The organism is Streptomyces sp. NPDC093510 (assembly GCF_040683555.1).
Taxonomy (GTDB): Bacteria; Actinomycetota; Actinomycetes; order Streptomycetales; family Streptomycetaceae; genus Streptomyces.
On sequence record NZ_JBFBEE010000015.1, the window covers coordinates 187795 to 243834 of the forward strand.

Sequence of the window (56040 nt, forward strand, 5' to 3'; positions counted from 1 at the left end):
GTGCGAAGTTCCCGGGCTCCTGAGAACGCGGCTTCGCCGCGGTCCTCGGGTGCGAAGTTCCCGGGCTCCTGAGAACGCGGCTTCGCCGCGGTCCTCGGGTGCGAAGTTCCCGGGCTCCTGAGAACGCGGCTTCGCCGCGGTCCTCGGGCGCGGAGTTACCGGGCTCCTGAGAACGCGGCTTCGCCGCCGTCCTCGGGCGCGGAGTTACCGGGCGTGGCGCTCGGGCCCTTCAGGGCGCGGCTGCGCCGCGGTTCAGGCGGTGTCCTCGCGTTCCTTCTCCGCCAAGCGGATCACGCAGACCGCTACGGCCAGCAGGAGCGCGGGGTCGGCGTCCTCGCGGACGATCTGCAGGCCGTAGGTCTCGCGCACACGGAACCAGCGGCGCGAGATGTCGGCGAGCAGTTCACCGTCGTACTCGACGGCGAACTCGCGGTCGAGGATCTTCCCGCTGACGTCCAGCTCGGTGCCGTCGACCAGCGTGACGCGGTAGTGGTTGCGCAGCAGCGAGAGCCGCTTGCGCTTCACGGTGGCGAGCGGCTCGCCCGCCCGCTCGATGACCATCGTGTCGCGCAGCGCGAGCATCTTGGCGTGGATGTCGATGAGCACCCTGCCCTGCGTGTCCTTCAGCTCGAAGGTGTCGCGCAGGCGCATCGCCTTGCCGTCGACGAGGAAGACCTTGCGGCCCTGGTCGTCCTCGATCCAGTAGTCGTCGCCGATGCCGAGCACGCGGTCGCGTACGAGAAGTCTCATGCCGCATGACTACCCCGGACCGCCGCACTTCGGACACCGTCAGTAGGTGCGTCGCTGCTGTTCCGGGTCGACGACGGTCGTCTGGGCGACCGGCGGGACCACCGCCCTCCTGCGCCGGGCGATGCTGGTGAAGACGGCGACACCGATGAGGCCCACGGCCATCATGATGAGACCGGTGACGGTGACGTTGAGCCCTTCCATCTCCCAGTCGGTCGCGAACGTGAGAATGGCACCCACGGCGATCAGAAGAATGCATCCGCCGAGGCCCATGTGGACCGCCTCCCTGCGTAGTGGCTACGAGGCATCCGGGTACCCGGCTACTTCGCAGCCACACAGGGCGAGTTGAGGATCGGCGTCCGGTTCAGCTCTCCAGGAACGCCACCAGCGCGTTGGCCAGCAGGTACGGGTCGTCCGCGCCGCACAGCTCGCGCACGCTGTGCATGGACAGGATCGCGACGCCGATGTCGACCGTCTTGATGCCGTGCCGTGCCGCGGTGATCGGGCCGATGGTGGTGCCGCACGGCATCGCGTTGTTGGAGACGAACGACTGGAAGGGGACGCCCGCCCGCTCGCAGGCGGCGGCGAACACCGCGCGGCCCGAACCGTCCGTGGCGTAACGGTTGTTCACGTTCACCTTGAGGATCGGCCCGCCGTTGGCGCGCGGGTGGTGCGTCGGGTCGTGCCGCTCCGCGTAGTTGGGGTGCACGGCGTGGCCGGTGTCGGAGGAGAGGCAGACGGTGCCCGCGAAGGCCCGCGCCCGGTCCTCGTACGAACCGCCGCGCGCGAACACGGACCGCTCAAGGACGCTGCCGAGCAGCGGCCCGTCGGCGCCGGTGTCGGACTGCGAGCCGTTCTCCTCGTGGTCGAAGGCGGCGAGCACGGGGATGTACGGCAGCTCCTCCTGGGCGGCGACGGCCGCGAGGGCCGCCGTCGCGGAGTGCACGGACAGGAGGTTGTCCATGCGGGGGCCCGCGACCAGTTCGCGGTCGCGGCCGAGGAACGCGGGCGGCTCGATGGCGTACGTCATGAGGTCCCAGCCGGTGACGTCGTCCTCGCCGAGGCCGGTCTCGTCCTCCAGGAACCGGATCAGGTCACCCTCGTCGATGTCGTCGCCGAGGCCCCAGATGGGCTGCATGTGCTTCTGCTTGTCGAGCTTGAGCCCCTCGGAGTGCACGGACCGGTCCATGTGGATGGCCAGTTGGGGCACGCGCAGCAGCGGCCGGTCGATGTTCACGAGCCGCGAGGTGCCGTCGCGCAGCGAGAGACGTCCGGCGAGGCCGAGGTCGCGGTCCAGCCAGGAGTTGAGGAGCGGGCCGCCGTAGATCTCGACGGCGACCTGCCGCCAGCCGTGGGCGCCGGCGTCGGGCTGCGGCTTCACGCGGAGGTTGGGGGAGTCGGTGTGGGCGCCGACGATGCGGAAGGGGGTGTGCGCGGAGGCGTTCTCCGGCACGTACCAGGCGATGATGGCGCCGCCCCGCAGCACGTACTTGCCGCCGGTCGTACCGTCCCAGGCTTCGGTCTCCTCGACCTGCCGGAAACCGGCCTTCTCCAGCCGCTCGGCGGCGCTCGCCACGGCGTGGTACGGCGTGGGGCTGGCCGCCAGGAAGGTCATGAGGTCTTCGGTGTGGCCGCGGTCGAAGGGCCCGGAGGATGTGCGCATGCCAGCCAGCCTAATGGCGTCACCGTCCGGGTGGCGGGGCGATCAGAGGCGGTCGATCTCGGTGAGGTCGATGTCGATGGTGAACGGCACCGCGAGCTTCAGACGGTCGTGGTGGATGCCGGTGGGCGTGTAGGCGCCGGTGTGCGGGTCGAGTTCGTAGGTGTGGACGGCGGGCCGCTTGTTCTCATCCATCCGGACCAGCCAGTAATGCCGGATGCCCGCTGCGGCGTACTTGCGGGGCTTGGTGTCCTGGTCGCGCTCTTCGGAGTCGGGCGAGACGACCTCGACGGCGAGCAGGACGTCACGCACCGCGTAGCACAGGTCGAGGGTGAAGAAGTCGTCCACTGTGCAGTCGTCCACTGTGCAGTCGTCCATGGGCGGGATTCTCGGCCGTCGTCCCGGCCTGCCCAGCCCATACGACGATGCCGCCACCCGAAAAGATCAGGTGGCGGCATCGCGCTGACGTGCGAGAGGAATCTGGTCGAACCAGGTCGAACCAGGTCGAACTAGAACGCCGCCTCGTCCAGCTCCATCAGGCCCAGCTCCACGCCCTCGGCGAGCTTCCGCTCGGTCGCGACGGTCGGCAGGACGTTCGCGGCGAAGAACTTGGCGGCAGCGATCTTGCCCTCGTAGAACGCCTTGTCCTTGGCGGAGGCCGTCTCCAGCTTCTCGGCCGCGACCGCGGCACCGCGCAGCAGCAGGTAGCCGACGACAACGTCGCCGGAGACCATCAGCAGGCGCGTGGTGTTGAGGCCCACCTTGTAGATGGACTTGACGTCCTTCTCCGTGGCCGCGAGGTCGGTCAGCATGACGCCGACGATGGCCTCCAGCTCGACCGCGGCCTTGGCCAGCTCCTCGCGGGCGCCGGCCAGGGCCTCGCCGCCCGTGCCGACCGCGAGGAACTTCTTGATCTCCTCGGCGAGGCCGTTCAGCGCGGCGCCCTGGTTGCGGACGATCTTCCGGAAGAAGTAGTCCTGGCCCTGGATGGCCGTCGTGCCCTCGTAGAGGGTGTCGATCTTGGCGTCACGGATGTACTGCTCGATCGGGTACTCCTGGAGGTACCCCGAGCCGCCGAACGTCTGGAGCGACTGCGCAAGGAGCTCGTACGACTTCTCCGAGCCGTAGCCCTTCACGATGGGCAGGAGCAGGTCGTTGAGCGCGATCAGCGCCGACGCGTCCTCGCCCGCCGCCTCCTTGACCTGGATCTCGTCCTGGACGGCCGCGGTGTGCAGGACCAGGGCGCGCATGCCCTCCGCGTACGCCTTCTGCGTCATCAGCGAGCGGCGCACGTCCGGGTGGTGCGTGATGGTGACCTTGGGGGCCGTCTTGTCCATGAACTGGGCCAGGTCGGGGCCCTGCACGCGCTCCTTGGCGTACTCCAGGGCGTTCAGGTAGCCCGTCGAGAGCGTCGCGATGGCCTTCGTGCCGACCATCATGCGGGCGAACTCGATGATCATGAACATCTGGCGGATGCCGTCGTGCTTGTCGCCGATCAGCCAGCCCTTGGCGGGGTGCTGGTCGCCGAACGTCATCTCGCACGTGTTGGACGCCTTGAGGCCCATCTTGTGCTCGACGTTCGTGGCGTAGACGCCGTTGCGCTCGCCCAGCTCGCCGGTCTCCCAGTCGAACTCGTACTTCGGCACGAGGAAGAGCGAGAGGCCCTTGGTGCCGGGGCCGTGGCCCTCGGGGCGGGCGAGGACGTAGTGGAGGATGTTCTCCGACATGTCGTGCTCGCCGGACGTGATGAAGCGCTTCACGCCCTCGATGTGCCAGGAGCCGTCGTCCTGCTGCACGGCCTTGGTGCGGCCCGCGCCCACGTCCGAACCGGCGTCCGGCTCGGTCAGGACCATCGTCGAGCCCCACTGCTTCTCGACGGCGATCTGGGCGATCTTCTTCTGCGCCTCGTTGCCCTCCGCGTGCAGGATGCCCGCGAACGCCGGACCGGACGAATACATCCAGACGGCCGGGTTGGCGCCGAGGAGCAGCTCCGCGTACGCCCAGATCAGGGAGCGCGGGGAGGTCGTGCCGCCGATCTCCTCGGGCAGGCCGAGGCGCCAGTACTCGGAGTCCATGAAGGCCTGGTAGCTCTTCTTGAAGGACGCCGGGACGGGCGCGGTGTTGGTCGCCGGGTCGAAGACCGGCGGGTTGCGGTCGGCGTCCTCGAAGGACTCGGCCAGCTCGTTCTCCGCGAGGCGGCGCAGCTCGTCGAGGATGCTCTTGGCGGTGTCGACGTCCATCTCCGCGAACGGGCCGGTGCCGTACAGCTTGTCGCGGCCGAGCACCTCGAAGAGGTTGAACTCGATGTCGCGGAGATTCGACTTGTAGTGGCCCATGGCGAAGGCTCCGTAAGCAGGAAAGGGATGAATACCAGCAAGTAGCTACGATGATGCTACCCGTCGGTAATAAGACGCAACCCCTAACCGTCCATCTGTGACGTCCGTGACTCAGTACGCTTACGCGCATGTACGGCTACGACCAGAATCCCGGCGCCCAGCAGCAGTACGCCCCGCCGGGCGCGCAGCCGCCGCCGCAGCAGGCGCAGGGCATGCCCGGCGGTGGCTACGCCCAGCAGCCTCCGCTCTATCCCGAGCCCTCGCCGCCGTCCCTCGCGGACGCGGTGCGCGCCTTCACCACGGGTTCGATGTCCGCGGAGGACTTCCAGCAGGCCTTCGCGACCTCGAAGGTCTACTGCCCGCGCGGTGACAACCCCGGCTTCCTCGCGCTGCACAACACCCAGCAGCCCGTGATCCCGATGTTCACCTCCCTCAAGGAGCTGCGCCGGTACGCGGGCAAGGACTCCAAGTACTTCGTCATCACCGGCGCGGAGGTCATCGACCTCCTCCCGACGGGGTACGGCTTCGTCCTCGACATGGAGGGCGAGCACCGCATGGTCTTCGACGCGAAGGCCGTGGAGCAGATGGTCGACTTCGCGATGCGCCGTATGTACGGGTGACGCGGTGAACGGGTGACAGGCCGCGTCCGGGTCGTGGACGGACGGGGGACGGCCACCGATGCTCGGACCTATGCCCTCGCCGCCCCCGTCACGCCCGTCACCCCCTTCGCCCTCGCCCGTGATCCCGCGCCGTCACCGGCACCGTCGCCGTATCGCCGTGTCCGTGACCGTCGCCGTGACCGTCGCCGTGTGCGCGACGACGGCCGCGGCCGCACCGGCCGGCCGGACGGGACCCGCAGCACCCACGCACAACGCAGCACCCGCGCACAACGCGCCACCCGCGCAAAACACCGCACCCGCCGCACCCGCGCAAAACGCCGCACCCGCTGAAACCGCCGCCGACCGCGCGCTCCGCGCCTTCCTCGACCACGGCCCCAAGGCCGGCGTCCTGACCGCCGCCCACCGGGGCCAGTGGCGCAAGGCCCCCGAGAACAGCCTCGACGCGATCCGGGCGGGCTTCGCGGACGGCGCCGAGATCGTCGAGGTGGACGTCCGGCTGACCAAGGACAAGGTCCCCGTCCTGATGCACGACGCGACCGTGGACCGCACCACGAACGGCACCGGCCGCGTCGCCGACCTCACCCACGCCCAGGTGCGCGGCCTGCGCCTGCGCGCAGGTCTGGGCGGCCGCCAGGCGGCGCTCACGGGCCAACGGGTCCCGACGCTCGCCGAGGCCATACGGGCCGCCCGCACGCTCGGCCTCGTCAACCTCGACCAGGCATGGAAGGACCGCGAGGCGGTGTGGCGGGTGCTGCGGGAGACGGGCACCGTGCGCAACGGCCTGTTCAAGTCGAGTGCTCCGGTGCCGGAGGTGCGAGGGTTCCTCGGCCGCCATCGGGACGCCCTGTACATGCACCTGGTGGATGACTCCAACGCCGCTTCCGTAGAGGAGTTCGGGAAGAACCGGCCGCCCGCGTTCGAGGTGGTCTTCGACGACGTCCGCGACAAGGTGGCCGCTCCCGCCTTCGTCAAGGGGCTGCGGGCGACCGGCCGGCTGTGGTTCAACACCATGCGGGACGGCTTCGCCGCCCGGTACACCGACGAGGCCTCGTTGATCGCCCCCGCGCGCGGCTGGGCGGTGCTCATCGCCGACTACAAGGCGACCGTGCTGCAGACCGACAACGTGGAGGCGCTCGAGACCTATCTGGCCAAGGGCTCCGTCGGCGGGGTGCCGCCCGGCGCGGTGCGCGTCCAGGCCGAGGACTACCTCCCCGGCGGCGAGGGCGCGGCCTACCACGACACCGACGCCGGGAACCGGGGTGACGGCCCGGGGCGGCGCGGGGCGGGCGTCGACGTGTGCGACCACGACGGGGCGGTGGTGGTGTGCTGGATGCGCGGCTCGGAGTGGCTCACCTACGCGGTGAACGTGCCGAAGGACGGGCGGTACACGCTCAAGGTCCGGGCGTCGTCGCCGTACGCCCCGGCAGGGACCTATCGGATCGCCTACGACGGCGGCAGGCCCGGCAAGGCGGTACGGGTCGCCAACACGACGGCCCACCACGCCTTCGCGCTCCAGGACAGCCGTGACCCGCGGCAGCTGACCCGCGGCCGCCACACCGTGCGCCTGTCCCTGGACGCGGGCGCGTTCCAGAACTGGAATCTGGACCATCTCCAACTGGAGCCGCTCCGTCCGTGACACCGCCGTCACGTGCGGGGATCTCACCGAGCGGCAGAACGGATCAAGCCACCCGCGGAGCCCGGAGGGAATGCCCTCCGGGCTCCGTTCGTTCAGGTGGCAGAAAGTTCTACGTTCAACTAAAGTGAGAGCACAAGGAGGTACCGACCATGCCTGCAGTGACTGTCGAGAACCCGCTGACCCTGCCCCGAGTGGTGGCGCCGGCCGACGCGACGGCGCGCCCCGTGCTCGCCGTGACCACCGCGCCGAGCGGCTTCGAGGGCGAGGGGTTCCCGGTGCGCCGGGCCTTCGCGGGGATCAACTACAAGTACCTCGACCCGTTCATCATGATGGACCAGATGGGCGAAGTGGAGTACGAGGCGGGCGAGCCGAAGGGCACCCCCTGGCACCCGCACCGCGGCTTCGAGACGGTCACGTACCTGATCGACGGCACGTTCGTGCACCAGGACTCCAACGGCGGCGGCGGCACCATCCGCAACGGCGACACCCAGTGGATGACGGCCGGCAGCGGCCTCCTGCACATCGAGGCGCCGCCCGAGTCCCTCGTCATGTCCGGCGGCCTCTTCCACGGCCTCCAGCTGTGGGTGAACCTGCCCGCCAGGGACAAGATGATGGACCCCCGCTACCAGGACATCCGCGGCGGCCAGGTCCAGCTGCTCACCACCCCCGACGGCGGCGCGCTGCTCCGCGTCATCGCCGGTGAGCTCGACGGGCACGAGGGCCCCGGCATCACGCACACGCCGATCACGATGATCCACGCGACCGTGCGGCCCGGCGCCGAGGTCACGCTGCCCTGGCGCGAGGACTTCAACGGACTCGCGTACGTCCTCGCAGGACGCGGCAGCGTGGGTGCCGAGCGGCGCCCCGTGCACATGGGGCAGACCGCGGTCTTCGGCGCCGGGTCCTCGCTGACCGTCCGCGCCGACGAGCGGCAGGACGGGCACGCCCCCGACCTGGAGATCGTGCTGCTCGGCGGCCGGCCGATCCGGGAGCCCATGGCCCACTACGGCCCGTTTGTGATGAACAGTCAGGCCGAGCTGCAGCAGGCCTTCGAGGACTTCCAGAAGGGGCTGCTCGGCACCGTCCCCGCCGTCCACGGCATGTAGGGCCCGTCCACGGCATGCAGGGCCCGTCCCCGGCCGTACATAACGTGCGGGGCCGGTGAGCCCGTGTTCGGGTAGGAGGGGTGAGCACTCTCCTGCCCGAGCCCGCCCGCCGCGTCGCCGCCTGGTGCGTCGTCCTCCTCCTCGTCACCGGCGTGGCGGCCGTGGGGGTCTGGCTCTGCGTCGTCTTCAAGACGGCCGTCACCCCGGTGCTGCTCGCCCTGCTCGGCACGGCCCTCCTCGGCCCGCTCTACCGGCGCCTGCTCAGGATGAAGGTGCAGCGCTCCCTCGCCGCGGGGCTGACCTGCGCGGCCGTCGTCGCCGTCGTCGGCGGTGTCGCCTACATCGTGGTGAAGGCGCTGATCGACACCGGCGACCAGATCATCGCCTCCCTGAAGCAGGCCGCGACCGACGTCGCGAAGTACTTCGGGGCGGCGGGCACCTCGCTGGACGACATGGCGTCCAACGCCAAGGAGCTCCTCGGCAAGTTCGGCGGAACCGCCGCGTCCGGAGTGCTCAGCGGACTCAGCGTAGTCGGCGAGGTCATCGCCATGGCCGTGCTCGCGCTCCTGCTCGTCTTCTTCTTCCTGCGCGACTCCGGGCGGGCGATGGCAGCCCTGCGCTCGCTCTCGCCCGGCCGCTCCGCCGACGTCGTGGAGGCCATGGCGCACCGGGCCTTCGGCGCCATCGAGGGCTTCATGCGGGGCACGACGATCATCGCGTTCATCGACGCGCTCTGCATCACGGTCGGGCTGCTGATCCTGCGGGTGCCGGGAGCCGTGGGGCTCGGCGCGCTCGTCTTCGTCGGCGCGTACATCCCCTACCTCGGCGCTTTCCTCTCCGGTGCGGTCGCCGTCCTCGTCGCCCTCGCGGACCGCGGCTTCGCCATCGCGCTCTGGGCGCTCGGCGTGGTCCTCGCCGTGCAGGTCCTGGAAGGACACATCCTCCAGCCGGTGATCCAGAGCCGGACGGTGCAGATGCATCCGGCCGTGGTGATGCTGGCCATCACCGCGGGCGCGTCCGTGGCCGGCATCATCGGCATGCTCCTCGCCGTGCCGCTGACAGCCGCGGCCTTCGGCATCCTCTCGGAGCTGCGCGGCCGCTACTCCGGCGCGCCCGCCCCGCCCTCCTCCTCCGCCGCACCGCCGGAGGCGCTCTCGTAGAGCTCGAACCAGATGCTCTTGCCGTCGCCGCGCGGGTCCACGCCCCACGCGTCGGCGAGCAGCTCCATCAGGACGAGGCCGCGGCCGGACGAGGCGAGTTCGCCGGGCTGCCGCTTGTGCGGCAGGTCGTCGCTGCCGTCCGCGACCTCGGCCCGCAGGCGGCGCGCGCCCGGCTCACCGGTGACCTCGGCGACCATCAGGGCGTCGCCGTCCGTGTGCACGAGGACGTTCGTGAGCATCTCCGAGACCATCAGGACCGCCGAGTCGACCTGGTCGTCGTCCGCCCAGTCGTGCAGCAGGTCCCGCAGGTGGCGGCGGGCCCCCGCGACGCGCTCGGGCTCGGCCTGGGCGACGGTCAGGACGGTGCGGCGGGCGTCCGTGCGCTGCTCGGGGCGGCCCGTCCGGCTGAGCAGCAGTATGGCTATGTCGTCCTCGCGGCGGTCCGCGAGCGGGCCCGTGGTGTGGTGCGAGGACGGCCCGTGCACGGCCTGTACGAGCGAGTCGGCGAGCTGCTCCAGACCGTCGGACTCGTCCTCGCCCGCGTACTCCTCCAGGATCGTCCTGATCCGCGACCAGCCGCTGTCCAGGTCGTGGCCGCCGGTCTCGATGAGGCCGTCGGTGCAGATCAGCATGGTCTCGCCTGGCTCCAGGACGAGGCGGGTCGTCGGGTAGTCGGCGTCCGGGTCGATGCCGAGCGGCAGGCCGCCCGCGGTGGGGCGCAGCAGAACCGTTCCGTCACTCATGCGTATCGCGGGCTCGGGGTGGCCGGCGCGGGCCATCTCCAGGACGCCGGTCGCCGGGTCGGCCTCCACGTACAGGCAGGTCGCGAAGCGCGGGTCGTACTCCGTGGCCCCCTCGGTGCCCGTGCCGCTCGACCCGAAGGTGATGGACTCGGTGATCCCCGACAGGAAGCGGGTGGCGCGGGAGAGGACGGCGTCCGGCCGATGGCCCTCCGACGCGTACGCGCGCAGGGCGATCCGCAGCTGGCCCATCAGGCCCGCCGCGCGCACGTCGTGCCCCTGCACGTCGCCGATGACGAAGGCGATGCGGCCGCTGGGCAGCGGAATCATGTCGTACCAGTCGCCGCCCACCTGAAGGCCGCCGCCGGTCGGCACATAGCGGGCGGCCACGCCCATCCCCGGGATCTGCGGCCCGAGCATCGGCAGCATCGACCGCTGGAGCCCCTCCGTCAGTTCCCGCTCCGACTCCGCGACCCCGGCCCGCGACAGGGCCTGCGCCAGCATCCGGGCCACCGTCGTCAGCACGGAACGCTCGTCCGGCGTGAACGAGACCGGATACGTGAACGCCGCCATCCACGCGCCCATCGTGCGGCCCGCGACGGTCAGCGGCAGGAACGCCCACGACTGCCGCTCGAAACGGCTGGCCAGCGGCCAGGAGGCGGGATAGCGCCTGCGGTAGTCCTCCGGGGTGGAGAGGTAGACGGCGCGGCCGGTGCGCACCACCTCGGCGGCCGGATAGTCGGTGTCCAGTGGCATCGCGGAGAAGGGCCCGTCGTCGCCGGGCTGATGCCCGTGGTGCCCGATGATCGTCAGCCGCTCGCCCTCCACCCCGAAGACCGCGAGCCCGTCCGGCGAGAACCCCGGCATGGACAGCCCGGCGGCGACCCTGAGCACCTCTTCCGTGGAGCGCGCCTCGGCGAGCGCCCGCCCCGCGTCCAGCAGGAACGCCTCGCGGGAGCGGCGCCAGTCGCCGGTGACCGGGGTGCGGGCGGCGGTGCCTGGCGCGGGCTCCGTCACTTCCTGCAAGGTGCCGACCAGCTCGTACGCCTCGGTCGTCCCGTGCATGACGGGCTTGGAGCGGCTGCGCACGATGCGCAGGACCCGCCGGCCCGTCTCGTCCATGATCCGCAGCCGGGCCTCGGCGAGGGTGCCCTCGGCGACGGCGAGCTGGACGGTTCCGTAGATCTCGTTCCAGTCGACCGGGTGGAAACGGGACCGCACGCCCGCCTCCGACAGAGTCTGGGCGCGTGCGGGCAGGCCGAGGAGCCGGGCCGCCTCCGCGTCGAGCGTGACGGTCCCGGACGCGTTGTCCCAGCGCCACAGCCCGGTCGCGATGGCGGCCAGGACGTCCCGTACGGGAGGCAGGGAATCGTCCCCCACCTGTAGGAGGGGATCGTCGGTGCGCATTGACCCACTTTAGGAAGATGTACACGTAAGGCGCCACCGAACCCGGCGGCATCCGGCCCCAGGCGGGTGGCCACCGGCGATATCCGGAAACCGATCCTCGGCCGGACGGTAGCCTTGTGAGGGTCTGCTCTCTCCCCTATTCGCGAAGACTGGATGAACGACGATGCATCGGTACAGGTCCCACACCTGCGGCGAGCTCCGCGCCTCTGACGTCGGCACCGACGTCCGGCTGAGCGGCTGGCTGCACAATCGCCGAGACCTGGGCGGCATTCTCTTCATCGATCTCCGCGATCACTACGGCATCACGCAACTGGTGGCCCGTCCGGGCACGCCCGCCGCCGAGACGCTCGACAAGCTCTCCAAGGAGACGGTCGTCCGCGTCGACGGCAAGGTCGTCTCGCGCGGCGCCGACAACGTGAACCCGGAGCTGCCCACCGGCGAGATCGAGATCGAGGCCTCCGAGGTCGAGGTGCTCGGCGAGGCGGGCCCGCTGCCCTTCACGATCAACGCCGAGGACGGCGTGAACGAGGAGCGGCGCCTGGAGTACCGCTTCCTGGACCTGCGCCGCGAGCGCATGCACCGCAACATCATGCTGCGCAGCGCCGTGATCGCCTCGATCCGCTCGAAGATGGTGGCCCTCGGCTTCAACGAGATGGCGACGCCGATCCTGACCGCGACGTCCCCCGAGGGCGCGCGCGACTTCGTCGTCCCGTCCCGTCTGAACCCGGGCAAGTTCTACGCGCTCCCCCAGGCCCCGCAGCAGTTCAAGCAGCTGCTGATGATCTCGGGCTTCGACCGCTACTTCCAGATCGCGCCCTGCTTCCGCGACGAGGACGCCCGCGCGGACCGCTCGCCCGGCGAGTTCTACCAGCTCGACGTCGAGATGAGCTTCGTGGAGCAGGAAGACGTCTTCCAGCCCATCGAGAAGCTGATGACGGAGCTCTTCACGGAGTTCGGCGGCGGCCGCGAGGTCACGTCCCCCTTCCCGCGCATCCCGTTCCGAGAGTCGATGCTGAAGTACGGCAACGACAAGCCGGACCTGCGCGCCAAGCTCGAACTGGTCGACATCACCGACATCTTCGAGGGCTCGGAGTTCAAGGCGTTCGCGGGCAAGCACGTGCGCGCCCTCCCGGTGCCGGACACGGCGTCGCAGTCCCGCAAGTTCTTCGACGGCCTCGGTGACTACGCGGTCGAGCAGGGCGCGAAGGGCCTCGCCTGGGTGCGCGTCGCCGAGGACGGTTCGCTGACGGGCCCGATCGCGAAGTTCCTCACCGAGGAGAACGTGGCGGAGCTGACGAAGCGCCTCGGCCTGGAGGCCGGTCACGCCGTCTTCTTCGGCGCGGGCGAGTTCGACGAGGTCTCGAAGATCATGTCGGCGGTGCGCGTCGAGGCCGCCAAGCGCGCGGGTCACTTCGAGGAGGGCGTCTTCCGCTTCTGCTGGATCGTCGACTTCCCGATGTACGAGAAGGACGAGGAGACCGGCAAGATCGACTTCTCCCACAACCCCTTCTCGATGCCGCAGGGCGGCATGAAGGACCTGGAGGAGAAGGACCCGCTCGACATCCTCGCCTGGCAGTACGACATCGTCTGCAACGGCATCGAGCTCTCCTCCGGCGCCATCCGGAACCACGAGCCCGAGGTCATGCTCAAGGCCTTCGAGATCGCGGGCTACGACGCGGAGACCGTCGAGCACGAGTTCGCGGGCATGCTCCGCGCGTTCCGCCTCGGCGCCCCGCCGCACGGTGGCATCGCCCCGGGCGTCGACCGCATCGTGATGCTCCTCGCCGACGAGCCGAACATCCGCGAGACGATCGCCTTCCCGCTCAACGGCAACGCGCAGGACCTGATGATGGGGGCGCCGACGGTGCTTGAGGAGTCCCGTCTGCGGGAGCTGAACATCTCGCTGCGGAAGCCTGCGGCGCCGAAGCCTGCGGCGCAGTAGCGGTTACGTAATTGGCCCCGGAACCTTTGGTTCCGGGGCCTTTTGCTTGTCCGTTCTTCTGCGGGTGCGTTGCGTTGCGTTGTGGCTGGGCGCGCAGTTCCCCGCGCCCCTGGGGCTGCGCCCCTTAGGGGGCTGCCCCAGGGCGGGGTGGCTGTCTCAGGCTGCGTGAGTGGGGGTGGAGTTGGCTTCCGCTTCTGCCCACTCCGTCACCAGGCGCTCGTACAGGGCGCGTTCGTCGGGACGGAGGCGTCCGCCCGCGCGCAGCCACAGCGCACGGATGTCCTCATTGACCTCGTCGGCGGTGCGTCGCCGGTCGGGGGAGGGAGTCGTGGCCATGTCGTGAAGCTTACGTAGGCGGGTGTGAAGGCGGCGTCAATTTAAGCCTCCTCTCCGCATGACTTAGCTCACCGTTAGACATACCCCTCGTTTCAGTGGGCAGTCGAACCGGGCTGGTTCTGCGGCTTCTTGGCCATCAGCTCCACGGCCCGCGAGAAGCTGTCCGCGCCGTGCCCCGCCTCCACCACGCGGCGGAAGATGCCGTGCACGGCCTCCGGGAACGCCGTGTCCACGCCCGCGTCGGCGGCGGTGCGGACCACATGGTCCATGCTGGCCAGGCCCATTGACGCCCGGTCCACGTCACCGGCGTGGTTGCCCGCGTCGATGCGGGGCGCGTAGAAGTCGATGAAGTGCCCCATGCCGGCGAAGTTCTCGGTGGCGTAGGGGGCGATCTCGGCGGCGGTGAGGCCGTGGGCGCTCGCCAGAGCCACAGCCTGCCAATAGGCGATCATCGATGGCCAGAAAATGACCATGTTCAGCTGGTACATGAGCGCGGCGAGCCCCGGGTCCTCGCCCCGGTGGTCGGTCTTGCCGGTGATGACTTCGAGTGCGGCACGGTGTTTGTCGTACGCCTCACGGGGTCCGCTGTAGAACGTCGACGCGTCCGGGGTGCCGATGAGGGGCGGCGGAACGAGGACGCCGCCCGTCAGATGCGTGCCGCCGAGGCCGGTCACCCAACGGGCGCCTTCCCGGGCCTTCTCCGGGGTGTCCGAGCTGAGGTTCACGAGGGTGCGGCCCGCGAGCGCCGCCTTGGCGGGCTCCAGAATCGCGTACATCGCGTCGAAGTCGGTGAGGCTGAGGATCACCAACTCGTTCGCGAGCAGGGCCTTTTCGACGCTCTCGGCGAGGCGCGCGCCGCGCTCCACGAGGGCGTCGGCGCGGGAGGGGGTGCGGTTCCAGAGGGTGACGTCGTAGCCGCGGTCGAGGTAGGCGGCGGCCATGGCCTGCCCCATGGGGCCGAGGCCGATGACGGTGACGGGCTGCGGTGCGGACTGCGATGCGGGCTGCGATGCGGACTGCGATGTGGAGGGCATGCGTGACTCCAGTCAGAAACTAGAACGATCGCTCTATCTAGCGGCGTGGGGAGAAGGTAGCACGCCTCTAGAACGAACGCTCTAACTAATCAGGGATAGGGTGGGGGCATGCCCGAGAAGAGCGCTCCCACCACCCGCGACCGGATCGTCGTCGTCGCCGCCCGCCTGATTCAGCGGCAGGGCTATGTGGGCACCGGAATCAAGCAGATCGCCAAGGAGGCGGAGGCCACGCTCGGCTCCGTCTACCACTTCTTCCCCGGCGGGAAGGAGGCCGTCGCGGTGGCCGCGATCACGTACAGCGCCGAGGAGTTCGCGGAGCTGCTGCGGGAGGCACTGGCCGGTGAGGACGCGCCGGGTGCCGCGATCGAACGCTGCGCGAACGAACTCGCCGTCGGCCTGCGGGAGTCCGGCTGGGTCGACGGCTGCCCCGTCACGGCGGCGGCCCTGGAGACGCTGGGCACGGACTCGGAGATCCAGCGGGTGAGCGCGGAGGCGCTGCGCGGCTGGGAGGGGATCGTCGAGGAGCGGTTGCTCCGCGCGGGCTTCGGGGCGCAGGACGCGCGGGAGGTGGCGACGACGGTGATCGGCGCGCTGGAGGGCGCGGAGGTGACGGCCCAGGTCACCCGCAGCGAGGAGCCGTTGCGGGTGGTGGGGCGGCAGTTGGCACGGCTGGTGGGGTCGTACGGCGGTTGATCGTGGTGAGTTCCCTGCGTACACGCCACACACGCCCCGTACCCGTACCTGTACCTGTAGCCCTCGCCGCTCTGGCCGCACTGATGCTGGTGTCGGGCTGTGGGGGCGGGGGGAGCGGGAAGGGGACCGATGCTTCGTCGGAGCGGGAGCCTGAGGCGACGCGGACGTCGAAATCCGCCGCGTCTTCGGGGAGCGCGCGGCCCTGGGAGCCGGATGACGCGCTGCAGCGTGCCGAACGGGCGCTGGACGCGGCCGCCGACGACGGTACGGAGGCGGAGCTCTTCGACTCCGGTACGGCGTACGTCGGATCGGGCCTCGACAATGCCTTCCCGGCGAGCGGCGTGGACCCCTACCGCTTCGAGATCACGTGTGACACGGACGACGAGGTCGAGGAGCTCACCCTGACCCTGTCCCGGGGCGGGGAGGAGCAGGCCTACGGAGTGGAGTGCGGGGACAGTGAGGCGGACCAGTTCAACGTTCCGTCGGGCAAGCCGTTCAAGGCCTGGGTGGGCCCCGAGAAGGCCGGCACGGGTCTCATCGCCTGGCGCCTCAACACGGTCGCCGAGGGCGACGTGAGCGGATGCGACGACGACATCGACGGCTGCGAGGGCTGAGAGCGCCCGCCCGGGCGGGGTCTAGGGGGTCGCCTCGCCGATCGTCCCCCTCGCCTTGACCGCTCGGAGGAGCTGGGCGAGGGGGATGGGGGTGGTGTGCAGTTCGGTGGCGGGGGCGGTGCTTTCGCGGAGGTGGATGCGGGTGCCGGTGCCTGCGAGTTCCACACAGTCGTTACCCACACCACCGCCGGAGAAGGACGACTTCTGCCAGCGGGTGGCGTTCATTGTTGGTTCGCCTTGATGGTCCGCAGGAGTTGGTCCAGGGTGGCTGGGGGAGTCGTCAGTTCGACGCCGGGGTCGTCGCTTTCGCGGAGGTGGATGTAGGCGTCGGTGCGTGTCAGGTCGACGCAAGCGTTGCCGTCGCCGCCTCCCGAGAAGGTGGACTTCTGCCAAGCGGTAAGGCTCATCAGCCGCCCTTCTTCAGGGTGCGCAGGAACTGTGCCAGAGCGGTTCGGGTGGTGTGGAGTTCCTTGGCGGGCTCGTCACTCTCGCGAAGGCGGATGAGAGCGCTGGTGACGGCCAGCTCTACGCAGGTGTTGCCATCGCCGCCGTCGGAGAAGGTGGACTTCTGCCAGTGCGGAGCCGGGGTCATGGATACGCCTCACAGTTCCTTCGACAAACGGTGGATGAAGTCCCTGGATGCCGTGGGGTCCAGGGACGCCCTCTCCACCTTACGGAACAATGTTCGAAGGCGTTTCAGTTGCGGTTCGGCGTCGAGGAACGCGGTGCCGGTAGGCGAGTCCCGCAGTCCGGTGTCCAGTTGGGGCACCTGGCCGCCGGTGTACATCATCGACGCCCCGGCGCCGGCGAAACCGTCCTGATCGGTGGGCACGATGCGTACAGTCGTGTGCTCGTGTTCGATCTGGCCCAGGATCGCGCTGAGTTGGGCATGAGCGACCCTGCGGTCGGAGACGCGAATGCGCAGGGCGAACTCGTGGATGATCGTCTCGTACGGGGTGGGGTCATCTCCGTCAATGGCGGCTCTTCGCCTGATGCGGTGCTCCACTCGGGGTTCCAGCTCGCTGGGCGGTAGGTCCGGCACCATGTACGAGAAGACGGCCCGGGCGTAGTCCGCAGTCTGCAGGAGGCCTGGCACGTGCGTGATCACCACCTCGCGCAAGTGCGTCGCGTGGTGCTCCAGCTCGGCGACGTCCAGAAATACCGGTGGCAGTACGCCACGGAACTCCTCCCACCAGCCGCGAGTGCGATCGGTCGTCATATCGGTGAGGGCGCCGATCAAGGCCTCGTCCGTGCATGCGTAGTGGGCCGCCAGACGGCGCAGGCGCACTTCACTCACGCCTGAGCGGCCGGACTCGATGTGGGTCATCTGCGCGGCGTTCACCCCGAGGAGCGCGGCGGTATCCCGTGCCGTCATGCCTGCTGCCTCGCGCAACTTACGCAGTTCGGTGCCCAGGCGCAGTTGCCGAGCGGTGGGTCGGGCCCGCAATGCCATGCATGTCTCCTCTGAGCAACTCACCTTGTGGAGTGCCTCGTTCGGGTGCCAGGTTACGTCAGCGGCTTGCGGCACCTAAATATTGAGGTCTACCGTCGGTGACGCGCCGCACACGCTGCGAGATCGCCGGGATACCGGAAGCGCACCACCCCGTCATGCCATGGCGGACGTGACATGCCACCGCCCTGCCACCGCCGCGTCCCGTCAACTCCCCCTCACCCGTTGGAGTTCTCGCATGCCCTCAAGCGAACCGTGGGAGTACACCCTGTACATCCCCCACGACGTCCGGGCCGTCACCGTCTGCCGTCGCGCCCTCCGCCTCATCCTCAGCCTGCACTGCCTGCCGCAACTCAGCGAGGTCGCAGAGCTGTTGGCCACCGAACTGGTCAGCAACGCGGTACGTCACACCAAAGGCCCCGCCGCCCTTCGCGTCCGCTACCGCGACGGAGTCCTCCGCGTGGGGGCCTGGGACGCCGACCCCACGCCGCCCGCCCCGCCCCCGCGCACCGCCGACGCGGGTGATGAGCAGGGGCGCGGCCTCGATCTCGTGCGGGCCTGTGCGGACGGCTGGGGCTGGTGCCCGGGGGGCCGGGGGACAACGGAACCCGGCAAGCACGTCTGGTGCGAACTAAATGCGGCGTAGCTCGTTGATCATGCCGAACAGAAAGGAGAACCGATGGTCAGCTCGTCACACGAGGCGATGCACCGGATCTTCCAGAAGGACACGGCTCTGCTGGTCCGCTCCCTCCAACGCCTGCTCCACGTTCCGTTTCCGGAACCACGAGACATCATGACCCTCGATGTGGACCTCACGGAGATCGAACCGGTCGAGCGCCGCTGCGACACCCTGCTGAGGGTGGACACCGATGACGGCAACTACCTGTTCGTCATCGAGTCGCAGGGCAAGAAGGACGAGTCCAAGCGCGGCAGCTGGCCGTACTACCTCTCGTACCTCTACGAGAAGTACCACTGCGAGCCGGTGCTGATCGTCGTGACGCAGAGCTCGGCGACGGCTCGATGGGCCGCCAAGCCCATCCAGTTCGGGCTGCCGGGCTGGTCCTCGCTCACCGTTCGTCCGCTGGTCCTGGGGCCGGACAACGTGCCGGTGATCACGGACCGGCATGAGGCCGAGAGGGATGTCCCCCTTGCGGTGTTCTCGGCGATTACACATGGAAAGGGACCGGGTTCCGCCGCCATACTGAGGGCACTGGCCGCGGCTCTGGAGTCCATCGACCGCGAAGCGGCGGGAATGTTCGCACAGCTCACCCGGTCCGGTCTGGTGGACCCCCGGGCGAAGGAGATCTGGGAGGAACTGATGACGGCGACCAAGTACTTCTTCGACCACCCGTTCGCGGTGAAGGAGCGGGAGGAAGGCCGGGAGGAAGGCCGAGAGGAAGGCCGGGCTGTAGGCCGGGAAGAGGGCCGGGAAGAGGGCCGGGCCGAGGAACGTGCCGAGGTGATCCTGAACATCCTCTCCTGGCGGGGCATCGACGTGCCTCCTGCCGTCCGTGCACGGGTCACCGCGTGCACCGACCTGGAGCAGCTCAAGGTCTGGGCGGAACGGGCGGTCCACGCGGCCGGGGCGGACGATCTGTTCGCGGGCGACGGCGCCTGACGCCGTACATCAGAAAGTCCCGCCACCTCCCCGTGCCTACCGGGGAGGTGGCGGGACTTCCCGCGAAACCTAACGTACCGCTACGCGGTCGGCTTTTCCTCCAGGCGGGGGAACAGGACCGCGCCCTTCGTGACCGTCGCGCCCGCGGGGAGCGTGCCCCATGTGCCGGCGGCTCGGAGGTCCTGGTCGGCGAGGGCGCCCAGGAGGGGTTCCGCGCCGAGGGAGTCCCAGAGCTTCTGGGAGGTGTCCGGCATGATCGGGTTGAGGAGGACCGCCACCGCGCGGAGGGATTCCGCCGCCGTGTAGAGGATCGTCGCCAGGCGGGCCTTGCCCTCCGGGCTGTCGTCCTTGGCGACCTTCCACGGCTCCTGCTCCGTGATGTAGCCGTTGACCTGCTTCACGAAGTCGAAGATCGCCAGGATGCCGCCCTGGAAGTCCAGCTCCTCGCCGATCGCGCGGTCGGCGGTCGCGACGGCCTTGGCGAGGCCGTCCTTGACCGCCTGCTCGGCCTCGCCGGGAGCGGTGGCCTCGGGCAGCTCGCCGCCGAAGTACTTGCCGACCATCGCCGCGACGCGCGAGGCGAGGTTGCCGTAGTCGTTGGCGAGCTCGGAGGTGTAGCGGGCCGTGAAGTCCTCCCACGAGAACGAGCCGTCGCTGCCGAACGCGATGGCCCGCAGGAAGTACCAGCGGTACGCGTCCACGCCGAAGTGGGACGTCAGGTCCTGCGGCTTGATGCCCGTCAGGTTCGACTTCGACATCTTCTCGCCGCCGACCATCAGCCAGCCGTTCGCCGCGATCCTGCCGGGCACCGGCAGGCCCTGCGCGAGCAGCATCGCCGGCCAGATCACCGCGTGGAAGCGGAGGATGTCCTTGCCGACCAGGTGGACGTTCGCGGGGAAGGTCGACTCGAACTTCTCCTGGTTCGCGCCGTAGCCCACGGCCGTCGCGTAATTCAGGAGGGCGTCGACCCAGACGTAGATGACGTGCTTGTCGTCCCAGGGGACCTTGACGCCCCAGTCGAAGGTGGAGCGCGAGATGGACAGGTCCTGCAAGCCCTGCTTGACGAAGTTCACGACCTCGTTGCGCGCCGACTCCGGCTGGATGAAGCCCGGGTTCGCCTCGTACAGGGCGAGGAGCTTGTCGCCGTACTCACTGAGCTTGAAGAAGTAGTTCTCCTCCTTGAGGAGCTCCACCGGCTTCTTGTGGATGGGGCAGAGCTTCTGCCCCTCGAAGTCGCCCTCGCCGTCGATGAGGTCCCCGGGGAGCTTGTACTCCTCGCAGCCCACGCAGTACGGGCCCTCGTAGCCACCCTTGTAGATCTCGCCCTTGTCGTAGAGATCCTGGACGAACTCCTGCACGCGGTCGGTGTGACGCTTCTCCGTCGTACGGATGAAATCGTCGTTCGCGATGTTCAGGTGCTCCCAGAGGGGCTTCCATGCCTCGGTGACGAGCTTGTCGCACCACTCCTGGGGGGTGACGTCGTTCGCCTCGGCCGTGCGCATGATCTTCTGACCGTGCTCGTCCGTGCCGGTGAGGTACCACACCTTCTCGCCGCGCTGACGGTGCCAGCGCGTGAGCACGTCCCCTGCAACGGTCGTGTAGGCGTGGCCCAGGTGAGGAGCGTCGTTTACGTAGTAGATGGGGGTCGAGACGTAGTACGCCTTCGCGTCTGCGCTCGTCCCCTGCTTCTCGGATCCAGTGGCCGCCATGGTCGAAATCCTAACGGCCTTGTGAAGATCCACTCACCTCGATTCCAGGGGGTGGACCGGTGGCCTCCGGTACAACCGGTGGCTTCCGGTGGCTTCCGGTACGCCCCCTGGAATGTCGTACGCCGGGTTACGGGCGCCAGGACGCCAGCAGGCCCTCGTACAGCTCCTTGTCCGTGAGCTCGCGCGGGGCCGGGCCCGCGTGGAAGAACGCGGCGTTCTCCGCCTTCAGCTTGCGGAGGTAGTCGAAGCCCTTCGCGTCGTGGTCGCCGAACGCCACGAACTGGAAGAAGAGGGGGTGGGCGGCGGCGTCCTTCAGTGCCTGGGTCGCCGGGCCCTTCGCGTCCGGGGCGCCGTCCGTCTGGAAGATCACCAGGGCGGGGGTGCCGTTCTCCTTGTGCTCCGACTTCTCGTAGTGCGCCACTACCTCTTCGATCGCTCGGTGGTAGCTGGTGCGGCCCATGCGGCCCGCTGCCGCGTGCATCTCGTCGATACGGCCCTCGTGCTCGGGGAGCGTGAGGGTGCCGGTGCCGTCGATGTCCGTCGAGAAGAAGACGACGTGCACGGAGGGGTCGGTGGCGTCCGGGGCCGTGTGCGCGGCGAGGGCCAGGATCTGCTCGCCCAGGCTCTGGGCGGAGCCGTCCTTGTAGTACGGGCGCATGGAGCCGGAGCGGTCGAGGACCAGGTAGACCTGGGCTCGGGTTCCTGTGAGGTTGTTCTTTTTCAGGGCTGTGGCGGCGGCCTTGTACGCGGGGGCTAGCCCCGGGGCTTTGGACCGTACCTTTGCCGCGGAGATGGCGGGCTTTCCGTTGGCCGGGGTGTGGTTGCCCCCCGCGTCCGGGATGACGTCAGCCTTCGGCTCGGGGTCGGCCTCAGCCGCTGCCTCAGCCTTCGGCTCGGGCTCGACCTCAGGGGTCACCTCAGCCTTCGGCTCGGGTTCCGGGTCGACCTCACGAACGCCCTCGTCATCGGTGCTCGGCACCGGGGGCTGTGCCCACCCGTCCCGCCCAGCGGGACGATTGCCCACAGCGGTGGCGGCTTCGGCCTCGGCCTCGGCTTCAAACTCGTCCGCCGCGGGGGCGGGGGCGGACTTCGGCTCGGGGTCGGCCTCAGGGGTCGCCTCAGCCTTCGGCTCGGGGGTAGTTTCCGGCTCGGCCTCAGGGGTCGCCTCAGCCTTCGGCTCGGGGTCGGCCTCAGGGACGCCCTCGTCATCGGTGCTCGGCACCGCGGGCACAGCGGTGGCGGCCGCGGGGTCGGCGGCGCTCGGCGTCGGGGACTGTTGGGGGACCGTTACCTTGTCGAAGGCTGCTGCTACCAGGTCGTCCACCGTGGAGGGGGACGGTTCCGGGCTCGGGGAGGGGACCGAAGCCTTGGGGGGCGGGGTCGGCTCGGGGGACGGGGACGGGAGGGTCACCGGCTCCGAGGGCGCTACCCCCTGCTCAGGCGTAGTCGCACGCTCAGGCTCCCGTGCCTCCGGAACGCTCTCCTTGCGTGATCGTCCGAACGCGTTCCGCAGGCGGTTCAGAATGCCCATGTGCGCAACCCTTCGCGTGAGTTGATTCCCGAAAATCCCTGGCCAGGGCGGACACGTAAGGTTAGCCGCCGCCGTAGGCGATCTTGGGCAGGGTCGTACACCGGTACCCGACTCCTCACCCGCCCGAACCACCCGCGGGACAGCCTGGCGTCAACTCCTTCCCGTGCGCCACGGATTCACTCTCCGTTCACTCTCCGGCCTTCGCCCTGCTGAATACCGCCCATAGCGTCACGGCGAAAACAGGCCACGCCACACGACGGAGGACCCGTGCGCAAGCTGCTGCCGATCATTACCTCGCATCAGGGGAGCGGCGGCCGTTCCGCCCTGACCTGCCGCTTCCGCTGCGGCGACGCCTGCTTCGGCGAGGTGCCGAACACCAGCGAGAACGAGTACGTCGGGGACGTCATCGCCGGTGCGCTCAGCCGCCGTTCGATGATGCGTGCCACCGCCGTGGTGACCGTCGCCGCCGCCGCGGGCGGCGCGGTGATAGCCGACCCGGGAGCCCCGCAGGCCGCTGCCGCCGCACCCGTCGGCCGCCCCAGCGACAAGAAGAGCAAGGGAGCGCGCGGGCTGCGGTTCGCGCCCGTCGCGCCGAACACCGCCGACACCGTCACCGTCCCCGCCGGGTACGAGCAGAACGTCGTCATCCGCTGGGGCGAGCCCATCCTGCGCGGCGCCCCCGCCTTCGACGCCGCGAAGCAGACCGCGAAGGCGCAGGCCGGGCAGTTCGGGTACAACAACGACTTCCTGAGCCTGCTGCCGCTGCGGCGTGAGCGCGGACGTCAGGTGCTGGTCGCCAATCACGAGTACACGGACGAGATCCTGATGTTCGAGGGGTACGACCCCGAGAACCCGACCCGCGAGCAGGTCGAGATCGCCTGGGCCGCGCACGGCCTGTCCGTCGTCGTGGTGGAGGACGAGCGGCGCAGCGGGAAGTTGCGTGCCGTCTCCCGGCACCACCTCAACCGGCGGCTCACCGCGACCAGCCGGTTCCGCCTCTCCGGGCCGGTCGCTGGCAGCCCCCTCGTCCGTACGAAGGCCGACCCGCGCGGCACGACCGTGCTCGGCACCCTCAACAACTGCTCGGGCGGCACCACGCCGTGGGGCACGACCCTGCACGGCGAGGAGAACTTCAACCAGTACTTCGCCAACGCCGCGAAGGTGACCGACCCGACGACCGCCGCGCGCCTCAAGCGGTACGGCGTCACCGGCGAGGCGTCCGAGCGCAAGTGGGAGAGGTTCGACCGCCGCTTCGACCTCGCCGAGGAGCCGAACGAGGCCAACCGTTTCGGCTGGGTCGTCGAACTCGACCCGTACGACCCGGACTCGACCCCGCGCAAGCGCACCGCGCTCGGCCGCTTCAAGCACGAGGCCGCGCAGCCCCGCCTGACGCACGACGGCCGCCCCGTCGTCTACATGGGCGACGACGAGAAGTTCGACTACTTCTACAAGTTCGTCAGCAGCAAGCGCGTCGCCAAGGGCACCTCCCGCGCCGCGCACGAGCACAACCTGAGCCTCCTCGACGAGGGCACCCTGTACGTCGCCAAGCTGACCGGTGACTCCCCGGCCGAGGACATCGACGGCAAGGGCACGCTGCCGGAGGACGGGGAGTTCGACGGGAGCGGTCGGTGGATTCCGCTCGCCACCGCCGGGCCCGGCGGGAAGGCCGTCAGCCACGTCGACGGCATGACCGCCGACGAGGTGTACGTCTTCACGCGTCTCGCCGGTGACAAGGTCGGCGCCACGAAGATGGACCGGCCCGAGGACATCGAGCCGTCGCCGCACACCGGCAAGGTGTACGTCGCCCTCACCAACAACTCCGACCGCGGCAAGGCGGGGAAGGCGGGCGCCGACGAGGCCAACCCGCGCAACCTCAACAAGCACGGGCAGATCCTGGAGCTGACCGAGCGCCGGGGCCGCGCGGAGGCGACGACGTTCGCCTGGTCGCTGTTCCTCGTCGCCGGTGACCCGAACGACCCCGCCACGTACTTCGCGGGCTTCCCCAAGGAGCGGGTCTCCCCCATCTCCTGCCCCGACAACGTCGCCTTCGACCCGCACGGCAACCTGTGGATCTCCACCGACGGCAACCAGCTCGGCTCGCACGACGGCCTGTTCGGCGTCGCGACGCGCGGGGACCGGCGCGGTGAGCTCAAGCAGTTCCTGACCATGCCGAACGGCGCCGAGACCTGCGGGCCGATCATCCAGGACCGGCGCGTGCTCGTCTCCGTGCAGCACCCGGGCGAGGTCGACGGCGCGTCGGTGGAGAAGCCGGCGAGCGCCTGGCCCGACGGCCCCGGCAAGATCGTCCGCCCGTCGGTCGTCTCGGTGTGGCGCGAGGACGGCCGCGACATCGGCGTCTGATGCGCCGGGCAGGCCGGAGTGGAGGCGGCGAGCGTCAGCGGGTGGCCGGGACCAGCGTCCCGCCCGTCGTCCCGCCCGTCGTCCCGCGCGCGTCGCCGGCCCGCAGCAGCCACTCCGTATAGGCGGGCGCCTGCCGCGCCTCCTCCCAGTAGGCCGCCTCCAGCTCGCCGTACACCGCGTCGAGCTCTTCCTCGGTGCGCGCCGTCAGGATGAGGCGTACGCCGAGGGGGTCGCCGTACAGGGGGCGTACGGCCATGTCGGTCCTGCCGCGTGACGTCGGCTGGCAGAGGGCGACGACCTCGCCCGTCGCGACGAGAGACGCCGCGGTGAGGTAGTCGCCGTGCAGGACACGGGGGTTGAGGCCGGCCGCGGTGAGGACGCGCCGCAGGCCGTCCCACTCCCCGTCGACCGTCGGGTCGACCATCCAGCGGTCGTCGGCGAGGTCGGAGAGGCGTACGACGGGACGGTCCGCCGCCGGATGGTCGGCGGCGAGGGAGACGAACTGCGGCTCCCGGTCGAGGAGTATCCGTCTTCGCAGGGTCTCCGGCAGCCGCAGCGGGCAGCCTTCCACCTCGTGCACGAAGGCGATGTCGAGCTGGCCGGTCGCCACCATGCGCAGCAGCGCGTTCGCGGACACGTCCATCTGGAGCGACATCTCGGTCCCCGGCAGGCGCGCGCGGAGCCTGCGCAGCCAGCCCGGTATGGCGCGGCTCGCCGTGGAGCCGATGCGCAGCTGCGGCCCCTCGGCGGCGCGGGCGGCGGCCGCCTTCGTCTCGGCGACCAGCGCCCGCATCTCCGTGACGAGGGGGCGGGCGCGGCTGAGGACGACCCGGCCGAGCGGGGTGGGCCGGCAGCCGGTGCGCTCGCGGGAGAAGAGCTGGCCGCCGAGCGTGTGCTCGATGCGCCTCAGCTGGGTCGTCAGCGACGGCTGGCTCATGCCGAGCTGCCGGGCGGCCTTGTGCAGGCTGCCGGTGTCGGCGATGGCGCACAGCGCGCGGAGGTGCCTGACCTCGAGCTCCATGTCCGATGAGCGTAGAGGCGGTACGGCCGCCGCACCAGACGCTCAAACCCCATGAGAACCGGCCGTTCTGGGCAGGCCGGGTCCCGGCGATAGCTCCGCGCTATCGCGAGTTGCCATCATTCCCACGCGCCCCACCCTCCCCGACACTCACAGCTACCGAACCGTTCACCTTTCATCGACTGCCCCACGCGGTCGTGGAACGAGTAGGGAGCCCCCCACACATGAACAAGCGTTACCTGTCTGTCGCCGCCGTCCTCGGCCTCACCGTGGCCGGACTCGGCGCGACCTCGGCGTCGGCCGTGACCCCCGGCGCCGCCCCGGCCCCCGTGGCCTCGTACGCCCAGTACGAGGGTTCAGCCGCCGAGGCCAAGGCCAACAAGGCGTTCTTCGAGGCCGTCGTGAAGGCGGTCGCCGAGAAGCGCGCGGCCAACCCCGGTGCGAAGTCCGTGACCGTCACCTACGACGCGTCCGGAGCCCCCTCCTTCGCCCAGCAGATAGCCGGCTCCACGTCCATATGGAACGGCGCCGTCTCCAACGTGAAGCTCCAGGAGGGCAGCTCGGGCGCCAGCTTCGAGTACCGCGAGGGCGACGACCCGCGTGGCTCGTACGCGAGCACGGACGGCCACGGCAACGGTTACATCTTCCTGGACCACGCCCAGAACCAGGAGTACGACTCGACGCGCGTCACCGCGCACGAGACCGGGCACGTGCTCGGGCTGCCGGACACGTACGACGGTCCTTGCAGTCAGCTGATGTCGGGCGGCGGGCCCGGTCCGTCCTGCACGAACGCGCAGCCGGACGCGGCTGAGCGCTCGAAGGTCGAGCAGCTCTGGGCCAATGGGCTCGCCAAGGCGCTGCACAAGGTGAACGCGGCTCGCTAGCGCGGTGCTGTAACGGGAATCCCGGTTGTCGGGGAGCTGCGGGCCGGCTGTGGCTGGCCGCGCAGTTCCCCGCGCCCCTTTGGGACGCCCCTTTCAGGCGCGCCTTCAGGGCGCCTTCGGGGAGGCGATCGCCCTTGCCGCGCTCACCTCCTGTCGCAGAGGCTCCAGGACGCTGTCCTTGGGGGCGTCCGTGAAGGTCACGTGGCCCTTCTCCAGGATCACTGACTTGCGCAGCCGGTCCGCCAGGCCCTCCAGCTCGCGCGCCACTTCGGCCACCTCCTCCGGGGCCGGGGCGGCCGCACCGTGCCGGATGCGGACCCTCGCGGCCGTCGTGGCGTCGAGGATGCGTTCGACGGCGACGACCAGGGGCCACCAGGCGGCCGCGCGTGTGCCGGTGGGCGGGGGTTCGGTCAGGGCGCGCTGGAACTCGGAGCGGACGACGGACAGGTCGCGGTAGAGGCCGCGGCGCATGCGGGCTCGCTCGGCGGGTTCTCCGTTGGTGCCGAACGCGCACTCCACGTACCGGGCGGTGTCCGCCACCGCGTCCGCGAGCCGGTCGCCGATCCGGGTGCCCCAGCTCTCCGGCCAGAGCAGATAGCCCGCGATCAGCGTGATCCCGCAGCCGATCAGGCTGTCGACGAGGCGCGGTACGACGAGGCCGAGGCCCTGGTGGTTGAGGATGTCGGAGAGCAGCAGGATGACGGGGGTGATGGCCGCCGTCTGGTAGCCGTACCCGCGGGTGGTGAGGGCCGGGATGAGCGGGGCGAGCAGCATCATCACGGGCACGTCCCACCAGCCGTGCGGCACCTCGGCGAGGACGGCGGCGGCGACGACCAGGCCCGCGGCGGTGCCGAGTGCGCGGAGCACGGCCCGGGAGAAGACCGAGCCGAAGTCGGGCTTGAGGACGAAGGTGACGGTGAGCGCCACCCAGTACGACCTGGGGACGTCGATGAGCGAGACCAGGGCCTGGGCGATGCCGATGCACAGGGCGAGGCGCAGGCCGTAGCGCCAGGAGGTGCCGGAGAGGACGACGTTGCGCGCGGCGCGGCGGGCGCGGACGCGCAGGGCGGCGGGCCGGCCGAGGCGGTCGTCGGTCTCGATGGCGCCGAGCGGGTCGGGGTCGGCGAGGGTCTCCGCGGCGTGCAGCACGGCGTGGTCGAGGGCGCGGGCGGCGTGGTCCTGCGGTTCGGGGATGCGGGAGGCCGCCCGGGTGGCGGGGCCGCTTCCGGGGGCGTGCGCGGTGCCGCCCCGCTCCACCGCGCCCGCCAGCGCGCGGACCGCGTCCGGCACTTCGGGGGGCAGCCGTACGCAGGCGTGCCGGGCGGCCTGGTCGGCGGCGGGGGCCGCTTCGAGGATGGGGGTGAGGGCGTTCAACTGGGCGACGAGGCGAACCAGTTCCGGGTTGCGGCCGTGGTCGCGGGTGCGGCGGGCGAGGACGAGGTCGTAGCTCTGGTTCAGCGAGGCCGTGACTGCGGTGCGCGCGTCGCCGTAGCCGTCCGTGCCCGCCGTGTCGAGCAGCGCGGCCACCGAGCGGTAGGCGGCGGCGACGGCGGAGCGTTCGGGGACGCCGGAGCGCAGTGGCCAGGCGAGCAGGGCGAGCGTGAGGACGAGGAGCCCGCCGCCGGTCATCAGGAGCGGGGCGAGCCACCACTGGCCCGGCATGGGAAGACCGGCGCCGACCACGGAGTTGAGCAGCAGGAGCAGGCCCGACACGGAGGCGACGGCGCCGATCGTCGACATCATCCCGGAGACGAGCGCCACGAGGGTGACGGCGCCGACCGCGACCCAGCCGTGCCCGAAGACGAGCGAGCCGAGGGTGACGCCGATGGCGCCGAACAGCTGCGGCACGGCGATGTTGAAGATCCGCATGCGGTAGGCGTCGGCGGTGTCGCCGATGACTCCGGAGAGGGCGCCCATGGAGGCGAGCGCGCCGTACGTGGGCTGTCCGGCGAGGATGCCGATGGCGAGGGGGAGCGCCATCGCCACGGAGGCGCGGGCCGCGGCCGCCCAGGGGATGGGCGCGGACTGCGGCTTGAGGGACCTGACCAGCCAGTCGGGTGGGGTGAGCGGGCTCAGTGAGACCGGACGGGCGGGAGGGGACTCTCGGGGCATGCGCCCATTATCGGCGCTTTACGTGACTTGCCCTGGCCGGAGGATCAACGCTCTGTTTCCGGTTTGTGGAGGGTCAGTGTGACGGCGAGGGCCCGGTGGTCGGTGTTCCCGATGTCGAGGAAGCGGGCGTCGCGGGCGGAGAAGTCCGGCGTGGCGAGGACGTGGTCGATCTGCGCGCCGAGCGGCGCGGGCGCGGCGGCGGGCCAGCTCGGGGTGCGCGAGGCGCCGGTGAGGCGGGCGGCGTCGCGCAGCCCCTCGTCCAGGAGCGCGCGGAACGCGGCGTGGTCCTGGGTGGCGTTGAAGTCCCCGGCGATGATGGTGGGCCGCCCGGACCCTGCGGCCGCGTAGTCCTGGAGCTTGCCCAGCTCGGAGCGCCACAGGCCGACCCCGCGGGGCAGCGGCGGCATGGGGTGCGCGAGCTGTACCCGTACGGGATGCCCCTGGACGTCGGCGACGGCGCCGGGCATCCCGAGGGTGGCTTCGACACCGGCCGCGCTCTTCAGCGGGACCTTGGCGAGGATCACGGAACCCTCCGCGCCGTACGCGTCGACGGCCTCGCGGTAGGGGTAGTCGGCGCGGGGCAGCTCCTTGCGGAGCAGGGCCGCGCAGCGGGGGTCGCACTCCTCGACGAACAGCAGGTCGGGCCGCTCCTCGCGGACGGCACGGACCAGCCCGGCCGTCCCCTGCCCGAACTCGACGTTCGACGTCAGCACGCGCAGCTCGGCGACGGCGGGCCCGCGCGGCGCGTCGGTGTTCCCGTACGGCTCCATGTACCAGGCGACGAAGCCGAGCGCGACGACGCCCCACACCATGCCGGCCCGCCACCGCCCGAGCACGGCCATCAGGAGTCCGGCCCCGGCGGGCGCGAGCAGCCAGGGCAGGAACGCGAGCAGCTGCGGCACGGGCGTGAAGCCGTCGGAGTCGGCGGCCCGGAAGCCGATGACGGCGCTGACCCCGGCCAGCAGCACCCCGGCACCCCACGCGGCGGCCCGTCCCGCGCGCCGCCGCGGCGCCCGCTCGTCCCGGTCCTCGTCGGCGTCGGGGGCGACGGCCACACTGCCCGCGCCGCCCACGCTGTTCACACTGTCCATTCCCTCAGAGACGGGGCGGGGCCGTCGACGGTTGCCCCGCGCCGCGGTGGCGCAGGCGCGGGACGAGCCAGGTGGCGAGGGCGGCGACGAGGGCCACCGCGATGATCACCCACGCCGTCACGCGCAGCGTCTCCGTCAGCGCGTCGAACACCGCGCCCGCCGCGTCCCGGGAGATGTCCGGGGGAAGGTCGTCCATGGTCACGGCGCGGCCGACCGCGACGGCGGCCACCAGGGCCGCGGCGCCGATGGCCATGCCGAGCGCCGTGCCGACGGCCGCCCTGCGGCGGCGGGCGGCGAGCAGCAGCCCGGCGGCCGTCAGGACCGCCGCCGCCACCGCGGGCCAGACGCCCGCCACCTGCAACGCGTGGAAGCTCTTCCAGAGCCACCCGAGGTCCTCGGACTGCAGGACCGTGACCTCCGTGTGCTGCACCGGGATCTTCGACGCGAACGGCACGCCGTCGTCCTGGAGTTGCCGTTTGATCTGCTCGGTGATGGGTGCGAGGTCGATGGTCACCTCGCCGTTCGAGTCGTCGTTCAGGGCTGACTGCACGGCGTCGTGCGCCGCCCGGTTCGCCGCGTTCCAGGCCGTCCTGTACGCGTCCGTCTCCGTGAACGACGCCACCGCGTCCCGTACGAACGACTCGACCGTGCCCTGCAACGGGCCCACGTCGATCTCCGTCATCACCGAGTCGGTGACCGCGTCCCCCACCGCCGACCGCACCGCCGGGTCGGAGGCGAGCGGCGCCATCGTGGCGACGTAACTGTCGCGGTCCCCGATCTCGTACTTCGCCCAGATGGAGAGCACGCCGAGCGGAACCAGGACGCAGGCGAGGATCAGAAGGACGACGGGGACGACGGGGACGACGGGCAGCGGACCGCGGACGGATTTCGGCACGCCTCCAAGGCAAGACCCCGGTCACGCGGAACGCGACCGGGGCGACTGCATATGGGCCAACAGGGCCTACTTACGGTTGTACAGACGCATCGTCACCGGACCGAAGACGGCCACCAGGAGCAGCGCCCAGCCGAGCGTCCACGCCAGCTCCGTCGTCGGCGACGTGCCGTCCATCAGGGCGCGGACCGCCGACGAGCAGTGGGTGATGGGGTTGTTGTTGACGAAGGCCTGCAACCAGCCCGGCATCGTCTCCGGCTTCACGAAGATGTCGCTGAGGAAGGTCAGCGGGAAGATCACCATCATGCTGACGCCCATCACCGACTTCTCCGTGCGCAGCAGCAGCCCGAACATCGTCCAGATCCAGGAGAAGGCGAAGGAGAAGACGAGCAGGACGGCGATCCCGGCCACGACGCCGACGAAGCCGCCGTCCGGGCGGTATCCCATGACGAGGCCGACGGTCAGGATGACGACCGACGCGATGGCGTAGCGGAGCGCGTCGCCCAGCAGGTAGCCGACCATCACCGAGGGCCGCCAGATCGGCAGCGTGCGGAAGCGGTCGAAGACGCCCTTCTCGATGTCGGTGTTGACCGAGACGCCCGTGTACATCGTGATCATGACGACGGACATCACGAGGATGCCCGGCAGCAGGTACTGGATGTACTCGCTCGGCGATCCGGCCAGCGCCCCTCCGAAGAGGTACGTGTACATCAGCACCATCATGATCGGGAACGCCGTGACGTCGAAGAGCTGCTCCGGCACGTGCTTGATCTTCAGGATGGCGCGCCAGCCGAAGGTGAGGCAGGCGGAGAGCGCGGTCGGCCGGGGCGGACGCCCGGTGGCGATCAGGAGCTCGGCGAGGGACTCGGTCCTGACGGGCGCGAGATCCTGGCTCTCGGTGGTGGCGGCGGTGCTCATGCCGTGGCCTCTTCCTTCAGCTCGGTCGAACCGGACCCGGCGTCCGTGCCGGTCAGGGCGAGGAACACCTCGTCCAGGCTGGGCTGGCCCAGCGAGAAGTTGTCGACGGTGATGCCGGCGCGGGCCAGCTCGGCGAGCGCCCGCGAGGCCTGTTCGGCCGCGCCGCTGTTGTCGCCGCCGCCGTTGCCGCTCCCGCTCCCGTTGCCGCTCCCGTCGCCGCTCCCGGCGTGCTCGCCGTGCGTGCCGACCCGGGCCGTCAGGGCCACCGGATCGGGCTCCAGCTGCACCTGTGCGTCGAGCACCGCGCCGAGCAGCAGGGCCGCCTCGTCGCGCCGCGCGGCCTCCCGCAGCCGCACATGCACCGAGCCCGCGCCGACCGACGCCTTGAGCTCGCCCTTGGTGCCCTCCGCGATCACCTTGCCCTTGTCGATGACGGCGATACGGGACGCCAACTGGTCGGCCTCGTCGAGGTACTGGGTGGTGAGCAGGACCGTCGTGCCGTGGCCGACGACGGCCCGCACGATGTCCCAGACCTGGTTGCGGCTGCGGGGGTCGAGGCCCGTCGTCGGCTCGTCGAGGAAGAGCAGGTCCGGCGTGTTCAGGATGGACGCGGCGATGTCGATGCGGCGCCGCATGCCGCCGGAGTAGTGCTTCACCTGCCGGGCCGCCGCGTCCGTCAGGCCGAACGCCTCCAGCAGCTGTCCGGCGCGGTTCCGCGCCGCCTTCTTGGCGTGCCCGGTGAGGCGGCCGAGCAGGATCAGGTTCTCCATGCCGGTCAGGTCCTCGTCGACCGACGCGTACTGCCCGGTGAGGCTGACCCGGCTGCGTACGGCGTCCGCCTCGCGCACCACGTCGTGGCCGAAGACGTGCGCCTCGCCGCCGTCGGGGCGCAGCAGGGTGGCGAGCATCTTGACCGCCGTGGTCTTGCCCGCGCCGTTGGGCCCGAGCACGCCGTAGACCGTGCCGGCCGGGACGGTGAGGTCGATGCCGTCGACCGCGCGGTTGTCGCCGAAGGTCTTGACCAGACCCGCGGTCTCGATGGCCATGCCGCTCATGTCCGCCCGCCTTCTCACATGGGATTCCGCGAAGGAGCCGCGTAGGAGTGTCGTCGGAAGGGCAGACCGGGCCCACCCCGGAAACTCATCGGTCTCCGGGCCAGGACCGTCTCGGGTGGAGCGCTGGGCCGAACGGGTGTTACCTGGATGAGGGGGCGAGGAGGCTGATCATGCGAATCGCTCTGGGCCTGGGGGCGGCCTGCGCGGCGGCCGTGCTGACCGCGGGAACCGCCGCCACCGCCACAGCCACTACGTCCGTAAGTCCCGCATCCGTAAGTCCCGCATCCGTAAGTTCCGCATCCGTGAGTTCCGCATCCGTGAGTCCCGCCCACAACGACGACAGCGTCATCTGGGGCACCGTGGTCTCCGGCCCCGACCTGAAGGTCAGGGACGAGCCGAGCACCCGCGGCACGATTCTCGCCAAGCTGCCGCCCGGCAGTGAGGACCGCGTCAAATGCTCCGTCCGGGGCACCACCGTCCACGGCGACCCGCACTGGTACTGGCTGGAGGGCGTCCGCGGCTGGGTGAGCGCGGTGTACGTCGACACGGACGGCCGCCACGTGCCGAGCTGCCCGTCGTCCAAGGACCCGTGCCCCAAGTGGCGCGACCACCAGGACTGCGACCACCCGTGCACGTACCGCGACCACCACTGATGTGCGTGTACCGCGACCACCACTGACGTACGGCCGCCCCCGAGAAGGGAACCGTCATGGCACATGCCGCACCCGTCTACACCCCGCCCGGCACACGGGCGACCGCGACCCCCGCCGCCCGCTGGGCGGGCCTCGCCCTCCTGATGGGCGTCGCCTACGGCCTCTGGGCCTGCGCGATCCGGCGTGACGGCGGCCCGATCACCACGGGCAACGTCCTGTTCGGCGTGGTCACCGGCGTCGTCTTCATCGCCCTCATGATCGCCCTGCACCGGGTGGCGCCGTCGTTGCCGCGCGAACTGCGCGCCCTGTCCTGGGCGGCGTTCGCGGGCGTCGCCTTCGGTTACCTCTACAGCCTGGCCGGTTCCAGCGTGCTGCGGTCCACGGTCATGGCGCTCGTGGTCGCGGCGGGAGTCTTCGCGGTCACGTTCTACCGCTACTACACGACCGAGTGAGCGCGCCCCGCCCGGTGTCCTTGCCCTGCCGCGCGCCTCAGCCGGTACGCGGCGAGCAGTGAACCGGCGAGTACGAGCAGGGAGTTGACGAGGACGGCACCCGTCACGCCGGAAAGCACGGCGTCGGGCGCCGTCTCCGTTCCTGTCCCCGTGCCCGTCCGGGTCGCCACGATCGCGCTCATCACCGGAATGCCGAGGGTGATGCCGACCTGCTGGGTCATCGTGGCGAGCCCGGTCGCCAGCCCCTGTTCGGAGTCGGCGACACCCGACGTGGCGGTCACCATGAAGCCGACGATGAGCAGCATGTTGCCGGCCCCGCCGACGAACGTGGCGGCCAGCAGCAGGTACAGCCAGCCGCCCGACGTCCCCAGCGCGACCAGGGACAGGGTGGCCCCGGCCTGCACCACACCACCCCCGAGGATCGCCGCCCGGCTCCCGAACCGGCTCACCGCCCGCCCGCCGAGCACGCCCCCGGCCACCGTGCCGACGCCGAGGACGCCGAAGGCGAGGCCCGTGGCCAGCGCTGAGTAGCCGAGCACTTCCTGGAGGTAGAGGGTCAGGAGGAAGACGAGCGAGGTCTCCGTGGCGAAGGCGATCAGGCCCGCCGTATTGCCCCAGACGACGGTGGGGCGCCGCATGATGCGGACGGGGACGAGCGGCGCCGGGGACCGCCGCTCCACGTACCAGAAGGCGACGAGCAGGGCCGCGCCCACGAGCAGCGAGGTGAGCGCGAGGGGCTCGCCCCAGCCGCTCTCGCCCGCCCGCGCCAGGCCGTGGACGAGCGCGAGCAGCCCACCGGTGACGGTGACAGCCCCCGGCAGGTCCAGCCGGTGTCTGCAGACGATGCGCGACTCGGTGAGGAGGGAAGGGGCGAGGGCGACGACGGCCGCCGCGACCGGCACGTTGATGAAGAACGCCCAGCGCCAGGAGAGCAGTTCGGTGAGGAGCCCGCCGAGGACGGCGCCGGTGGTGAAGCCCGCCGACATCAGCGCTCCGTTGAGGCCGAGCGCCCGGTCCCGCAGCGGCCCTTCACGGAACGCCGTGGTGAGCAGGGAGAGGCCGGCCGGGGTGACCGCGGCGGTGGCGACGCCTTGCAGCACCCGGGCGGTGAGCAGCACCTCCGGGGTGGTGGCGAGCCCGCCGAGGGCCGAGGAGAGCCCGAGGAGCGCCATGCCCCCGATGAACAGCCGCTTCCGCCCGAACAGGTCGGCGATGCGGCCGAGGAGGAGCGTGAAGCCGGCCGCGGCGAGGGCGAAGGCGGTGGCGATCCACTGGAGGTGGGCGAGGGAGAAGCCGAGCCCGTCGCCGACGACGGGCAGGGCGACGTTCAGGATGGAGAAGTCCACGGCGATCATGAACTGCGAGCCGAGGAGCAGGGTGAGGACGAGCTTCTGGCGCCCGGTCATGCGGGTCGCGTTGCCGCTGCCCGGCCGCGCGGGCCCGGCCGTCTCGACGGCGTCGACGGCGTCGACGGCGTTGACGGTGCTCATCACAGCGTCTTGAGGTCCACCGCGCGGGCCATCGCCCGGTAGCCGGCGTCGTTGGGGTGGAGGTGGTCGCCGCTGTCGTACGCGGGGGCGATCCGCTCCGGGTCCTTCGGGTCGGCGAGGGCCTTGTCGAAGTCGACGTACGCGTCGTACTCGCCGGACGTCCGCACCCAGTCGTTGAACTCGTCGCTCACGGCGGCCGCGTGCTTCCCGTAGTGGTCGGAGCCGCCGAGGGGGAGCAGGGTGGCGCCGACGACCCTGACGCCCTTCGCCCGGGCCTGACGTATCAACTCGCGATGGCCATTGATGAGTTCGCGGGCGGAGACGACGGGGGCGGGCTTGTAGGTGGGCTTGTCGGTCTCGCTGAAGCCGATGTCGTTGAGGCCTTCGAGGACGACGACCGTGCCGACGCCCGGCAGGTCGAGGGCGTCCCGGGCGAAACGGTTGGCGCTCTTCTCGCCGTACCAGGCCGAGTCGTTGAGGACCATGTTGCCGCCGATGCCGGAGTTGAGGACGGGCCTCGGCTTCCCCGCCTTGTCGAGGCGTTCGGCGAGAGCGTCGGACCAGCGGCGGTTCCGGTCGGTGGAGGAGGCGAAGCCGTCGGTGATGGAGTCGCCGAAGAGGACGACACCGTCGCGGGGCTGCCGCTGCCGCGCCTCGTCGGGCGAGCCGTCGACGTCCACGCCCGCGAGGTAGTACCAGGACTCGGTCGACTCGCCGAAGGCGCGGCCCGCGGTGTCGGCGGAGTGGTCGCCGTCCGCCCGGTAGCTGGTCGCGAACGACTGGGCGTGGAAGGTGGCGGGGCCCGTGGTCCCCGCGAGGTGCAGGGTGACGGTGACGGACTCGAAGGCGTCGAGGTCCAACCCGGCGGCGTCACTGGACAGTTGCCCGTACGCGGGTATCGTCACGCCCCGCTTCCCGCCGAAGGTGAGCCGCCGCACCGACCCCTTCTCCACCGCCGCGCCCTTCTCCGCACGGGCGATGGTGGCGCTCTCGATCCGCAGCGGCGAGCTGCCGTACGCGTTGGAGAGCCGGATTCTGGCCCGGTCGCCGCCCTCGGTGACGCGGACGACCTGCCGCAGCGTCTGGCCGTCGAAGCCCGCCTCCGACCAGTTGGGCTTGAAGCCGGTGCTGGGCCGCTGCGGGGCGCTCGCCCAGGCGGCGGTCCAGGAAGGCTTCTCATCGCGGTGGGCGGGGGACGAGGCCTGGGCGCCGGTGACGGCGAGACCCGCGGTCAGGGCGAGTGCGGCGGTGACGGCAAGGGACGTGCGGGTACGCGAAATCATCGAAGTCTCCGGGGAGTTGAGGTGGAAGGCGCCCGTCCGGCGGGTCGCCGTCCTGACTCCTCAAAGATCCGCCGAACGCGATCGACCATCAACGGCGATCTGTGGAACGATCGACACGCGCAGGCTTATCGATGCAGGTCACTGGGGGTATGCGGTGGAGCGGCAAGAGCTGGAGACCTTCTTGACCCTGGCCGAGGAGCTGCATTTCGGCCGCACAGCGGAGCGTCTCCTGCTCTCCCAGGCCCGGGTGAGCCAGACCGTGAAGAAGCTGGAGCGCAAGATCGGCGCCCCGCTCTTCGAACGCACCAGCCGCGTGGTGCGGATGTCCCCGCTGGGCCGTCAGCTGTACGAGGATCTCGCGCCGCTCCACGAACGGATGGAGGCGGCCGTGGCCCGCGCGAAGGACACGGCGCGGGGTGTCGATGGCGAGCTGAACGTCGGCTTCCTCGGCTCGGGCGCGGGCACGCTGACGGGCCCCGTCCTGGCGACGTACCGGGAGCGCTGCCCGAACGTCGAGGTCCGGATGCGGGAGACCCAGTATCAGAACCCCCTGGGTGCGCTGCGCGACGGCGAGATCGACCTGCTCTTCACCTGCCTGCCGGTCAAGGAGCCGGACCTGACGGTCGGCCCCGTCGTCATCAACGAGGCGCGCATGCTGGCGATGCCGCTCGGCCACCCGCTCGCCGGCCGCACCTCGGTCTCCCTGGAGGAGCTGGCGGGCGAGACGTTCTTCGGCGTCGTGAACGGCGCGCCCGCGTACTGGTGGGACTTCCACGTGCCGCCGCGCACGCCGAGCGGCCGCGAGATCCGCCGCGGGCAGGCCGTCGCGTCCTTCCAGGAACTGATGACCCTGGTCGCGACGGGCCAGGGCATCTCCCCGGTCGTCGCCTCCGTCGAGAAGTACTACGCGCGCCCCGACGTCACCTTCGTGCCCCTACGGGACGTGCCGTCCGCGGATGTGGCGCTGATCCACCGGACGGCGGGCGTCAGCGCCCGGACGGAGGCGTTCGTCCGGGCGGTGCGCGACACGGTCGCGGCGAACGGCGGCCCTGCGCCGTTCTGAGGCCGTCAGGGGCCGTCAGGGGCCGGCCACGTCCGAGCGGTCGTTGCACAGCGCCCAGATCACGAAGACGCCGATCGCGATGGAGATGAGCGCCCAGACCGGCGTGTACGGCAGCCACAGGAACTGCGCCACGATGGCCAGCGCCGCGAGTGCGACGCCGCTCGCCTTCGCCCAGCTCGCGCCCTTCAGGATTCCCCAGCCGACGACGGCCACGAGGATGCCGAGGATGAGGTGAATCCAGCCCCACGTGGTGAGGTTGAACTTGTAGACGTAGTCCCCGATGCGTTCGTAGACGTCGTCCTTCGCGATGCCCGCGATGCCCTCGAAGATCCCGAGGATGCCGTTCACCATCATCAGGACCCCGGCGAACATCGTCCCGCCGGACGCCCACGGGGACTCGGTAGTGGCGTGCTTGTGGTGCGGCTCGTGCGGCGCGGCTCCACCGGGGCGGTGGTCGCCGGGTGCGGCGGTGCTGCTCATGGTCCACCCCTATCTTCTGTCGGTTCTGTCGGTTCTGTCGGGGACGGGGTTCACAGCGTGTGACGGCCGCGGTGGGGCGGCGAGCGGGCTGGGGCCGAACGGGTGACGGCACCTGTTCTGTGATTCGTGTCACCCGTGCGCGTACGGATGGCTACGCTGAGCTACATGGTCAAACTGCGCGACCTCGATCCCAGCGCGTCCCCGCTGGACTACTACGGTGCCGAACTGCGCCGCCTGCGCGAGGCGGCGGGCCTCAGTCAGCCGCAGCTGGGCTCCTGTGTCTTCGTCACGGCGTCCCTGATCGGCCAGATCGAGACGACGAGGCGAGTCCCGACGAGGGACTTCTCGGAGCGGGTGGACGCGGCGCTGGGTACGGACGGGCTGTTCTCGCGGCTGGTGGGGCTGGTGCTGCGGAGCCAGTTGCCGACGTGGTTCCAGCCGTATGCGGAGATGGAGGCGCAGGCGAGCTTCATCTCCACGTATCAGTGTCAGTTGGTGTACGGGTTGTTGCAGACGGAGGCGTACGCGCGGGCGCTACTCGGCGTTGATCACCCCGGCAGAGAACCCGAGTTGGTGGCAGCTCGGATGGAGAGGCAGCGCATCCTTGAACGAGGCACCCCGCCAGCCCTGTGGGTGGTGCTCGGTGAGGCGGTCCTGCACCAGGAGGTCGGTGGGCAGGACGTCATGCGCGGCCAACTGGCGCGCCTGCTGGAGTTCCGGGACCACCCGTGGGTTCAGGTGCAGGTATTGCCTTACTCGGTCGGCCAGCACACGGGGATGATGGGTTCTTTCAACCTCCTCCGCTTCGAGGACGACCCGGACCTCTTCTATGCGGAGAGCTACGACACCGGGCACATGACTGCCAACTCACAGGTGATCAGGGAGCGTTCCGTCGGCTACGCTCGCCTGCAGAGCTGCGCTCTTTCGACGGGCGGCTCGGCGGAACTGATCGCTCGCGTGATGGAGGAACGCTATGGACAGCGTGCAGCACCTGAGGGGCGCACAGTGGCGTAAGTCTTCCTACAGCGGGACGAGCGGCGGCGACTGCATCGAGTGCGCCCCCCTCAGCGGCGCCACGTGGTGGAAGTCGACGTACAGCGGCAGCAGCGGCGGCGACTGCATAGAGCTCGCCCAAGCCCAGTGCAACGGCGCCATCGGCGTACGGGACAGCAAGAACCCCAACGGCCCCACCTTCACCGTCACCCACACCGCCTTCACCCACTTCGTCGCCGCCACCGTCAACGGAGATCTGCCGCGACCCGCTCGGTGATCACCGAGGTCAGGCGCCGGATGCCCGGCGAACGTACCGGGCAGGGCCGGGACTTGGCCGTGGTCGGCGCCAGGCAGAAGTGCAGGTAGTCCTTGTCACGGTGGAGAGCCGTGAGCCCCGCACCCGGCTCCGTGCAGTACGCGGAGTGCTCACGCTCGTACGCCGTGCAAGGGAGCTTCTCCACCCACGTGTACCGGTCCGCCGCCGGCGCCACCGCCTTGCCCGCGTCGGCGACGAGGCCACCCGAGGCGCGGGCCTGCGCCTGGTAGATCGCGTTGACGCGCCGCACGCGGTCGGGCGTGATCGGGTCGGGACCCTGGAGGACCCACACAACGCGGGTCCGCCCACCCGCCGCGCCCCGGATCTGTGAGGCGAGGCGCCGCGCGTCCGCCGCGTACCGGTCGAAGTACTTCTCGCGCTGCTTGTCGTACGTGATGCCGTCCATGCACGGCGTGTAGCCCCACGCGTTGCCCCAGAACTGGAGGACTACGTAGTCGGGCCGCTGCGCCCGCACCAGGGCGGCGGCCTTGTCCTTGTCGGGGACGAGGGAGTCCTTGCCCGTGCCGTCGAGGTAGTCGCAGAGGGTCGTACCCGAGTAGGGCGCGCTGCGATACCGCGCACCGAGCCGGTCCTTCAGCTGCGCGCCCAGGACGTCCTGGTTCTCCATGGCGAGGGAGTCGCCGAGATAGAGAACCCTGGGGCCGGGTTTGCCCGGGGAGTCAGGGGAGACAGGGGAGTCCGGGGAGCCGGGGGAGTCCGGCGCGTCCCTGGCGGCACGCTGCCGCGTCGTGGCGGACGGCGGCGCCGACGGCTCGGGAGGCGCCGCGCGACCCGTCGCGTCGGGGAGGTCGGCCGGTGCCGCGTCACCGGACCCGGGGTCCCCGCAGGCGCCGAGCAACAGCACCCCGGCGAGTAACCCCGCGCTCCAAAGTCCGCGCTTCCGCTTGCGCATGCGGCAACTCCCGCCCCAGACAGCCGAAATGGCCACCAGGCAAGCACACGCGGGAGCGGGAGGGAAGGCATCCGCCTGCCAAGTACGGCCCCGGTGCGGCCCGGTCGTCCGGGGCCCGCACCGGGACACGTCACGGCGTGTTCACGGCGTGTTCACGGCACGGTCAGCGGGCCACGAACTGCGTGAGGATCGCCTGCACCTCGTAGATGTCGACGCCCTTCGTGAACGTCTTCTGCATCGGCGTCGGATTGGAGGAGATCCAGATCTTCAGCTCCGCGTCGAGGTCGAAGTGCCCCGCCGTCTCCACCGCGAAGTGCGTGATGCTGCGGTACGGCACCGAGTGGTACTCGACCTTCTTGCCGGTGATCCCCTGCTTGTCGACCATGATCAGCCGACGGTCGGTGAACAGCATGGTGTCGCGTATCAGCGTGTACGCGGCGTGCACCTGCTCCCCGTGGCCGAGCAGTCGCGCGTAGTCGTTCTGCGCCTTCATCGGATCGACGGTGTGCGCGTTTCCGAACAGTGCCATGTGTCAGGCCCCCCACTCAGTGGATCTCCAGCTCCCGCGTCCCGGGTGGAATGCGGAATCTTGACACTGTACGGGGGTGAGTGGGAGGAGTCGAAGGTCTGTGCGACGGGGCGAGGCGGGGACGGGGCGGCGCTCAGGAGTGCGGAAGGCGCTCAGGGGCGCGGAAACTCAGGGGTGCGGAGGGCGATCAGGGGCGCGGAAGCTCAGGGGTGTGGAAGGCGCTCAGGAGTGCGGAAGGCGCTCAGGGGGCAGCTCGGCGCCCCGCGCGAACGCCTCCGCGTAGGCGCTCTCGCCGAGGGCCGCCCGCGCCGCCGCCGTGATCCGGTCGACGTCGCCGCGTTCGGCGGGCGGCAGCGGGGCCCCCACGCTCCTGCGGGCCGCGTCCGCCGCGCCGAGGAGCAGGGCGGCGCGCTCCGCCGCACCGGACACGGCCGCCGCGCCCGCGAGGCCCTCCAGGGAGAGGGCGACGGCGCGCGGCTCGGCCAGTGCGCGGGCGGCCTCGAGCCCGAGGAGATGGTGGGCTTCGGCACCGGGCCCGTCGCCGCGCAGCTCGGCGATGAAGCCCATCTCGGCGTGGTGCAGGTGGTCGCCCGCCGGGGAGGACACGTCGGCGTGCCGGTCGCGGATGCGCAGCAGGTGCGTTTCGGCGGTGGCCAGGTCGCCGGAGCGTCGGGCCCCGAGGGCGAGGCCCATCTCGGCATGGATCTCGCCGTAGCGGTAGCCCTGCCGAGCGGCCAACGCGGCTGCGCCGGCGTGCAGTTCACGGGCCCGCTCCCAGTCGCGGGTGAGCAGGGCGAGACGGCCGAGTCCGGAGAGACGCGCCGCGACCTCGGCGTGGAGCCCGAGCTCGCGGGCGATGGCCAGGCCCTCCTCCTGGCGGCGGCCGGCCTCGTCGTGGTCGCCCCGGATCTCGGCGAGTACGGCGAGGGGCGCGACAGCCTGCAACTCGCCCCACCGGTCGCCGAGTTCGCCGAACCCCTGGGCAGCGCCCCGCCCCGCTCCCTCGACCGTTTCGAGGTCGCCGCGGAGCAGCGCGTGCATCGCGCGCAGGCCGAGCGCGGCAGCCGTGGCCCATCGGTCGCCGGACGCGGCGGCGAGATCGAGTACGCGCGCGTTGACTTCTTCGCTGGCGGCAGGGTCACCCGCGCTGAACAGCCCGTACGCGTAAAGCCAGAGCACGCGTACGCCCGGCGGCCTTCCGTCTCCGGACTCGGCCCCGCGGACGCCGCGGGGGCGCTCACCTGTCAGCAACGCGAAGGCGTCCCGCAGCAGGCGGATCTCGGCCGGGTCGCCCGCCACCGCGTCGAGCGCGGCGGTGAGGGAGCTGAGGGAACGGTGTGCCTCGGACAGGCGGCCGCGCAGCAGCCACCACCAGGCGAGGGCGGCACCGAGCCGCTCCGCCTCGCCGATGCCCTCGCCGATGCCCTGGCCGGTGTCCTCCCCGGTGCCCCGCGCAGAGGCGCTGCGGACCGCCTCGTCCAGCGCCGCGCGAAGATTCGCCGCCTCGGCGTCGAGGAGGGCGAGCCATGTGCGCTGACCGCCGTCGCGGAGGTGCGGTTCGGCCCGTTCGGCGAGGTCGAGATAGTGGCGCAGATGGCGTTCGCGTACGCCGGCGAGGTCCTCCATCTCGCGCAGCCGCTCCATGGCGTACGCGGACACGGACTCCAGGAGCCGGTAGCGCGGGGCCGTCCCGGCGGGGCCGGGCGCCATGACGACCAGCGACCGGTCGACGAGGCGCGTCACGACGTCCACTATCTCGTCCCGCTGCACGCCGTCGCCCGCGCAGACCGCCTCCGCCGCGTCCAGCGTGCAGCCGTCGCGGTGCACGGCCAGGCGGCGCAGCACGATGCGCTCGGGCGCGCTGAGCAGCTCCCAGCTCCAGTCGATCACCGCACGCAGGGTCTGCTGGCGGGCCGGGGCGCCACGCTGCCCCGACGCGAGCAGCCGGAAGCGATCGCCGAGCCGCGCCGCCAACTCCCGTACGCCGAGGGCGCGTACGCGTGTCGCGGCGAGTTCGAGGGCGAGCGGGATGCCGTCCAGGCGACGGCAGATCTCCGCCACGGCGGCCTCGTCGTCACCGCCCGCGGCCAGCGAGAAGCCGGGAGCCGCGGCGGCGGCGCGGGCCGCGAACAGCCGGACGGCGTCCGGGGCGGGGAGCGGCTCCACGAGGAACACGGTCTCGCCCGTCAGCCCCAGCGGTTCCTGGCCGGTGGCCAGGACACGCAGGCCGGGCGCCGCGCGCAGCAGGGCGTCCGTGAGCGCGGCGGCGGCCTCGACGACGTGCTCGCAGTTGTCGAGGACGAGCAGCGTACGGCGGCCACGCAGGGCGGCGGCCAGTCGGTCGACGGGGCGCCCGGCCCAGGGGCCCGCGGTGGGGGTTCCTGGGGGTGTGTCGTCGCGGGGTGTGGGGGGCGTGAGGGGTGCGGTGGGTCCGGGGGGCGTAGGGGGCGTGGTGACGGTGTGTGCCGTGGTGGGTGTTGCCGGGGGTTCGTCGTCGCGGGGCGCGGGGGTTGTGGTGGCGGTGTGTCCCGTGGCGGGTGTCGTCGGGGGTGTGTTGTCGCGGGGCGCGGGGGGCGTGGTGACGGTGTGTCCCGTGGTGGGGGTTCCCGGGGGTGTGGCGTCGGGGGGCGCGGGCGCGGTGACGGTGTGTGCCGTGGCGGGTGTTCCCGGGGGTGTGTCGTCGCGGAGCCCGAGGGCCGTGGAGACGGCTACGGCGAGACCGGCGAGGCTACTGCCGCCGGGCAGGGCGGCGAGCTCGACGAGCCGGACGTCCACGGGGGCCTCGGCGGCCCGTTCCCCGCCCCGTTCCCTGCCCTCTGCTCGGCCCCCTTGTTCGTTCCTGTTCTCGTTCCCGTCCCTTCCCCCGTTCCTGTCTCCGTCCGCCTGCCGGGCCGCGGCCTCCAACGCGAGGCGCGTCTTCCCCACGCCACCGGGCCCGGTGAGCGTCACCAGCCGCCCCTCGGCGAGGAGTTCGCCTATGTCCCGTACCGCCTGCTCCCGCCCGACGAGGGTGGTGAGGGGGGTGGGGAGCGGAGGCGGACCCGACGCCAGGTCCAGGCCCGGGTTCGGGCCGACACCGGCGTCCCGGGCGGGGCTCAGGTCGGGGCCCGCGACCGGGGCCGGTGCTGGGGCCGAGGTCTGGGCCCGGGCCTCGGCGCGGGGGCTCAGGGAGGGGTCCTGGCGCAGGATCGCCTCGTGCAGGGCCACCAGCTCCGGCCCGGGATCGAGACCCAGCTCCTCCGACAGCTGTTCGCGCAGCGCCGCGTACGACGCGAGGGCCTCACTCTGGCGCCCCGCCAGATATAGCGCGCGCAACTGCACGGCGCGGAGCCGCTCCCGCAGGGGGTGCCGTGCGACCAGGCCCGCCAACTCGCCCGTGAGCAACGTGTGGTCGCCCGCCGCGAGGCGCGCCTCCGCCTGCTCCTCCACCACGGCGAGGCGCTGCTCAGCGAGCCGGTCGGCTGTCGGGCGTACGAAGGACTCGTCGGCGAGGTCGGCGTAGGCGGGGCCGCGCCACAACTCCAGTGCCTGGGTGAGGAGGTGGGCCCGCGCCCGAGGGTCCGGGACACCGCGGGCCTGCACGACCAGGGCACGGAACCGGTCCGCGTCCACCTCGTCGCCGGCCGCCGGGTCGACGTGGAGGCGGTAGCCGGGGGCCTGGTGCACCACACGGTCACGTCCGAGGGCGCGGCGTAGATGGGAGACCTTGGCCTGGAGGGCGTTGGCCGGGTTGGCGGGCGGCGCGTCGCCCCACAGGTCGTCGATGAGCCGGTCGGCGGAGACCGGCCGCCCCTCGTGCACCAGAAGGTCGGCGAGGAGCGCTCTGACCTTCGCCTCGGGAACCTTGACCGGTTCCCCCTCGCCGTCCCACACCGTCAGTGGACCGAGCACCCCGAACCGCATGCGGATCACCGTACACAGCGGTCCCGCGCCACACCCCGGCCACCTCCCAACAGCACCCGTCCCGCACCCCGACAGCACCCGTCCCGCACCCCGGCCGCCTCCCGGGAGCACCCGCGCAGAACCCCGGTCTCACCCGTGCCGCATCCCGGCCGCATCCCGGCCGCCTCCCGGCAGCACCCCGGTCGCACCCGCGCCGCATCCCGGCGGCACTCGGCGGCACTCGGCCGCACTCGGCCGCACTCGGCGGCACCCGGCCGCGTCCTGGCCGCATCCCGGTCGTACCCGTGCCGCCTCCCGGCAGCACCCGCGCCGCCTCCCGGCAGAACCCCGGTCGCACCCGCGCCGCATCGCGGCGGCACCCGGCCGCGTCCTGGCCGCACCCGGCGGCACTCGGCAGCACCCGGCCGCGTCCCGGCCGCACCCGGCGGCACCCGGCGGCACTCGGCCGCGTCCTGGCCGCATCCCGGCCGCATCCCGGCCGCATCCGTGCCGCATCCCGGCCGTACCCGCGCCGCCTCCCGGCCGCACCATCAACCAACCATCAGCCAACCGTCAGCCAACCGTCAGCTGTCCCGAAGCCGTCGCGAGCAGAGTCGTCCCCGTCAGCAACCACCCGAGACGGAGGAGGGGCACATGCCCAAGTACGCGGGCAGGAAAGCCGTGGTTGTCGGCGGGGCCACGGGGCTCGGCCTCGCCATCGCCAAGCGGCTCGTGGAAGGAGGCGCCGAGGTCCTGGTGACCGGCGGCCCCGGGGCGGACCTCGACGCGGCCGCCTTCGAGGTGGGCTCCTGCGCCCACGTCATCCGCTGCGACCCCGCGGACCCCGCGGCCGTCGAGGCGCTGGCCCCCGCGATCGGGTCGCGACTCGGCCGCGTGGATCTCCTCTTCGTCCACGCCGACGACGGCTCACCCACGCCACCCGCCCCCGGGCTGCCGCGGCTCCTGAGACTCCGGAGGCTCCTGAGTGAGGACGCCTCGGTCGTCCTCACCGGCCCCGCGGCCGACGACCCGAACGCCAGTTCCATCGCTCCGGTGGTCCGTTGTCGAGGCCCCGCCGATGAGACGGCCGACGCCGCGCTCCGCCTGGCGGCGCTGGCCTCTCATACCCCGCATACCTCTCGTACGCCGCACACCTCCCGTACCCCGCAAGCCCTTCCCGACCACCCGCAAGCGCCTCGTAACCCCGCGACATACCGATAGGACAGTCCGAGATGCCCACCCTGCGCACCACCCCAGATGCCACTACAGACGCCCCCACAGAAGCCTCCACAGAAGCCCCCACGGCCACCCCCACAAAAGCCCCCCGCCCCCAACACCGTGAGCGCCCCGAGGAACCCGCTCAGAAACTCCCCCTCCTCGCGCTCCTCGCCCTGGCCACCGCCGTCTTCATCACCAGCCTCACCGAGACGCTGCCCGCGGGGCTGCTGCCCGCGATGAGCGCCGACCTCGGCGTCAGCGAGTCGGCGACCGGGCAGACCGTCACCGTCTACGCCATCGGCACCGCGCTCACGGCGATACCGCTGACCGCCGCCACCGCGGGCTGGCGGCGCAAGCGGCTGCTGCTGGCCGCGATGGCCGGCTTCGCCGCCGCCAACACCGTCACCGCCGTCTCCGAGAACTACACCCTGACCATGACAGCCCGTTTCGTCGCCGGTGTCGCCGCGGGGCTCGCCTGGGCGCTGCTCGCCGGGTACGCGCGCCGCATGGCGCCCGCCCACCTCCAGGGCAAGGCGATCGCCATCGCCATGGCGGGCATCCCGGTCGCCCTGTCGCTCGGCGTCCCCGCCGGCACGTTCCTCGGCAAGGTGATGGGCTGGCAGGTGGCGTTCCTGGCCATGACCGGCCTCACCGTGGGCCTGCTCGCCTGGATCGCCGCGCTCGTCCCCGACCACCCCGGTCAGGAGCCCGGCGGCGCGAAGACACCGATGCTGCGCACCCTGCGCGTGCCGGGCGTGACGCCGGTCCTCTTCGTCACCCTGGTCTTCGTCCTGGCGCACACCGTCCTCTACACGTACATCGCCGCGTTCCTCGACGAACTCGGCATGGGCGGCTCGACCGACCTCGTCCTGCTCGTCTTCGGCGCGGCGTCCCTGGCCGGCATCTGGGTCGTGGGCGCGCTGATCCACCGCAGGCTGCGCGCGCTGACGCTCGCGAGCGTGCTCCTGGTCGGCGTCGCGGCGGCCCTGCTGGCCGTCTTCTCGGACACCCCGGCACTCGTGTACGCCGCCGTGACGCTGTGGGGCCTCGGCTGGGGCGGCGCCCCCACGCTCCTCCAGACCGCCGCGGGCGACGCGGGCGGCGACGCGGCGGACGCGGCCCAGGCCATGCTCGTCACCCTGTGGAACGTCGCCATGGCGGGCGGCGGCGTCTTCGGAGGCATCCTGCTCGGCCTCGTCGGCACGGCGTCCTTCCCCTGGACGATCCTGCTGCTCCTGGTACCGGTGCTGCTGGTGGTGACCGTGTCGCGCAGGCACGGGTTCCCGGCCCGGGCCTGACACGCCTGACGCACCGCACGCTCCGCACGCGCCTGACGCACCGCACACGCCTGACGCACCGCCCGCGCAGGGGGTCTGAGAAAATCGTCCTCCGTACGAGTGAGGGGGAAGCCGATGATGATCGTGCTGCTCTGCATAGCGGTGCTGATCGCGGCGGCGGGCCTGGGGGCGGTCGTCTGGGCGGCACGGGGCGGCCCGCGCTGGGTCAGGGGCGTGGCGAAGGCGACAGTCGTCTCCGCGGAACTGGTCTCATCGGCGGTCAAGAAGAGCGGCCGCGGAAACAGCAACTCGTCCGGCTCGTCCGGCTCGGGCGGCTCGGACGGAGACTGAGAGCGAGCGCGGTCGTGGCTCCCGAAGGCTCGGCAGAAGCCCGCTGGCTGGCGACCCAACGCCCGTCCCGCATCCGCGAGGTGCAGGCCGGGCGTCTCGCCTGGACCCAGGTCGACCTGCTCGACGTCGAGGAGGGCAACGCCCGCGCCCTGCGCGGCGCACTCGAAGCCTTCGGCGTACAGGTCAACTACGTACGGGTGGGCCAGCCCCGCCACCTCGTCACAGCGCTGAGCGCAGGAACCGGCCACGGCGCGGCCCCCTACGTGATCATCGCCTCCCACGGCGACGAGGGCCGCATCGTCCTCCCCGAACTCGCCGCGGAAATGGCGGAGTTCCAGCCGTTCAATGAGGGGATGGGCCCGGCGGAGGTGCGGGCGCACGTCCGGCTCCCGGGCAGCGTCGTCCTCCTGACCGGCTGCGACACGGGCGACCCTGCCCTCGTCGACGCGTTCCTCGACGCGGGAGCGAGTGCCTGTGTCGCCCCGAGGGGCGCCCCGTTCGGCTACGCGAGCCTCTTCGCGCCCCTCTTCCTCTTCTACGAACTGACCGAGCGCCGCACCTTGCCGGAGGCCGTGGCCAGCCTGCGCGCACACGACGACGAGCTGGCCATGTGGCACCTCCGCACCAGGTGACGTGCTCAGAAGTCGTCGGCGCCGTTGCGCAGCTCGTACGTCCAGAAGCCGGTCAGCGCCTTCGCCGGGTCGACGGCGATGCCGCCGCTGCCAGGGGCCGTGACGGCGGCCATGCCACCGCCGCCCTGAAGGGTCACCGAGAAGGCGGAGACGGGCTCGTTGTTCTCGTCGACACCGCCGTCGGAGACCTTGACCAGCGCGTACGCGGGGGCGCCGGCCTTCAGGACCACGGGGGCGGCGGGCTTGCTCTTGGCGACGGCGGGCACGTTCTGCTTGTGGCTCTCCAGGAACTGGATCTCCGGGAAGCCGGACATCGTGCAGCTGTGGCCCGAGGTGTTCTTCGCGGTCAGCACGATGTGGGTGTACGGCGGGCCGCCGTGCTGCGCGGCGCTGATGCGGACGTCCTTGGTGGTGCAGAGGGGGGCGGCCGCGGCGGCGCGCTTTCCGGCGGCGATGGTGGCCTCCGCGGACGGCTCGCCCTTCCCCGAGCCGTTCCCCGAGCCGTTCCCCGAGCCCTTCCCCGAGCCGTTCACCGATCCGTTGGACTTGGCGTGGCCGACCGAGACGGTGCGCTCGGTGGCCGACGAGCCGGCGGACTTCGTGTCGGTGTCGCCCCCGCCGCAGGCGGTGAGGGACAGAGCGAAGACGGCTGCGCCGGTGGCGGCGAGGACGGTGGTGCGGCTGCGGAACGTACGCATGGGATTTCCCCCGTGAGTGATGGCGCGGCGGCTGTCCGGTCTGTGACAACCAGCGCCTGACCTGCTGACATTCACTACTCTGACCGCCACCGCTCACGTTCCGCTGCCGCGCCGCTGACGTCCCGCTGCCGCCCCGGCCCGACCCCCACGTCAATCGTCCTACCTCCACGTCAATCGGCAGGCCCGCCCGGCCCACTCGGCCTGTCTGGCCCGCTCGGCCTGTCTGGCCCGCTCGGCCTGTCTGGCCCGCTCGGCCTGTCTGGCCCGCTCGGCCTGTCTGGCCCGCTCGGCTGTCTGGCCCGCTCGGCTGTCTGGCCCGCCTGGCCCGCTCGGCTGTCTGGCCCGCCCGGCTGTCTGGCCCGCCCGGCTGTCTGGCCCGCCCGGCTGTCTGGCCCGCCCGGCCTGCCTGCCCGCTCGGCCCGGCCGACCCGCCTGGCCTGCCCGGCCCGCCCAACCCGCCCGACCTACTCAGCCTGCCTGGCCCACCCAGCCCGCCTGACCCGCCCGGCCCACCCAGCGCGCTCGGCCCACCCAGCCCGCTCGGCCCGCCCGGCCCGTCCTACCCGCCCGGCCCACCCAGCCCGTTCGGCCCACCCAGCCCGTTCTACCCACCCGGCCCCGGGTCGGTCAGCTCAGGTGCGGCGCGCCCCTCGACCACCTCGCGTGCGACGTCGTGCAGCAACCGCCGGTGCGAACGCGCATGCGCGCGCAGCGCGTCGAAGGCGTCGTCCACGGTCATCGACCTGCGCGCCGCGAGCACGCCCTTGGCCTGCTCGATGACCACGCGGCTGGCCAGCGCCCGCTCCAACTGACCGGCGAGCGCCCGGCTGTTCTCGGCCTCGCGCGCACGATGCAGCGTGACGGCGGTGAAGTCGGCCATCGACTGGCCGAGCGTGAGCGTGCACGGCAAGAAGACGTCCCCGGCCCCTTCCGCCCCTCCCCCCGCCCCGCCCCCGGAGAACAGGACGAGCGCGCCGAGGGTCCGGGTGGACACGCGTAGCGGAAGGGCGACCACATGGGTGTAGCCGAGATCGAGGGCCCTCGGGGCGTAGCGCGGCCAGTGCCGCCTCGCCGGGCCCCGGTCGAGGCGCGCGGTAACCGCGGGAGAAGCGACGGAGCCAGAAGAACTGGAGGAGCCAGAAGAACTGGAGGAGCCAGAAGAACTGGAGGAGCCAGAAGAACTGGAGGAGCCAGAAGGAGCGGCAGAGCCAGAAGAGGCGGCAGAGTCAGAAGAAGCGGCAGGGAACTGAGGGGGCGCAGGGAGCTGCGGGGCGGCGACGGACGCCACATGACCCGGACCCTCGCGCCAGCCGACCGCTTCCCGCTCCAAGCGGGCCACCTCGGGATCGGAGCCGCTGACCTGCGTCTCCGCGCGCCCGCCGGGAACGTACACGACGGAAGCGGCCTGCACGCCGAGCAGATACGGACTGTGGCCCGCCAGGACCGCGAGGGTGCCGGGGACGTCCGGCAGGCCTTCCGTCGAGCTGCCGGCCAAGGCCACGAAGACATCGGCCAGCTGCTGTTGGGGCGTCATGCCACTCTCCTCAGAGATAGGGGTCCCTCCTACGGAACGACCCCTCGCCGAGCCCGTACGCCAAGTCCTGCGTCTCCGGCTCCATGACGGAAGCCTACGCCGCGGCCATCACCCCACGACGGAGCTTCTGCTTTCTTCCCTACTCCTTGAGGAAGCTGATCCGACCGGCCGAGGGCGGATCTAGAGGAGACCCGGGCCCGGAGTTCTTCTCCAAGTACTGGACCAGCGCGTCGAGATCGGTCACCTCACCCCCGTCCCGGTCCGTCCCCTCTCTGAACGTGGTGAAGCCGTTGCCTCCGTTGGCGAGGAAGTCGTTCACGGTCACGCGGTACGTCTCGGCGGCCCGTACGCGGTCACCCTTCACCTGTACGGTCTCCGTCAGCACCCGCGCTGCACCGGAACGGCTCATGTCGACCGAGTACTTGAGCCCCGATGACAGCTGCAGAAATCGCGGCTCCTCGGCATTACCGCCGCTGAACTGCTCCTTCAGTACGGCGATGAGCTGCGCCCCGGTGAGTGTCATCGTCACCAGCGGTGTTCCGAAGGGCTGCGTGCGGAACGCGTCGGCGTAGGTGACCGCCCCGTCGCCCTTGTGCACGAGGTCGGCGCGCATGCCTCCCGGGTTGAGGAGAGCCAGGTCGGCCCCGTGGCCGCGGGTCGCCTCCTTCTGGGCGTCGGCGAGCAGACTGCCGAGCGGGGTCTCCTTCTTCGTCGAACCGCGGCCGGGCAGGTCGGCGGAGATGTACCCCACCGTCCGGTCGGCGACCTTCGCGGAACGCTCGCGCCAGGTCTCCACGAGCCTGCTCATCGCGGGCTGCTTCGGCGTGCCGACGGGCACCACACGGTTCACCGCCTTGACCGACCCCCGGACGACGTCCCCGCCCTCGCCCAGCCGGAAGCGCAGATCGGTGAACGACCGCCCGAAGGAGTCTGCCTGCGTGACCGACCGGGGCTTGCCGGCCGGGTCGTCGACCGTGCACTCGTACGAGTCGTGCGAGTGACCGCTGACGATGAGGTCCACCGCGCTCGGCGTCCGCTCGGCGATCCCCTTGATCCGCCCGCGCAGCCGTGACCCGGGCCCGTCGGCATCGCAGTCACCGCTCCCGGCCACCCCGTTCGAGGCCTCGCCCTCGTGAACGAGAAGCACCTGAGCCTCGACGCCCTGCCGCTTCAGCACCTCCGAGTAACGCTTGACGACGGGCACCTCGTCATGGAACTCCACGTCACGGACCTGCGAGGCGTTGATCGCCTGGGGCGCGTCCTTGGTGACGAGTCCGATGAACCCGATCCGCTGCCCACCGGGCAGTGTCTTGACGCTGTACGGCCGCAGCAGCGGCTCGCTGCTCCCCTTACGCGTCACATTGGCCGCGAGATACGGAAACTCCGTACCGTCATAAGCGCCCCCGGGCGCACACCCGTCCTCGGGATGGCACCCGCCCCGGACCATCCGCTCCAGCTCCCGCGGCCCTTCGTCGAACTCGTGATTCCCGACGGAGCTGACATCGAGCCCGAGCAGTTCGAGGGCCTCGACGGTCGGCTCGTCATGGAAGAGGGCGGACAGCAACGGGCTGCCCCCGATCATGTCCCCGGCCGCCACGGTCAGCGAATTCGCCTGCCCCGCCCGAGCCTTCCCCACCAACGTGGCCACCTGCCCGATCCCCCCGGCCTGCACCCCACGCCCACCCCCTCCGGACGCTGCACGCCGCACGGCCCCCGCCGGACCCTCCACAGGATCCAGATTCCCGTGCAGGTCATTGAGCGCGACCAACTGCACAGCCACGTCACCGACCGCCCCCGCGCCACCCGCCTTGGCACCGACCGCCTCCGCGCTACCCGCCCTGGCAGCGGCTGCCCCCGAAGCGACAGAAACGCAGAGCCCCACCCCCACAACACCAGCCACACACCGAACCGCGAACCCCAGACCAGAACCGCCGTATGCATTCACCCCCCGAAGCTACGAAGCCCCGAAGAACCCACACCCGGGACACGCCAGCCCTCACACGTTGTCCGCCCGGACGCCTCGCCCGGCCCATGTTCCGGCCGCCCGCACGACCAGGCGGCCCGGGGGTACCGGGGCACGGAAAATGCCCGGACAGACCGCCGCGACGAAGCGCCGAGCATTAGTGTGCGTAGTACGGCAAGTGTGTCGTACATCACGCGAGAGCGGCCGGCGCGGGCTCTGGGGGGCGGTGCGGGTCTGCCGCGTGCCACTGGGGGTGGGGTCTCATGCAGAGTCTCGTGCACGAGTTGACGAAGGGCGCCAATGTCGGCCTGGCGTCCTTGAGCGAGAACGCCGATGCCGTGATCGTCAGCCTGGACTGGACGAGCCCGACGGGCGAAGGCGACGCGGACGTGTCCGTCCTGCTGCTGGACACCGGCGGCAAGGTGCGCAGTGACGCCGACTTCTACTTCTACAACAACCCGGTCGCGCCCGACGGGAGCGTGCAGCTCCTGGGGAAGACGCCCACGGGGAGCGGCAATCAGGACCGGATCAGTTTCGACCTGACCGCGGTTCCGGAGGACATCGACCGCATCGTGATCGCTGCGAGCAGGTACGACGGAGCCCACTTCGGAGAACTGGACGACCTCCAGCTCACCTTGGCCGACAGCTCCGGTGAAGGGCTGCTCCGGTTCACGATCGGCGACACCGGTTCGGTGAGCGCGTTCATCTTCGGCGAGCTCTACCGACGTGGCGGGTGGAAGCTCAGGGCGGTCGGACAGGGATACGACTCGGGCCTGGCAGGTCTTGCCACTGATTTCGGCGTGGACATCGATGACGACGCGGCCACGGAGGAGGCACTGGACGACGCGGCCACGGCGGGGGGACTGGACGACGCGGCCACGGCGGGGGGACCGGACACGGCTGCCGCCCCCGAAGCCGCACCGGACACCTCTGCCACCGCACACGAGCCAGTGGACGTGGCGACCACAGACCACGCGGACGCCACACCCCTCGTCGTCCCCCTGCCCCAGCAACCCCCGCGGCCCGCTCAGGACACGCGACCGAAGAGGGCGCCGGCACGCCCCCGCACTGCCAAGAAGAAGGTCACCTTGCCGAAGGTGGTCAAGAAATCCTTGGCGGAGAACGATGCCTGGAAGGACGCCAGGCTCTTTCCGGTCTCCGTGCTCAAGAGCGACCGGGACCGGGAAATGAGGGCCAGCTCCGTGCTGCTGTCGGTGATGGCACAGATTCCGGAGTTCGGCAGGAGACTCACCGCCGCGTTCGGCGCACCCGCGGGCCGGATGGAGACGTTCACGGAGGTTTCCCTGCCGTACGGAGACGCCCCTCGACGCCCCGACGGCGTGATCCGGGTCGAACGTGCGGGCAAACTCTGGACGGCGCTCGTCGAGACCAAGACCAACGGAAACGCGCTGAAGGCCGAACAAGTGCAGGCGTACATGGACATCGCCGCCCGCCGTGGCTACGAGGCCGTGATCACCCTGTCGAACGACGTCGCTCTCGAAGGCAACCCGCTGGTCGACGTCAGAGTCGACGGCCGACGCACACACAAAGTGGCCCTTTGGCACCTCTCATGGGCCGAAGTCACGTACCAGGCGCAGATGTTGATCCGCCACGAGGGCGTGGGGAACATGGCGCACGCCTGGCTGCTCCAAGAGTTGCTGCACTATCTCCAGCACGAGAACTCCGGATGCCACGGGTTCCAGAACATGGGCTCGGCCTGGGTGCCCGTACGCAACGGAATCGACGACGAAACCCTGTGCCAAGGAGACATGCGGGCCCTGGAGGTCGTGGAGAACTGGGAGCGGCTCATCCGCCAGGTCTGTCTCAGGCTCGGCGGCGAGCTGGGGCAGAAGGTGCTGCCGGTCCAGCGTTCCAAGCGCGGAACCGACCCCGAAGCCCGCCGCGCCGCCCTGGCCGACCAGCTCTGCCGCGACGGGAAACTGCGGGCGGAGCTACGCGTCGAGGGAGCACCCGGCGGCCTGGTGGTCGGCGCCGACCTGCGCACCGGCAGACTCCGCACGTCCGTCGACATCCCGGCCCCCGACCAGGGCTACCCCCTGACCTGGGTGAAGCGCCTCGTCCGCCGTCTCGCCGAAGCGCCTGCCGACCTGCACATCGAGACGCTCGTGGCGCACGAAGCGGGGGGCCCTCGGGGCACGTTGGAACGCCTGCGCCCGGAGCCGGCGGACCTGATCCCGAAGAACGGCGCCCAGATCACCGGCTTCCGGCTGTCCCTCTTCAAGGGCATGGGCAGCAGCCGAGGCAACGCCGAGTCCGGCTTCATCCGCAGCGTCGACGACGCCGTACACCGCTTCTACGCCACAGTGGCCGTCCCCCTGAACCCCAGCCCACCACGGGCCCGCCCCGCAAACGGGGAAGCGCCCCCCACCCCCGACGCCACCCCCTCAACCGGAACAGCACCGCCGAGTCGTGGCGTAAAGCTCCTAGAGACCACGTAGCGCTTCGCGCAGGCCGCCGTAGGCTTCCCCTGGACGGATTTCACAAGGCACAGGCGGTGGAACCCGAGAACGATTTCCGGGCGTGGCATCTCGCGGGCCTCGCCGACGCTGACCCATTTCACCGGCCGATCGGGATTCAGGGCGACAGCCTCTCGATCTCCCGAGACATCGCGGATCTGCTGAAGAGTCCATCCTCGAGGTAGCCGCGCGTCTGCCACCTACGGATGATCGCATTCGCAGGCTGGGGGGGCTTGCTCCAGACGTTTCGGTGCACTCGCCGCGTGCTACCCAGCGCCAGATCGAGCGCGACAACTTGGACGAGCTCATCGCGGACTTCGACGAGGTGCACGGCCCGGCCGACCCCGCGGCCGTGGCGGCCAAGCATGCCCGGCTGACCGGAGGCGCCTCGAACTCCGGGGTGGCCGCGTGAGCGGTGCCCTGATTATGGACAGCGAGGGCCTGGCAAAGGCCGTACAGCGTGATCGGGAAATTCACGAGTGGCTGACGGCGGCTCGCTACGCGGACCTGCCAGTGATCACCTCGGCCGCTGTGCTGGTCGAGGTGATCGACCCGAAGGCCAACGACGCCGCATTGAAGTGGACCCTGTCCCGCCTGAGCGTCGAACCGGTGACCCAGACTCTCGCGCAATCCGCTGCCGCTTTGTTGCGTGCGGCGGAGCTCCATGGCCACAAGTACGCCATCGACGCCATGCTGTGCGCAACAGCCCTACAGCATCCCGGCCGGGTGACGATCCTGACCTCCGATGTGGAAGACATCGGGATGCTCACTGCCGGGCACTCGCGCTTGAGAGTGGAGAAGGTCTGAGCCGAGGCTCCTTGCCGGGACGACGCGGGCTGATCGTCCGCACTGTTGAGCTCGGTCGGCCGAGACCCCCAAGCAGAAGGCCCAGGTCGCGTGACCTGGGCCTTCCAGCCGGAAGACCCATTTCTGTGACCAGTGGGAGCCCCAGCCCGCACCCACCGCGAGGAACCTGTCGGCACTCCTGCTCGACGCCGACGGAAAACTGGTCGCCTGGGAGAATAGGCCTTTCGGTGACGCACGAAAGGTGATCCAGAACCATTCTTGAGGCGTCGCCGACAGACCTGAAGGTCAGGCAAAGAGAAGTTGATCCGTGACCGCCAGGTTCGGGAACACTTGAATGCTCATTTTTCCGGCGCACTCAC

Annotated in this window: 52 protein-coding genes and 1 pseudogene (1 of these 53 only partly in view); 23 read left to right on the plus strand and 30 right to left on the minus strand. The window is 71.0% G+C overall.

All coding sequences use genetic code 11. The annotated features are described in order from the left end of the window. Positions 1-252: 252 nt before the first annotated feature. From AB0N81_RS25025 to AB0N81_RS25045, 5 genes and pseudogenes are all read right to left on the minus strand, one after another. The gene (locus tag AB0N81_RS25025) at positions 253-750 is read right to left on the minus strand and encodes an LURP-one-related family protein (RefSeq protein ID WP_365361941.1); all 498 of its coding nucleotides are present in this window, start codon (positions 748-750) and stop codon (positions 253-255) included. 39 nt (positions 751-789) lie between these two features. Next, positions 790-1020 carry a DUF6458 family protein gene (locus AB0N81_RS25030; RefSeq protein WP_365361944.1) on the minus strand — a complete coding sequence of 77 codons (231 nt, stop codon included), beginning with the start codon at positions 1018-1020 and terminating at the stop codon, positions 790-792. Positions 1021-1111: 91 nt separating this feature from the next. Beyond that, positions 1112-2410, minus strand: coding sequence for a M18 family aminopeptidase (locus AB0N81_RS25035; protein WP_365361947.1), 1299 nt, complete (start codon positions 2408-2410; stop codon positions 1112-1114). 42 nt (positions 2411-2452) lie between these two features. Continuing rightward, positions 2453-2713: pseudogene (locus AB0N81_RS25040) on the minus strand (Uma2 family endonuclease); the annotation flags it as partial. Between the two features lie 203 nt (positions 2714-2916). After that, entirely contained in the window at positions 2917-4743 is a 1827-nt protein-coding gene (locus AB0N81_RS25045) for an acyl-CoA dehydrogenase (RefSeq protein ID WP_365361949.1), read from the minus strand. 128 nt (positions 4744-4871) lie between these two features. On the opposite strand from AB0N81_RS25045, the gene AB0N81_RS25050 reads away from it, so the two are divergent. The 4 genes from AB0N81_RS25050 (at position 4872) to AB0N81_RS25065 (ending at position 9265) form a co-directional block, all read left to right on the plus strand. Continuing rightward, positions 4872-5363, plus strand: coding sequence for an SseB family protein (locus AB0N81_RS25050; protein WP_365361951.1), 492 nt, complete (start codon positions 4872-4874; stop codon positions 5361-5363). Between the two features lie 163 nt (positions 5364-5526). Beyond that, positions 5527-6999 (plus strand): glycerophosphodiester phosphodiesterase family protein, encoded by a 1473-nt coding sequence (locus tag AB0N81_RS25055; RefSeq protein ID WP_365361953.1) that lies wholly within the window; start codon positions 5527-5529, stop codon positions 6997-6999. A 149-nt stretch (positions 7000-7148) separates the two neighbouring features. Continuing rightward, positions 7149-8105 carry a pirin family protein gene (locus AB0N81_RS25060; RefSeq protein WP_365361955.1) on the plus strand — a complete coding sequence of 319 codons (957 nt, stop codon included), beginning with the start codon at positions 7149-7151 and terminating at the stop codon, positions 8103-8105. Between the two features lie 80 nt (positions 8106-8185). After that, positions 8186-9265, plus strand: a complete 1080-nt coding sequence (locus AB0N81_RS25065; protein WP_365361957.1) for an AI-2E family transporter — start codon at positions 8186-8188, stop codon at positions 9263-9265. Here the strand turns inward: AB0N81_RS25065 and AB0N81_RS25070 are convergent. Continuing rightward, the gene (locus AB0N81_RS25070; protein WP_365361959.1) at positions 9205-11412 is read right to left on the minus strand and encodes a SpoIIE family protein phosphatase; all 2208 of its coding nucleotides are present in this window, start codon (positions 11410-11412) and stop codon (positions 9205-9207) included. The genes AB0N81_RS25065 and AB0N81_RS25070 overlap by 61 nt on opposite strands. A gap of 163 nt (positions 11413-11575) precedes the next feature. On the opposite strand from AB0N81_RS25070, the gene aspS reads away from it, so the two are divergent. After that, a complete protein-coding gene (gene aspS, locus AB0N81_RS25075) occupies positions 11576-13354 on the plus strand; it encodes an aspartate--tRNA ligase (RefSeq protein ID WP_365361961.1) in 1779 nt (592 codons plus the stop codon). A gap of 156 nt (positions 13355-13510) precedes the next feature. Here the strand turns inward: aspS and AB0N81_RS25080 are convergent, their stop codons facing one another. Both AB0N81_RS25080 and AB0N81_RS25085 read right to left on the minus strand, forming a co-directional pair. Then, positions 13511-13690: a hypothetical protein gene (locus AB0N81_RS25080; RefSeq protein ID WP_365361963.1), complete on the minus strand. Its 180-nt coding sequence runs from the start codon at positions 13688-13690 to the stop codon at positions 13511-13513. Positions 13691-13782: 92 nt separating this feature from the next. Beyond that, positions 13783-14724: an NAD(P)-binding domain-containing protein gene (locus AB0N81_RS25085; protein ID WP_365361965.1), complete on the minus strand. Its 942-nt coding sequence runs from the start codon at positions 14722-14724 to the stop codon at positions 13783-13785. A 108-nt stretch (positions 14725-14832) separates the two neighbouring features. On the opposite strand from AB0N81_RS25085, the gene AB0N81_RS25090 reads away from it, so the two are divergent. Together AB0N81_RS25090 and AB0N81_RS25095 are read left to right on the plus strand one after the other, a co-directional pair. Beyond that, positions 14833-15417: a TetR/AcrR family transcriptional regulator gene (locus AB0N81_RS25090; protein ID WP_365361967.1), complete on the plus strand. Its 585-nt coding sequence runs from the start codon at positions 14833-14835 to the stop codon at positions 15415-15417. Between the two features lie 89 nt (positions 15418-15506). After that, positions 15507-16031, plus strand: coding sequence for a hypothetical protein (locus AB0N81_RS25095; RefSeq protein WP_365361969.1), 525 nt, complete (start codon positions 15507-15509; stop codon positions 16029-16031). A 21-nt stretch (positions 16032-16052) separates the two neighbouring features. Here the strand turns inward: AB0N81_RS25095 and AB0N81_RS25100 are convergent, their stop codons facing one another. Genes AB0N81_RS25100 through AB0N81_RS25115 form a run of 4 tightly spaced genes read right to left on the minus strand, consistent with a single transcriptional unit; the run spans position 16053 to position 17484 of the window. Further along, positions 16053-16256, minus strand: coding sequence for a DUF397 domain-containing protein (locus AB0N81_RS25100; RefSeq protein WP_365361971.1), 204 nt, complete (start codon positions 16254-16256; stop codon positions 16053-16055). Beyond that, entirely contained in the window at positions 16253-16438 is a 186-nt protein-coding gene (locus AB0N81_RS25105) for a DUF397 domain-containing protein (RefSeq protein WP_365361973.1), read from the minus strand. Before AB0N81_RS25105 ends, AB0N81_RS25100 begins: the two co-directional genes overlap by 4 nt. Further along, the gene (locus AB0N81_RS25110; protein ID WP_365361975.1) at positions 16438-16623 is read right to left on the minus strand and encodes a DUF397 domain-containing protein; all 186 of its coding nucleotides are present in this window, start codon (positions 16621-16623) and stop codon (positions 16438-16440) included. Before AB0N81_RS25110 ends, AB0N81_RS25105 begins: the two co-directional genes overlap by 1 nt. 9 nt (positions 16624-16632) lie before the next feature. Continuing rightward, a complete protein-coding gene (locus tag AB0N81_RS25115; protein ID WP_365361977.1) occupies positions 16633-17484 on the minus strand; it encodes a helix-turn-helix transcriptional regulator in 852 nt (283 codons plus the stop codon). A gap of 235 nt (positions 17485-17719) precedes the next feature. Between AB0N81_RS25115 and AB0N81_RS25120 the strand changes: the two genes are divergently transcribed. Next, positions 17720-18127 carry an ATP-binding protein gene (locus AB0N81_RS25120; RefSeq protein ID WP_365361979.1) on the plus strand — a complete coding sequence of 136 codons (408 nt, stop codon included), beginning with the start codon at positions 17720-17722 and terminating at the stop codon, positions 18125-18127. Positions 18128-18160: 33 nt separating this feature from the next. Next, positions 18161-19099, plus strand: coding sequence for a hypothetical protein (locus AB0N81_RS25125; protein WP_365361981.1), 939 nt, complete (start codon positions 18161-18163; stop codon positions 19097-19099). 80 nt (positions 19100-19179) lie between these two features. Here the strand turns inward: AB0N81_RS25125 and metG are convergent, their stop codons facing one another. Both metG and AB0N81_RS25135 read right to left on the minus strand, forming a co-directional pair. Further along, the gene (gene metG / locus AB0N81_RS25130) at positions 19180-20808 is read right to left on the minus strand and encodes a methionine--tRNA ligase (protein ID WP_365361983.1); all 1629 of its coding nucleotides are present in this window, start codon (positions 20806-20808) and stop codon (positions 19180-19182) included. A gap of 127 nt (positions 20809-20935) precedes the next feature. Continuing rightward, positions 20936-22132 carry a VWA domain-containing protein gene (locus tag AB0N81_RS25135; protein WP_365361985.1) on the minus strand — a complete coding sequence of 399 codons (1197 nt, stop codon included), beginning with the start codon at positions 22130-22132 and terminating at the stop codon, positions 20936-20938. Positions 22133-22606: 474 nt separating this feature from the next. Here AB0N81_RS25135 and AB0N81_RS25140 point away from each other — a divergent pair, with 474 nt between their 5' ends. Then, positions 22607-24700 carry a PhoX family protein gene (locus tag AB0N81_RS25140; protein WP_365361987.1) on the plus strand — a complete coding sequence of 698 codons (2094 nt, stop codon included), beginning with the start codon at positions 22607-22609 and terminating at the stop codon, positions 24698-24700. 34 nt (positions 24701-24734) lie between these two features. On the opposite strand, the gene AB0N81_RS25145 is transcribed toward AB0N81_RS25140, so the two are convergent. Next, complete coding sequence (locus AB0N81_RS25145; protein ID WP_365361989.1) at positions 24735-25721, minus strand: LysR family transcriptional regulator; 987 nt, start codon at positions 25719-25721, stop codon at positions 24735-24737. A gap of 221 nt (positions 25722-25942) precedes the next feature. Here AB0N81_RS25145 and snpA point away from each other — a divergent pair, with 221 nt between their 5' ends. Then, complete coding sequence (snpA, locus tag AB0N81_RS25150; protein ID WP_365361991.1) at positions 25943-26602, plus strand: snapalysin; 660 nt, start codon at positions 25943-25945, stop codon at positions 26600-26602. A gap of 105 nt (positions 26603-26707) precedes the next feature. On the opposite strand, the gene AB0N81_RS25155 is transcribed toward snpA, so the two are convergent. The 5 genes from AB0N81_RS25155 to AB0N81_RS25175 all read right to left on the minus strand — a co-directional run bounded on the left by AB0N81_RS25155 (position 26708) and on the right by AB0N81_RS25175 (position 32670). Further along, positions 26708-28714, minus strand: coding sequence for an FUSC family protein (locus AB0N81_RS25155; protein ID WP_365361993.1), 2007 nt, complete (start codon positions 28712-28714; stop codon positions 26708-26710). A 44-nt stretch (positions 28715-28758) separates the two neighbouring features. After that, positions 28759-29805, minus strand: coding sequence for an endonuclease/exonuclease/phosphatase family protein (locus AB0N81_RS25160; protein ID WP_365361995.1), 1047 nt, complete (start codon positions 29803-29805; stop codon positions 28759-28761). Between the two features lie 4 nt (positions 29806-29809). Continuing rightward, on the minus strand, positions 29810-30700 hold the full coding sequence (locus AB0N81_RS25165) for a hypothetical protein (RefSeq protein ID WP_365361997.1): 891 nt from the start codon (positions 30698-30700) through the stop codon (positions 29810-29812). A gap of 66 nt (positions 30701-30766) precedes the next feature. Then, positions 30767-31615: an ABC transporter permease gene (locus AB0N81_RS25170; protein WP_365361999.1), complete on the minus strand. Its 849-nt coding sequence runs from the start codon at positions 31613-31615 to the stop codon at positions 30767-30769. Further along, entirely contained in the window at positions 31612-32670 is a 1059-nt protein-coding gene (locus AB0N81_RS25175; RefSeq protein ID WP_365362001.1) for an ATP-binding cassette domain-containing protein, read from the minus strand. The genes AB0N81_RS25170 and AB0N81_RS25175 overlap by 4 nt, the downstream gene beginning before the upstream one ends. Before the next feature lie 302 nt (positions 32671-32972). Between AB0N81_RS25175 and AB0N81_RS25180 the strand changes: the two genes are divergently transcribed. Both AB0N81_RS25180 and AB0N81_RS25185 read left to right on the plus strand, forming a co-directional pair. Continuing rightward, on the plus strand, positions 32973-33323 hold the full coding sequence (locus tag AB0N81_RS25180; RefSeq protein ID WP_365362003.1) for an SH3 domain-containing protein: 351 nt from the start codon (positions 32973-32975) through the stop codon (positions 33321-33323). 56 nt (positions 33324-33379) lie between these two features. Next, on the plus strand, positions 33380-33775 hold the full coding sequence (locus AB0N81_RS25185) for a hypothetical protein (protein ID WP_365362005.1): 396 nt from the start codon (positions 33380-33382) through the stop codon (positions 33773-33775). On the opposite strand, the gene AB0N81_RS25190 is transcribed toward AB0N81_RS25185, so the two are convergent. Together AB0N81_RS25190 and AB0N81_RS25195 are read right to left on the minus strand one after the other, a co-directional pair. Then, positions 33760-35181, minus strand: coding sequence for an MFS transporter (locus tag AB0N81_RS25190; RefSeq protein WP_365362078.1), 1422 nt, complete (start codon positions 35179-35181; stop codon positions 33760-33762). The two genes, AB0N81_RS25185 and AB0N81_RS25190, sit on opposite strands and share 16 nt — an antisense overlap. Before the next feature lie 83 nt (positions 35182-35264). Further along, positions 35265-36548: an SGNH/GDSL hydrolase family protein gene (locus tag AB0N81_RS25195; RefSeq protein WP_365362007.1), complete on the minus strand. Its 1284-nt coding sequence runs from the start codon at positions 36546-36548 to the stop codon at positions 35265-35267. A 154-nt stretch (positions 36549-36702) separates the two neighbouring features. Here AB0N81_RS25195 and AB0N81_RS25200 point away from each other — a divergent pair, with 154 nt between their 5' ends. Next, positions 36703-37611, plus strand: a complete 909-nt coding sequence (locus AB0N81_RS25200) for a LysR substrate-binding domain-containing protein (RefSeq protein ID WP_365362010.1) — start codon at positions 36703-36705, stop codon at positions 37609-37611. Positions 37612-37626: 15 nt separating this feature from the next. Here the strand turns inward: AB0N81_RS25200 and AB0N81_RS25205 are convergent, their stop codons facing one another. After that, the gene (locus AB0N81_RS25205) at positions 37627-37983 is read right to left on the minus strand and encodes a hypothetical protein (RefSeq protein WP_365362080.1); all 357 of its coding nucleotides are present in this window, start codon (positions 37981-37983) and stop codon (positions 37627-37629) included. Between the two features lie 273 nt (positions 37984-38256). Here AB0N81_RS25205 and AB0N81_RS25210 point away from each other — a divergent pair, with 273 nt between their 5' ends. Then, positions 38257-39105 (plus strand): helix-turn-helix transcriptional regulator, encoded by an 849-nt coding sequence (locus AB0N81_RS25210; RefSeq protein WP_365362012.1) that lies wholly within the window; start codon positions 38257-38259, stop codon positions 39103-39105. Further along, positions 39065-39361, plus strand: a complete 297-nt coding sequence (locus tag AB0N81_RS25215) for a DUF397 domain-containing protein (RefSeq protein WP_365362014.1) — start codon at positions 39065-39067, stop codon at positions 39359-39361. The genes AB0N81_RS25210 and AB0N81_RS25215 overlap by 41 nt, the downstream gene beginning before the upstream one ends. Here the strand turns inward: AB0N81_RS25215 and AB0N81_RS25220 are convergent. From AB0N81_RS25220 to AB0N81_RS25230, 3 genes are all read right to left on the minus strand, one after another. Next, complete coding sequence (locus AB0N81_RS25220) at positions 39330-40313, minus strand: SGNH/GDSL hydrolase family protein (RefSeq protein WP_365362016.1); 984 nt, start codon at positions 40311-40313, stop codon at positions 39330-39332. The genes AB0N81_RS25215 and AB0N81_RS25220 overlap by 32 nt on opposite strands. 163 nt (positions 40314-40476) lie before the next feature. Further along, positions 40477-40842: a PH domain-containing protein gene (locus tag AB0N81_RS25225; protein ID WP_365362018.1), complete on the minus strand. Its 366-nt coding sequence runs from the start codon at positions 40840-40842 to the stop codon at positions 40477-40479. A 222-nt stretch (positions 40843-41064) separates the two neighbouring features. Then, positions 41065-44745 (minus strand): BTAD domain-containing putative transcriptional regulator, encoded by a 3681-nt coding sequence (locus tag AB0N81_RS25230; protein WP_365362021.1) that lies wholly within the window; start codon positions 44743-44745, stop codon positions 41065-41067. Between the two features lie 633 nt (positions 44746-45378). On the opposite strand from AB0N81_RS25230, the gene AB0N81_RS25235 reads away from it, so the two are divergent. The 4 genes from AB0N81_RS25235 (at position 45379) to AB0N81_RS25250 (ending at position 48202) form a co-directional block, all read left to right on the plus strand. Further along, the gene (locus AB0N81_RS25235; RefSeq protein ID WP_365362023.1) at positions 45379-45945 is read left to right on the plus strand and encodes an SDR family NAD(P)-dependent oxidoreductase; all 567 of its coding nucleotides are present in this window, start codon (positions 45379-45381) and stop codon (positions 45943-45945) included. Between the two features lie 11 nt (positions 45946-45956). Then, positions 45957-47240: an MFS transporter gene (locus AB0N81_RS25240; protein WP_365362025.1), complete on the plus strand. Its 1284-nt coding sequence runs from the start codon at positions 45957-45959 to the stop codon at positions 47238-47240. Positions 47241-47354: 114 nt separating this feature from the next. Further along, positions 47355-47570: a hypothetical protein gene (locus AB0N81_RS25245; RefSeq protein WP_365362027.1), complete on the plus strand. Its 216-nt coding sequence runs from the start codon at positions 47355-47357 to the stop codon at positions 47568-47570. Positions 47571-47584: 14 nt separating this feature from the next. Further along, positions 47585-48202: a hypothetical protein gene (locus AB0N81_RS25250; protein WP_365362029.1), complete on the plus strand. Its 618-nt coding sequence runs from the start codon at positions 47585-47587 to the stop codon at positions 48200-48202. Between the two features lie 5 nt (positions 48203-48207). On the opposite strand, the gene AB0N81_RS25255 is transcribed toward AB0N81_RS25250, so the two are convergent. The 3 genes from AB0N81_RS25255 to AB0N81_RS25265 all read right to left on the minus strand — a co-directional run bounded on the left by AB0N81_RS25255 (position 48208) and on the right by AB0N81_RS25265 (position 52379). Then, entirely contained in the window at positions 48208-48900 is a 693-nt protein-coding gene (locus tag AB0N81_RS25255) for a DUF4232 domain-containing protein (RefSeq protein WP_365362031.1), read from the minus strand. A gap of 604 nt (positions 48901-49504) precedes the next feature. Further along, complete coding sequence (locus AB0N81_RS25260; RefSeq protein WP_365362033.1) at positions 49505-50434, minus strand: ANTAR domain-containing protein; 930 nt, start codon at positions 50432-50434, stop codon at positions 49505-49507. 139 nt (positions 50435-50573) lie between these two features. Beyond that, a complete protein-coding gene (locus tag AB0N81_RS25265; protein ID WP_365362035.1) occupies positions 50574-52379 on the minus strand; it encodes a bifunctional metallophosphatase/5'-nucleotidase in 1806 nt (601 codons plus the stop codon). 293 nt (positions 52380-52672) lie between these two features. Here AB0N81_RS25265 and AB0N81_RS25270 point away from each other — a divergent pair, with 293 nt between their 5' ends. The 3 genes from AB0N81_RS25270 to AB0N81_RS25280 all read left to right on the plus strand — a co-directional run bounded on the left by AB0N81_RS25270 (position 52673) and on the right by AB0N81_RS25280 (position 55681). Continuing rightward, on the plus strand, positions 52673-54856 hold the full coding sequence (locus tag AB0N81_RS25270; protein WP_365362082.1) for a TerD family protein: 2184 nt from the start codon (positions 52673-52675) through the stop codon (positions 54854-54856). 268 nt (positions 54857-55124) lie between these two features. Continuing rightward, positions 55125-55286, plus strand: a complete 162-nt coding sequence (locus tag AB0N81_RS25275; RefSeq protein WP_365362037.1) for a hypothetical protein — start codon at positions 55125-55127, stop codon at positions 55284-55286. After that, on the plus strand, positions 55283-55681 hold the full coding sequence (locus tag AB0N81_RS25280; protein WP_365362039.1) for a DNA-binding protein: 399 nt from the start codon (positions 55283-55285) through the stop codon (positions 55679-55681). The genes AB0N81_RS25275 and AB0N81_RS25280 overlap by 4 nt, the downstream gene beginning before the upstream one ends. Positions 55682-55966: 285 nt before the next feature. Here AB0N81_RS25280 and AB0N81_RS25285 read toward each other — a convergent pair whose 3' ends face one another. Next, positions 55967-56040 carry the 3' end of a hypothetical protein gene (locus AB0N81_RS25285; protein ID WP_365362041.1) on the minus strand. Its footprint extends 280 nt past the window's final position, so only the last 74 of its 354 coding nucleotides appear in the window; its start codon lies beyond the right edge, outside the window — the gene reads right to left on this strand; it ends in the stop codon at positions 55967-55969.

Coding starts and splice junctions, on each gene's coding strand:
- AB0N81_RS25125 (WP_365361981.1), top strand. CDS start 18,161: ATGGTCAGCTCGTCACACGAGGCGATGCACCGGATCTTCCAGAAGGAC.
- AB0N81_RS25025 (WP_365361941.1), bottom strand. CDS start 750: ATGAGACTTCTCGTACGCGACCGCGTGCTCGGCATCGGCGACGACTAC.
- AB0N81_RS25115 (WP_365361977.1), bottom strand. CDS start 17,484: ATGGCATTGCGGGCCCGACCCACCGCTCGGCAACTGCGCCTGGGCACC.
- AB0N81_RS25210 (WP_365362012.1), top strand. CDS start 38,257: ATGGTCAAACTGCGCGACCTCGATCCCAGCGCGTCCCCGCTGGACTAC.
- aspS (WP_365361961.1), top strand. CDS start 11,576: ATGCATCGGTACAGGTCCCACACCTGCGGCGAGCTCCGCGCCTCTGAC.
- metG (WP_365361983.1), bottom strand. CDS start 20,808: ATGGCGGCCACTGGATCCGAGAAGCAGGGGACGAGCGCAGACGCGAAG.
- AB0N81_RS25050 (WP_365361951.1), top strand. CDS start 4,872: ATGTACGGCTACGACCAGAATCCCGGCGCCCAGCAGCAGTACGCCCCG.
- AB0N81_RS25160 (WP_365361995.1), bottom strand. CDS start 29,805: ATGGACAGTGTGAACAGCGTGGGCGGCGCGGGCAGTGTGGCCGTCGCC.
- AB0N81_RS25090 (WP_365361967.1), top strand. CDS start 14,833: ATGCCCGAGAAGAGCGCTCCCACCACCCGCGACCGGATCGTCGTCGTC.
- AB0N81_RS25255 (WP_365362031.1), bottom strand. CDS start 48,900: ATGCGTACGTTCCGCAGCCGCACCACCGTCCTCGCCGCCACCGGCGCA.
- AB0N81_RS25080 (WP_365361963.1), bottom strand. CDS start 13,690: ATGGCCACGACTCCCTCCCCCGACCGGCGACGCACCGCCGACGAGGTC.
- AB0N81_RS25175 (WP_365362001.1), bottom strand. CDS start 32,670: ATGAGCGGCATGGCCATCGAGACCGCGGGTCTGGTCAAGACCTTCGGC.
- AB0N81_RS25230 (WP_365362021.1), bottom strand. CDS start 44,745: ATGCGGTTCGGGGTGCTCGGTCCACTGACGGTGTGGGACGGCGAGGGG.
- AB0N81_RS25260 (WP_365362033.1), bottom strand. CDS start 50,434: ATGACGCCCCAACAGCAGCTGGCCGATGTCTTCGTGGCCTTGGCCGGC.
- AB0N81_RS25155 (WP_365361993.1), bottom strand. CDS start 28,714: ATGCCCCGAGAGTCCCCTCCCGCCCGTCCGGTCTCACTGAGCCCGCTC.
- AB0N81_RS25105 (WP_365361973.1), bottom strand. CDS start 16,438: ATGAGCCTTACCGCTTGGCAGAAGTCCACCTTCTCGGGAGGCGGCGAC.
- AB0N81_RS25225 (WP_365362018.1), bottom strand. CDS start 40,842: ATGGCACTGTTCGGAAACGCGCACACCGTCGATCCGATGAAGGCGCAG.
- snpA (WP_365361991.1), top strand. CDS start 25,943: ATGAACAAGCGTTACCTGTCTGTCGCCGCCGTCCTCGGCCTCACCGTG.
- AB0N81_RS25185 (WP_365362005.1), top strand. CDS start 33,380: ATGGCACATGCCGCACCCGTCTACACCCCGCCCGGCACACGGGCGACC.
- AB0N81_RS25060 (WP_365361955.1), top strand. CDS start 7,149: ATGCCTGCAGTGACTGTCGAGAACCCGCTGACCCTGCCCCGAGTGGTG.
- AB0N81_RS25030 (WP_365361944.1), bottom strand. CDS start 1,020: ATGGGCCTCGGCGGATGCATTCTTCTGATCGCCGTGGGTGCCATTCTC.
- AB0N81_RS25070 (WP_365361959.1), bottom strand. CDS start 11,412: ATGCGCACCGACGATCCCCTCCTACAGGTGGGGGACGATTCCCTGCCT.
- AB0N81_RS25035 (WP_365361947.1), bottom strand. CDS start 2,410: ATGCGCACATCCTCCGGGCCCTTCGACCGCGGCCACACCGAAGACCTC.
- AB0N81_RS25195 (WP_365362007.1), bottom strand. CDS start 36,548: ATGATTTCGCGTACCCGCACGTCCCTTGCCGTCACCGCCGCACTCGCC.
- AB0N81_RS25100 (WP_365361971.1), bottom strand. CDS start 16,256: ATGAACGCCACCCGCTGGCAGAAGTCGTCCTTCTCCGGCGGTGGTGTG.
- AB0N81_RS25170 (WP_365361999.1), bottom strand. CDS start 31,615: ATGAGCACCGCCGCCACCACCGAGAGCCAGGATCTCGCGCCCGTCAGG.
- AB0N81_RS25145 (WP_365361989.1), bottom strand. CDS start 25,721: ATGGAGCTCGAGGTCAGGCACCTCCGCGCGCTGTGCGCCATCGCCGAC.
- AB0N81_RS25120 (WP_365361979.1), top strand. CDS start 17,720: ATGCCCTCAAGCGAACCGTGGGAGTACACCCTGTACATCCCCCACGAC.
- AB0N81_RS25235 (WP_365362023.1), top strand. CDS start 45,379: ATGCCCAAGTACGCGGGCAGGAAAGCCGTGGTTGTCGGCGGGGCCACG.
- AB0N81_RS25190 (WP_365362078.1), bottom strand. CDS start 35,181: ATGACCGGGCGCCAGAAGCTCGTCCTCACCCTGCTCCTCGGCTCGCAG.
- AB0N81_RS25215 (WP_365362014.1), top strand. CDS start 39,065: ATGGACAGCGTGCAGCACCTGAGGGGCGCACAGTGGCGTAAGTCTTCC.
- AB0N81_RS25220 (WP_365362016.1), bottom strand. CDS start 40,313: ATGCGCAAGCGGAAGCGCGGACTTTGGAGCGCGGGGTTACTCGCCGGG.
- AB0N81_RS25045 (WP_365361949.1), bottom strand. CDS start 4,743: ATGGGCCACTACAAGTCGAATCTCCGCGACATCGAGTTCAACCTCTTC.
- AB0N81_RS25245 (WP_365362027.1), top strand. CDS start 47,355: ATGATGATCGTGCTGCTCTGCATAGCGGTGCTGATCGCGGCGGCGGGC.
- AB0N81_RS25240 (WP_365362025.1), top strand. CDS start 45,957: ATGCCCACCCTGCGCACCACCCCAGATGCCACTACAGACGCCCCCACA.
- AB0N81_RS25085 (WP_365361965.1), bottom strand. CDS start 14,724: ATGCCCTCCACATCGCAGTCCGCATCGCAGCCCGCATCGCAGTCCGCA.
- AB0N81_RS25110 (WP_365361975.1), bottom strand. CDS start 16,623: ATGACCCCGGCTCCGCACTGGCAGAAGTCCACCTTCTCCGACGGCGGC.
- AB0N81_RS25205 (WP_365362080.1), bottom strand. CDS start 37,983: ATGTTCGCCGGGGTCCTGATGATGGTGAACGGCATCCTCGGGATCTTC.